The organism is Mucilaginibacter sp. (assembly GCF_025359345.1).
Lineage (GTDB): Bacteria > Bacteroidota > Bacteroidia > Sphingobacteriales > Sphingobacteriaceae > Mucilaginibacter.
The window spans coordinates 403,700-461,370 of sequence record NZ_JANYGQ010000036.1; the positions used below are offsets into that span (position 1 = coordinate 403,700).

Consider the following 57,671-nt stretch of genomic DNA (forward strand, 5'->3'; position numbering starts at 1 on the left):
AACAGTAACCCGGCTATCAAATAACGCTGCGTTAACCACCTTGAAAATAAGCCCGTTAACATCACTTACGTTAGTGAGCGGCGCTGATTACAAAGATTACACAACTACAGTGCCTAACAGCGAAACCAGCGTTAAAATAACGCCCACAGCACAGGATGCTACTGCATCCATAAAAGTAAACGGTGTAGCCACGGTCAGCGGGTCAGCTTCTGCAGCTATACCATTACATGCTGGCGACAATGTAATTAATACGGTAGTAACCGCGCAGGATGGGACAACCATAAAAACCTATTCTATAAAATTTACCCGCTTACCATCAACCAACGCCAACCTTGCTGGTTTGGCATTAAGCAGCGGTAAGCTGTCGCCGGTGTTTGCCGCAGGCACAACCAGTTACACGGCAACAGCAGGCACCGCTACTATTACGGTAACGCCTACAGCCGGCGATGCGGATGCAACGATAAAGGTAAATGGTACGGCAGTAGCTTCCGGAGCGGCATCAGCAGCGTTGCCGTTGGTTGTTGGGCCAAATGTAATTACAGTTGTGGTGACAGCAAGTGATGGAACGACCACAAAAACCTATACGTTAACAGTAACCCGGCTTTCAAATAACGCCCTTTTAACTACGTTAAAAGTAAGCCCAGTAACAACGCTGACGGTGGTAAGCGGGGCCGACTACAAAGATTATACGACCACAGTACCTAACAGCCAAACCAGCGTTAAGGTAATACCAACAAGCCAGGATGCCACGGCATCGATAAAAGTTAACGGCGTCACGGTGGCCAGCGGAGCAGCCTCTGCTGCAATTTCGTTAAGTGTAGGTACCAATGTTGTTAATACTGTGGTAACAGCACAGGATGGTATAACCGTAAAAACCTATAGCATAACGTTTACCCGCCAGGCACCCGGAGGGGTGGTGATGAAATATGAACCGCAGGAACAACCAATTAGTACCGACAACGTTACCGTACACCAAAACGTATCGCCCAATGGCGATGGTAACAGCGATGTGCTGGTGATTGACGGCATAGGGGCTTACCCGGAAAATAAAGTGCAGATAATGAACCGCAGCGGCGTATTAGTATATGAAGCCAAAGGCTATGATAATACCACGAAAGTATTTGACGGACATTCCAGTACCAGTGGTAAGTTGCAGCAGGCAGGTACTTTTATGTATTCGCTGGAGTATAAAGACGGCGATGAAGTGAAGCACAAAACCGGGTTTATTGTGCTGAAATATTAGGGGTGGTTAATTAGAGGTTAGAGACCAGAGATTAGTTAAAAACGGACAAGGATTCACACTCCAGCCTTATGGAGTTGAGATTAGAGACCAGTTCATAGAACGCCTTGGTTTGGAAGTCTATGGTTGTTGGGTGAAGTGCGGTGTTAAATGCCTGTTATTGAATGTGATAAATTCAATAGCAATTAAAGCTATTGTTGCTGAAAAGTATACTAAATGTGCAGCTTTGATGTTTAACAATGAGATTCGTATCTTTATTAATTATGGCGAAGTACCTGTTATTCATACTCGTGGTTTCTTCCTCGTGTTTAGCGCTTAAATACCAGGGTCAAAAAATTTGGTTGTTTTCTAAAACGCAATACATGGGCAATGCGCCTGTAGATAAGGACGGCAAAGCGGTTAGGGGTTATACCGAAACCCTTTCATGTTTCATGGAGATCAGCAAAAATAAACCATCGCCCGCCTGGCAAACAGCCTGGTACAAAGGCGTAAAGTACTCGGTGAATATTTTACAGGTAAACCAGGATTCAGTTATAATCGGCCGGACAAAAAATGCAAAAACCACCTTTGTAATCAAACCCGGGTCCGAAACAAAACTCATCCAATTGGAACTTACTGAGCAGGGCAATTTTAAAGCCCCGAAAGCAAACGGTTTTGTATTGGAAGGTATCCTAAACAATAAACAAGTTTACCAAACATCCGACGAGCCAGCAGTTGAGTTGGCCCCGGTGTTAATGCAATAAAAATTCACGGTTATTCCTATAAACTAATTTTCTCTGCTCCTGCCCGGGCCAATTGCTCATTTAATACTTTTAAACCGGTCCCGGTAAGCTCGTTATATTTTAAATTTAAGTTGTTGAAATAACTATCAGCCTGGTTGACCGCAGCCGCGGCTTGTGCGGTAATTGGCATTTCGCTTTCCTGCAATAAGTTCATCAGCCCGCCAAGGCTGCCGCGTAAACCATTAAAACTTTCAGCCTTATTTGCCGGTGCACCATTTTCAATTTTCAGCGCATCCGCGTCTGTTCTTTTAAGTGCAGCTGCCAAATCGCCGCTTGCATTCGGCAATAATTTACCGATCTGCTCATGCAGACTATTTAGCTTTGCCAGGGCAGTCATCACAGTTTTCAAATGGCGGTAGCATTTGTCCGACAGGTCATATTGTCGTTGCAACTCCACTAATGGTGTTTTCACCCGGGGATCAATTTTAACAGTTAGCAGCTGGGTGTATGATTTTCCGTCGACAGTTAATTTTATAGTATAATTTCCGGGCATTACCCATGGCGATGTTGGCACCGGTGCTGTTTGTCCAAAAATTGCTGCAATTGGATAGCCTGGTGGTAAATCAAGTGGCTGGGTGTGCAGGTCCCATATAAACCTATGCGAGCCTTTTTCGGTAGAGAGTACCTGCTGCGGCCTGATCCAGTATAATGGGATATTTACAGGAGGCACATCATAAGGTTTGTCATCACTTTTATAAACCCGCATCAGCTTCCCGGTGGCATCCAATATCTCGAGGCTGATTACGGCCTTTGCATTGTCTTTTAAATAATAATCAATAATTGCCCCGTCAGGCGGGTTTTGCCCGGCAGGCTCTTCCTGTGGCAGTGGGGTATCGGTATTCATGTTCCATCGCACCCTGTAAAATTGCCCGGTTTGGTATAAAGTTGTCTGGCTTGCATCCTTAATTTTAGCAAGGTTGCGCAGCGCAGCTATATCATCCATTATCCAAAACGACCGCCCATGGGTAGCCACAACCAGGTCATTACCTTTTATAACCAGGTCGCGGATTGAACTGGCGGGCATGTTCAGCCTTAAGGGCTGCCAGTTTTCGCCATCGTTGAACGAAACGTAAACCATTCTTTCTGTCCCGGCAAATAACAGGCCTTTGCAAAGCGGATCTTCCCGTACCGCGTTAACAGGGTCGGCAGGCAAACCATTAACAATCTTTTTCCAGGTTTTACCGCCGTCGTGCGTTTTATAGATGTAAGGGTTCATGTCATCCAGCCTGATTTTATTGATAGCTGCATAGGCGGTCTGATCATCAAAATGCCCGGCATCAATTAACGAAACCTTGTTCCACGATGTAACCTCGGGCGGAGTAATGTTTTTCCAGGTTTTACCACCGTCGTTGGTAAGCTGGATAAGCCCATCGTCGGTACCGGCCCAAATGGTGTTTATATTTTTATTCGATGGCGCTACGGTGTAGATTACGCCGCGCTGCGGCATTTGCTTTAATTTATCACTGGTATAGATGCCCACACTTGCAGGAACATCCCAGGTTTTGCGGGTAAGATCAGGGCTGATGACCTGCCACGAGTTACCGCCGGTTAAGGTTTTGAATAATACGTTCCCGGCAAAAAACAACGTCTTCTGATCTACCGGCGAAAAGATAACAGGTGCGGTCCGAACAAAGCGGTAGTTTCCTCTTCTGCCGACTTCGGGTGCGATGTTTTGTACCTGTCCCGTACGTTTGTCAAACTTTGTAATCTTCCCCCCGTAAATAATATTGGGATCGAGCGGGTCAGCGGCAACGTAACCATACTCCTCGGCTCCAACAGTATGCCATTCCCTGAAAGTAATCTGGCCATCGTTCCCCCGGCTGGCAATCCCTACGGATCCGCTTTCCTGCTGTCCGCCATAAACATTATATGGAAAAGCATTGTCGGTACTTACATGATAAAACTGCGCGGTTGGCTGGTTGTACCACGAACTCCATGTTTGGCCGCCGTTTACCGTAATTTCGGCACCCTGGTCACTTGCCAGCAAAATTATTTCGGGATGCTGCGGATTGATCCATAAACGATGGTAATCATCGCCCCCGGGCGCACCCCTTATAGCTTTCCAGTTTTTGCCGCCATCGAGCGATTTCCAGGTAACTACGTTAGCTATATAAACAATATCCTCATTTTTCGGGTCAACTTTACACTCCGCGAAATCATCGCCGCGTTCCCATAAACGGATATCAGTGCTTTGCTCTGTCCACGATTCGCCGCGATCATCCGACCGGTATAAACCACCACCTTTCGCTGCATCAACGCAAGCATACAAACGTTTTGAATTACTCGCCGAAATACAAAAACCGATCCGGCCCAAACCATCGGCAATGGTTGGCAAACCTGCGGTTAATTTTTTCCAGGTAGTGCCACCGTCTGTAGATTTAAACAAACCGCTTTCGGTTCCTTCCCATTCCCCGTTTTCCCATGGCCCCTGCCTGCCTGCCCACATATCGGCATAAATAATATCTGAATTATTGGGGTCGATAGTTACTTGTATAGCGCCGGTGTTTTCGTCTTTATATAATACTCTTTCCCAGGTTTTGCCGCCGTCAGTTGTACGGTACACGCCCCTTTCGGAGTTTGGGCCATAGGGATGCCCCAGTGCCGCTACAAAAACCTTGTTCTCATTCCTTGGGTCAATTGCCAGTCCGCCAATTTGTTGTGCATCCTTTAACCCGGTATTTATCCAGGTCTTGCCGGCGTCAGTCGATTTATAGACGCCATCGCCTACTGAAAGGTCGGGCCTTTGAATACCTTCGCCGCTGCCGGCGTATATCACATCTGGATTTGAGGGGGCAACGGCCACATCGCCGATGGAACCGGTAGGCTGTTCGTCAAATACAGGCTGCCAGGTGCGGCCAAAATCATTCGTTTTCCAAACACCGCCATTGTTTACACCAATGTAAAAAACGTTCGGTTGCTGAACAACTCCTGTTGCTCCTACGGTCCGGCCACCACGATGCGGCCCAATCATCCGCCATTGCAGCATGTTGAACGCAGATGGATCGATGGTTTGCGCTTCAACTGTACCCATGTTGTACAGGAAAAATAAAAGCGTGGCAGCCAGCAAAAGGCGTTTAGGGGAGTTTGGTAACCTCATATGCTTGTACATTAGTTGACATGTAAGCGTGATATTTTAATATATCTGTTTGTTTATCAACCAAATTTACTAAAAACAACCATATACATCCCCAATATAGCAGAGTTAAAAAAAGTTTAGGCGAGACAAAAAATTCTGGAAAAAACAAAGGGCATCCCAACCTGGTGGAATGCCCTTTTGAGTGGCTTGTTTGATTAATAAATACAAGCCATTAAGTAATTTTAAATATGACTACCTGAAAAATTTAAAGGGATCAACAGCTTTATGCTTAAATTTCTGCCCATGTTATATACGCCAACCCTGCCGGTGGTATAATTTACCGGTAGATATTTAAAGCGGCTCATATAGTCAATATAGGCGGTGTTAAAGATATTATTGCAAATGATGTACAGACTGCAAATAGTTTTGCCTTTCGAAACTATATCACCGCCCGCTCCGGCATTAAACAATACGTAACCTTTAGTTGCCGATGTGCTGGCAGCATATTCATAAGGTGTTAATTCGGTATTTAACCCGCTATAAATAGCATACTGGCGATATACGTCGTTTTGCTGGAAGCAGGTTAACATGCCGGCTTTAAAATACGCGTTTTTTATAATGCTGCCTATTTTGCTGACCGGGAACTTCAGGTCGGCGGTAATTCTTGTTGGCGGTACAAATGGGAGGTATTTGGTTGAATCGGGCGCATTAAGCAAATGGCCGTATACATAGCTGAACGTGGTGTTTAGCTCAACCCACGGTACGGAAGACGGGTGTATGTTAAAAGCTACCTCGCCGCCATACAACTGCGCCCCTCCGTTAGTATATTTATAAACCGGCGCGGCGCCTAACCCAACTGCATTTAAGGAATTGTTGATGGAATCGGCACCCATGGCATCTTTAAGCCCCCTTGCGTAAATGAAATTGCTAATCCGGTTATTGAACAGATCAATTTCGAAGTCGACATCTTTTGAATTTACCCCGAAGGCAATATCTTCCTCAAGGCTGGTTTCAGGTTTGATGTCATGATCGCCAATTTCGTAAACTACGGTACCATCATGCACTCCGTTTGCTGCAGCTTCGGCAACGTTTGGCGCACGCCATCCCCTTGATAAATTAGCTTTTATAAATACATTTTTTGAAAAGTTGTAGGCACCTCCAACGCTAAATGATATCCCGTTAAAATGCGACTTAAAGCCCTGGAATTCGTGAAAGCCGTTTTCGGCATTTGGCGCTACAGGAGCCTGCGTGGTGGAATCAACCCAATGGTCGAGCCCGTTAAATGTTCTTGTGTCGTAACGTATACCGCCGCTCAGGTTAAGGTTGCCTATTTTTTTATTGGCAATAGCAAAGGCGCCGATCTCGAAAAAGTTATAATTCGGTATCAGCAACAGCGTGCCCAGGCTTTGCGACGATTGGTAAACCCCGTTTACGCCGCTGGTATAATTAAATGTGCCTTCCTGCGACGATACATAACGCATATCATACGTAGCCGCGTTTGAACTATAGTAGATATCGGAAACATCGGGGATGGTTGGGTCGTTATTTTCCTGCCGCTGGTTTTTTTGCCATGAAAATATCCCCTTAATGCGGCCGCTGCCGGCGGCAATGTTGTTATCCCACACTACTTTTGTGTGCCGTATTTTTTGGTTGATAACAAATGGAGTATAGGTTACTTTTTCCTGGTGGGTTGGCAATACGTAGGTGGGCTCGCCATCATTCAGGTCTGGATAGGATACCGGCCTGACCATTTGACCGCTAACCGAATCCCTGGTTCCGTCGACTATGCCAGTACGCAAATCAAAATAGCTTGCATGCAATTGTGAATAACCCCATTTACGGTGGATGCCAATAGTTGCATCAGCGTTAAAATTGCTGAATTGCGAATTTAAAACATATCCATCGTACTTATTGCGGTAAGCATGCGCCATGGTATTGTCTACACGGGCGCTCCAGGCAATCCCGTTTTTTGTACCCGCAAGGTGAAACGCATTATTTATGAGTCCGTTATTGGTCTGATAGTTGAATAGGATATCGCCTTTTGTTTGGCCTTCGGGCAGGATAGCCTCCGGGATAAGGTTTATTACGCCGGCAATAGCGTCAGAACCGTAAGCCAGTGAGCCGGGGCCCTTTAAAATTTCGTAACGGTTTACGGCGTTTCCATCGGCCTCGATGCCGAATTCATCAAACCACGCCTGGTCAACCTGTTGCACACCATCATTTATGGTGAGTACGCGGTTGTAGCCTAAACCCCGGATAACAGGTTTTGAAATACTCGGTCCGTTTGTCATGCCCGAAACACCGGGTGTTTTGGCTATAGCATCAATTACGTTGGTTGATGAATTTTGAAGCAGTTCGGCATTACTTACTGTGGCGAGTGGTATGGGGGTTTTTTGTTTGTCGGTGGCAGAACTAACGCCGGTTACCACAACTTCATTCAGCACCGTTGCAGAAACCGCGAGTTCGTAATTTTTTGTTACATCGCCTTTTATATCAATCGTTTCGATGTGGGTGGCGTATCCTATGCTGCTAACTTCGAGCAGGTAAGCACCTTTGCTTATGTTTTTTATACGATAGTTTCCGAGCGAATCGGAAATGGCCGAAATATTAAGATCGGGAATTCGCACAGTTGCACCGGCCACGCTTGAGTGACTTTTGCCATTGGTTATCTTCCCGCCGATGGAGCTTTGAGCCTCTGCAAGCGCATGAACCATTAAAAACAGGAAAGCAGATAAAATATATTTAAATGTAAGAGGTATTTTCATTCGTAAAAATTTAGTAGAAGTTGCATTGATAGAATTAAATTACGATCAGGCCCATTTACAGCAATGAGTACCTGTGCTTACAAAAAGCACGGCGAAATTAAATGCATTAAAAAGAGTCAGGAGAGTAGATGATCTGGCGGGGGAGCGTAGATATCTTTAAAAAGAGAGTTATATAACAAAGTGTTTTCTAGGGTGAATGCCCCCGTCGGAAGATCTAATGAAAAACAGGCAGGACGAAGGTTTTTCTTTGCAGCAAAATATTTTGCCTCATATAGTTTAATTGTTTTGCCTGGCGACGATTTTTCTGTGGAATTGCCTTTTTCAACATCGATAAGCTTGTGTACATATTCGTCCTCGTCGGCGTCAGCACGTGTGTAATATGATGTTATTCCGTTACGTGTACTGGTTTTTACGATATCGTACATTTTGCCGTTGGCAATTATCTCATCATCATCAACCAGCTTGAACCCTTTACTATCCGACGAAAATAAAACGAGCTTTTTGCCTGCTGCCCCGCTGTCGCGTTCAGCATGTTCTTCAGCCTTTATTTTACAGATTTGAATTTCAACCAGGTAAAATAGCGATGCCCCGAAGGAGTAATACCCAATTAACGAGATTAAAAATATGGAGAAATTCTTTTTGATAAAACGGTGATTGATATATGTGCTGTATTGTAAATATAGCGTTATGATTTTAAAATCTGACTTGGCGAAACGTAATTTTTGATTTATTATTATAGTTAAGTCAATGCTAACCTAAGAGATTAACGCTTATTAGATCATCTTTAAAGTTAAACTGTTGGTTCACATCCATATAGCCGGCTTGTATTTTTCACTATTTTGGTGGTAAATAATATTAAATAAGTTGTTTTTAAAATTATTATCTATATTTAAAGACAAAATCAGCGTAGGCCTAATACTAGCGATTAAAGACACTCTTTTATTTTTTTGCCGAAAGTAAATTCATTACCTGGCTGTGCCTGTAAATAAATAATCACAATTCAATACCCCCGTCACATGAAAACACTTTACTTAAGATCATTTGGTAAAATCATAATGATTTTATTGTTTGGCGCATTTTTTCAAAATGCCACCGCGTTAAACCGGGAAGCTTTGTTGGAAAAAACGTTGCCCGTAAAAAGCAATTTTGGTATTGCTGATACGCCGCGGCAGGTTTCAAAAGCGAAAAAAGTAGTTGTAGACCGCGACCGGGACAAAGCCAAGATAAAAGACAAGGACCTTGATAAGGATAAAAAACACCCGGAAGATGGCATTGACGACGATGTAAGCGCCCGCCAGGAGCAAGAGACTGCCCGGACTAAGGACCCTGTAACTCATGCGGTGCCGACCGAAAGGCTAATACAGGCGAGGCGTATTAAAGACAAGTTAGTATCCGAGCGTGCAAACTTCATTAAGTCGGCAAACAAACCGGGTGTTGTTGCTCCGGTTGCTTCAATAGGTGACATAGCCTGGAATGAAAGAGGCCCGAGCAATGTAGGTGGACGTACCAGGGCTTTAATGTTTGATTTAGCCGACGCCGGAAATGGCTATAAAAAAGTATTTGCCGGCGGTGTAGGCGGCGGTTTATGGGTTACCAACGATATTACAGCATCGCCTGTGTCATGGACTAAGATAAATGATTTCTTTGAAAATATAGCCATCAGTTGTATCGCTCAAAACCCAGTTAACCTCAAGGAGATTTATGCTGGTACTGGTGAAGGATTCTACAACGGCGATGCTATTCAGGGCCTCGGCGTTTGGAAAAGTACTGACGGCGGCGTTAACTGGACCCGGCTAATAAGTACTTCATTTTATACAAACATAAATGCTATAGCAGTTGATAAAAATGGCAGTGTATATTTAGCTGCACGCGACTTTGGTATAATGAAATCGGGCAATGGTGGCTCGTCCTGGAGCACTGCAGTATCCACTACAGGAGCTGCCGATGTTCAGATGGCTGCCAATGGCGATGTGTATGCAAGCGATGGTGTTTTTAGTGACGGGCATATTTACGTTTCTGATTTTGCAGTTAATGGAGCATCTACCGGAAATGCGGGTACATGGACCAATATAACGCCAAACACGGCGGGCACCATTACGCCTTCAACTACCAGTTGGTGGCGTATTAAGCTCGCCCTCGCGCCGGGAGATGCTAATACAGTTTATGCCTTATTTGAAGGGACTAATAGTTACGGTCTCGGTTCTTTTCAGCGATATAACAGAGCCACTAACACCTGGACTGTTAAGACTGTGCCGACAGGAAGCACCTTTAACAATGACCAGGCATGGTACTCCATAGCGGCGGCTGTCGACCCAACCAACGCCAATGTTATACGTGCCGGCAGTTTGGATGGCGGACAGTCGATTGATGGCGGCACTACATGGACGGTTCAGACGCAGTGGTACGTTGGCGAAGTGGCCGGGTTAAACGCTGACCAGTATGTACATGCCGACCATCATGCTTATGTATACGCTCCAGGCTCGGCGACCAGGTTTTTGATGGGTTGCGATGGTGGTATTTTTTACACTTCAACCGCTACCGCGGCGCATCCTTCATTTGCCGATAAGAACAATGGGTACGACGTTACCCAATTTTATTCTGTTGCGTTGCACCCAACCAGTACCAATTATGCACTGGCCGGGGCACAGGACAATGGCACGCAGCAATTTACCACTGCGGGTATAAATCCTACAAATGAGGTAACCGGAGGTGATGGTGCAAATGCGTTTATTGACCAGACAAACGGAAATATCCAGCTAACGTCATATGTTTATAACAACTTTTGGGTGGCTACCGACGGTGTGAATTTCATCCAGCATTTTTTTGGAAATACAGGGTCGTTTATTAATCCGTCTGATTATGATTCCAGTTCAAAAAATCTGTATTCGGGCTACTCAGGCGGACAATACTTCCGGTGGAACAACATCACTGCGGGAACAAGCACTTCGGTGGTAAATGTTACAGCATTTAGTGGAGCAAATATAACATCAGTTACAGTTGCCCCAATAACCGCCAACCGGGTATATTTTGGGCTTGATAATGGTAAAGTAGCCGTTGTTAATACTGCAAATACCGGTACAAGTATTGCCGGTACTGTTTTATCGCCAAGCGGATCGGGCACCGGTTCGGTATCATGTGTTGCTGTTGACCCTGCCTCGGAAGATCACATCCTGGTGTCTTATTTTAATTATGGCTATCCAAGTGTTTTTGAGACAAAAAATGCTACTGCAGCTACACCAGTTTGGACATTAGTTGAAGGTAATTTGCCAGATATGCCAGTTCGCTGGGCTATGTTTTACCCGGGCGCAAACACCAAAGCAATAATTGCCACCGAATTAGGAGTTTGGTCGACAGACCTGCTCAATGGCACTTCAACAGTTTGGTCGCCTACTAACTCCGGGCTTGCAAACGTTGAGGTTGACATGTTAAAATACCGCGCCTCTGATCGCACGTTGGCGGCAGCCACCCATGGCCGTGGATTATTTACCACTATTTTACCTGTGCTGAGCAACAGTTCAAGCGATGCAGGCCTGTCACATTTAACACTTAGCGCAGGCACCCTTACACCCGTATTTGCTACAGGTACAATCAACTATACTGCATCGGTAAGCAATGCCACTGCATCTGTAACTATAACACCTACCACCAGTAATGCTGGTGCTACGGTAAAAGTTAATGGAACAACGGTAGCTTCGGGAAGTGCATCAGCAGCGTTGCCGCTGGTTGTTGGGCAGAATGTTATCAGCACAGTAGTAACTGCGCAGGATGGCACAACTACCAAAACCTATACTGTAACGGTAACCCGGGTTTCAAATAACGCACTATTAACTACCTTAAAGATAAACCCTGCAACAACGCTTACGACGGTAAGCGGGCCAGATTACCGGGATTATACTACCACAGTACCTAACAGTGAAACCAGCGTTAAAATAACGCCCACAGCGCAGGATGCTACAGCATCGATAAAGGTAAATGGCGTTACGGTAGCCAGCGGGGCAGCGTCAGCTGCCATTCCACTAAACGTGGGCGACAATATAATTAATACAGTGGTAACCGCACAGGACGGAGTAACCGTAAAAACCTATTCCATAAAATTCACGCGTTTACCGTCAACCAATGCGGCCCTGGCTGGTTTAACCCTAAGCAGCGGTACGCTTTCACCTGTATTTGCCCCTGGCACAATGAGCTATACCGCATCGGTAGGTAGTGCTACGGCATCGATAACAGTAACCCCGACAGCTCAGGATTCAACAGCAACGATAAAGGTAAACGGGACAACAGTTGCCTCCGGAACAGCGTCGGCAGCATTGCCGCTGGTTATTGGGCAAAATGTTATAAGCACAGTAGTAACAGCGCAGGACGGTGCAACCACCCAAACCTATACAGTAACAGTAACCCGGCTTTCAAATAACGCACTATTAACTACCTTAAAGATAAACCCTTCAACAACGCTGACAACGGTAAGCGGGCCAGATTACCGGGATTATACAACCACAGTCCCCAATACTGAAACCAGCGTTAAAATAACGCCGACGGCACAGGATGCTACAGCATCGATAAAGGTAAATGGCGTTACGGTAGCCAGCGGGGCAGCATCAGCTGCCATACCACTAAACGTGGGCGACAATGTAATTAATACAGTGGTAACCGCGCAGGATGGGACAACAATAAAAACGTATTCCATAAAATTCACCCGTTTACCGTCAACCAATGCTTCCCTGGCTGGTTTAACCCTAAGCAGCGGTACGCTTTCACCTGTATTTGCCCCTGGCACAATGAGCTATGCCGCATCGGTAGGTAGTGCTACGGCATCGATAACAGTAACCCCGACAGCACAGGATGCAACAGCAACGATAAAAGTAAACGGGACAACAGTTGCCTCCGGAACAGCGTCGGCAGCATTGCCGCTGGTTATTGGGCAAAATGTTATAAGCACAGTAGTAACAGCGCAGGATGGCGCAACCACCAAAACCTATACACTGACAGTTACCCGGCTTTCAAATAACGCATTATTGACTACTTTAAAGATTAGCCCTTCAACAGTACTGACCTTAATGAGCGGGCCTGATTATAAAGATTATACAACCACAGTTCCCAATACCGAAACCAGCGTTAAAATAACGCCCACGGCACAGGATGCCACAGCAACGATAAAAGTAAATGGCGTAACCGTAGCCAGCGGGGTAGCATCAGCCGCCATACCATTACACGCTGGCGACAATGTAATTAATACGGTAGTAACCGCCCAGGATGGGACAACGATAAAAACGTATTCGATAAAATTCACCCGTTTACCTTCAACTAACGCCAACCTGGCCCATTTCACAATAAGCAGCGGCACGCTTACGCCGGTATTTGCGGCAGGCACAACCAGTTACACGGCAACCGTGGGCGCCGCTACTATTACGGTAACGCCTACAGCCAGCGATGCAGATGCAACGATTAAGGTGAATGGCACTACGGTTGCTTCCGGAAATGCATCAGCAGCATTGCCGTTGGTCGTTGGGTCAAATGTAATTACAACTGTGGTGACAGCAAGTGATGGCGCAACTACCAAAACCTACACGTTAACAGTAACCCGGCTTTCAAATAACGCCCTTTTAACCAGTTTAAAGCTAAACCCTTCAACAGCGCTGACATTAGTGAGCGGACCTGATTATAAAGATTATACAACCACGGTACCCAATACCGAAACCAGCGTTAAAATAACGCCTACAGCACAGGATGCCACAGCAACGATAAAGGTAAATGGTGTAACAGTAGCCAGCGGGACAGCTTCGGGATCGATAGCTTTAAATGTGGGTACTACCGTAGTTAATACAGTGGTTACAGCACAGGATGGTATAACTACTAAAACATACAGAATAACATTTACCAGGCCGGGACCGATAGCAGCTATAATGAAGTTTGACCAACAGGAGCAGCCAATTAGCGCCAATAGCATCGCCGTACATCGAAACGTATCGCCCAATGGTGATGGAATCAGTGATGTGCTGATTATAGATGGCATAACAACTTATCCTGAAAATAAACTTCAGATTATGAGCCGGAGCGGCGTATTGATATATGAAGCAAAGGGCTATGATAATGACACGAAGGTATTTGATGGACATAGCACCAATGGCAAGCTGCAAAAAGCCGGCACTTATTTTTACTCACTTGAATATAAAGACGGTAATGAAACTAAGCACAAAGCGGGATTTATTGTGCTGAAATATTAGCAGGGTGGAAAAGTAGGTGTTGAATAATGGAATATAATTGTTCGACACCTACAATAACCCATTCTCGTGGGCGTACTTAATAAGCATCGCGGTATTTTTTGTATTTAATTTCGTCATGATGCTTTTGCGGTGACTGTCAACCGTCCAATGGCTTACAAAAAGTTTTTCCGACATTTGGGTATTGGTTAACCCGTCGGCAATTAAGATAAGAATTTCTTTTTCGCGCCGGGTAAGTATTGGTTTGCCGCCTGGGTTGTTGCTGCTGTTTTTTACTACCTCCAATGCTTCCATGCACAGATGGGTTTTTCCGCCCGCAACATCTTTAATGGCACTCAATAGCTCTTCTTTGTCGGCATTTTTCAGGATATATCCGCTTGCGCCATTTTCAATCATCTTGTGGATATAGGATGGCTGATTGAGGGTGCTCAACGCCAGTACCTGCGTTTTAGGTTTTTTATTTTTTATTTCGGCGCACAAATCAATACCGCTTTTGTCGGGTAAATTAATATCCATTAAAATTACGTCGGCACTATTGCTGTTAAACCATGCACTGCAGGCAGCAGCCGTTAAGGCATGGCCGGCCCAATAAATGCCTTCTTCGTTAATTAACAACGAACGTATGCCCTCAACTACCACCGGGTGGTCATCTACAATAAAAACGCTGATCATGTTTGAGTGATTTTTATTTCAATATTTACAGAGGTGCCTGTCCCCGCCTGCGATTTTAAGTCGATATTGCCGTTTAGGTAATCTACCCGGCTTTTAATATTGCTCCAGCCACAGCCGGTTGACTGCTTTAGCCCATTTACGTCAAAGCCCTTACCGTTATCTTCAACACTTAAGGTTATCCAGTCGTCTCCTTTTACAAGCTGTACCATCACCTGGCTCGCTGCCGAATGTTTTTGTGCATTGTTTACCAATTCCTGGATAATACGGTAAATGATTATCCCGGCTGCAGCATCTATCTGTTTATCGCTGCCAAATGATTGAAAAATTACCTGGCATGATGCGGTGCATGAAGAGGCGCAATAATCTTTCAATGCTTCGGTGAGGCCGAATTTTGCCAATGCCTCGGGCATCATGTTTTGCGCCACCCGCCGCAATTCTTTTATCGCGGTATCTATCATGTTAAGCGGCTTTTCAAATACAGGGACGTTACCAATGCCTGCAATTAAATTTTCTTTCGTATTTATGATCGAATGCTTTACCCCGGCCAGCAAGCCGCCAAGCCCATCGTGTAAGTCTTTCGCGAGCCGGCTGCGCTCTTCTTCCTGCCCCTTTAACACCGCCTGCGATGCCAGCAATTGTTTTTCGTTTTCGAGCTCCTTTATTTTCTGCGACTGCATGGTAAAGTTTTGCTGGGCCACAATATTTTGTTTTTGCAACAATTTACTACGGCTATACCATATTACCGCAAGTAAGGCAGCAACTAACAGTAACGAAAGCGAAATGTTAAACCGGTTCCGCGATGCTGCAGCCTTTTTTTCACTTTCATTTATATGCGACTGAAAGACCAGGCTATCCTTTAATTTTTTCTGCTTGTATTCATATTCAAAAGCAATTTTTTCATTCTGAATATTTATTTTCTGCTTAAATATCGAATCATCAACTGCTTTTAGTTTTTGGAGGTAATCAAATGCTTTTGGTGTATTTGCTGTTGCTTTAAAATACCGGTACATCAGGTTGTAATGCTCCTGCAAAAAATCGTTATCAGTTATTTGCGGAACATATGAAGCAGCCATCGAAGCATATTTCCAGGTATTTTTAAAGTCGTGCCGCTGCATGTAACTTTCGGCCAGGTAATCTTCAATATTGGCAGTATTTTCAACATAGCTTAATTTTTGGGCGATATTGACAGCCCTGAGCAGGTAACTTATGGCCGAATCAGTCATGTGTTTTTTTCGGTACATGTTGCCAATATCACCTAAGGCTATTGATATGCCCACCTTATCATGTGCTAAAAAATACAATTTGTAGGAGCGTTGCTCATATATAATGGCGCTATCGGGCATTTCCTTGTTTGCAAACGCATCGCCTATGTTACCATAGGTACGCGCTAATGACAGTGAATCATGCGCTGCAAGTTTATATGCCAGCGATTTCTTTTCATAAAATATAGCATTGTCAGGGTCATTAATGCTTTCGTAAACCAATCCTATATTATTTAATACTTTGCCTGTTAGTCTCTTGTCATTTACATATTTATTCATGCCCATGCATTCGAAAAAAGCTAACAGGGCCTTATGGTATTCCGAGTTAAACATTAATGCGGTTGCCTTGTCATTTACTGCTTTGAAATAATTAAGGCGGTTATACTTTCTCCACAAATAGGCCGAACTGTCAAACGTTAACGCAGATCTTTTATAGTTGCCTGCATAAAAATTACAAAAGCCCTCTTCGTTATAAACCTTGGCTGTTAAGGTGTCAACTTTAGCAATTACGCATAGTTTTTTTGCTTCGGTAATCAATACAAAAGCTGTTTTTGTATCGGTATCCTCTACCGTTTTTATTCTTAAAAGCAGCCGGTCTATTTGCCTGATATTATTGGCGGGCGTTATTTGCGAAGGTTGCGCATGCAAGCTATTAATGCCACTTATAACCAGTGCGGCCATTAATAAACAACTCAACACCAGGCGGCCTTTGTAATATCTCATGCTTATGATATGCAAATCAATTATTTAAAGTTGACCTTTTATTTTACAGTATAAAAATTTATTTAAAAAACCCCCTTTTTAGGGGATTGCCCAGTTTCCATTCATCCTTTAATTTTACGTCGTGACAAAGTCGGTTGTTTTGATTATCAATAGTTTAACTTGTTTAATAATTGCATTGTTTATTTTTCTTAACAGTTAATTATTGATATTTGAGTACTTATTATTTAATAAAAATATTGTATTGTAGAATGATTTATTTTATTTTTAATAAATACTTTTTTAGTTTAAATCTGACTATAGCAAAAGCCAAAACCTCAATCATGGTTTTTAAGATTGAGATCTGCCCTTGTTTGTCTCTATCGTCTATACTTTACTAAGCCAAGGTTTAATTAGCGCGCTGAAGGCACCCCTTTTTAGCGGGATTTAACCCAGTTTATGTCATTATAAGAATCACATGATCTATCTATAACTATTGACTATTCAAATTCAGTAAAATGAAAAACCTAATACCCCTGTCAAAGTTTAACTTGCCCGCCAAGCTATTAAAACAAGGTGCCTTAGCGCTGGGCGCCATATTTTTTATGGCAGTAATGCCCGCTAAATTATCGGCCCAGGCGCCATATGTGACTTACTCAGGCCCTAAAACCTATGTTGCTGGTACGGCAATTACGCCGCTCTCTCCAGGTGGAGGGTTGGTCGCAGCGCCTGCTTATAGCAGTAGTACAACTACACTGGGTTCGGGCTTCAATATTCCGGCGGGTATCGCGGTTGATGCAGCCGGAAATATTTACATAGGTGACCAAAACAACAATGTTGTGAAAAAAATCCCGGTGGGCACCAATACGCCTATAGTAATAGCATCGGGTTTTAATACCCCGGATGGCGTTGCAGTAGATGCCGCAGGCAATGTGTTTGTGGCCGATGACGGTAATAACCTGGTAAAGGAAATTCCTGTTGGCGGCGGGCCCGTCATTACCCTTGGAACGGGTTTCCTGCAGCCATTTAATGTGGCGGTGGACGCGGCCGGCAACGTTTACGTGGCTGATAGGGGCAACAACGCTATTAAAAAAATTCCTGTTGGCGGCGGGGCGGTAGTTACCCTGGGTTCGGGATTTACCACTCCTACGGGGGTGGCTGTAGACGCCTATGGCAATGTTTATGTGGCCGATTTTGGCAATAGCGCTATTAAAAAAATACCAGTAGCCGGCGGCGCCCCGGTTACCATCGGGTCCGGGTTCAGTACCCCGTTCGGGGTGGCCGTTGATGGCTCGGGCAATGTGTTTGTTACCGATTACGGCAATAAGCTGGTTAAGGAAATACCTGCCAGCGGCGGCGCCATTACCACTATTGGTTCCGGTTACAGTTTCCTGTTCGGGGTAACCACCGATGCAGCTAACAATGTATTTGTGACCGACTACGGCAACAATGCCGTTAAAAAGATAAAACCTATAGGCGGTTATTATATCAACCCGGCTTTACCTGCGGGTTTAAATTTTGACAATACAACGGGGACCATTAGCGGTACACCGCTCGCTGCCAAACCTGCAACTAATTACACTGTTACGGCTTATAACAGCTCTGGCAGTACTTCAACCGTGGTGAACATCACGGTTAACGCGGTAACTATGAGTTACGTCAGCCCGAAAATCTATACAGCCGGTGCTGCAATTACACCGCTTACGCCAACTGGCAGCGGCGCAGCACTGCCTGCATATAGCAGCAGTACAACAACATTGGGGTCAGGTTTCAATATCCCGGCCGGTGTTGCAGTTGACGCCGCGGGCAATATTTATATAGGCGATCAGAACAACAATGTGGTTAAAAAGATCCCGGGGGGGACAGGTACGCCAATAGTTATTGGCACAGGGTTTAATACACCTGATGGTGTTGCCGTAGATGCTTACGGAAATGTGTTTGTAGCTGATGACGGCAATAACCTGGTAAAAGAGATACCTGTTGGCGGCGGCCCTATTATCACCCTGGGCTCCGGTTTTCTGCAGCCTTTTAACGTAGCAGTGGATGCAGCAGGTAACGTATATGTGGCCGACAGGGGCAACAATGCCGTGAAAAAAATTCCGGTGGGCGGAGGTGCAGTGGTTACCATAGGGTCGGGATTTACCACTCCTACGGGGGTAGCTGTAGATGCCTATGGCAATGTTTATGTAGCCGATTTCGGCAATAGCGCCATTAAAAAAATTCCGGTTGGTGGTGGTGCCCCCGTTACCATCGGCTCCGGGTTCAGCACGCCGTTCGGCGTGGCCGTTGATGGCACGGGCAATGTGTTTGTGACTGATTACGGCAATAAACAGGTAAAAGAGATAGTGGCCGGCAACCCGCTTGGCGCGCCGGTTGTCATCGGCTCAGGTTTTAGCTTCCTGTTCGGAATAACCGTGGATGCGGCCAACAATGTGTTTGTGACCGATTACGGCAACAACGCGGTGAAAAAGATACAACCGATAGGTGGTTACTACATTAGCCCTGCATTACCTGCCGGCTTAAGTTTTAATAATACAACTGGCACTATTAGCGGAACGCCAACCATGAGCAGTCCGGCAACCAACTACACAGTTACTGCTTATAACGGTTTTGGCAATACTTCGGCTATGGTCAACATCACGGTAAATGCAGCCACCTTTAGTTACGCAAGCCCCAAAGTTTACTCCGCAGGCACAGCTATTGCGGCCTTAACGCCAACAAATACAGGTAACCCGGTTGCGGCACCTGCATATAGCAGCACTACAACAACGCTTGGGTCGGGTTTCAATATCCCGGCAGGTATTGCAGTTGATGCCGCGGGCAACATATACATAGGCGACCAAAACAACAATGTGGTTAAAAAGATTCCGGGAGGTACGGGCACACCGATAGTAATAGGAACAGGTTTTAACACACCGGATGGTGTTGCCGTAGATGCTTACGGAAATGTGTTTGTAGCCGATGATGGCAATAACCTGGTAAAAGAGATACCTGTTGGCGGCGGCCCTATTATTACACTTGGTTCGGGCTTTTTACAACCGTTTAACGTTGCAGTAGATGCGGCGGGGAACGTATATGTGGCCGACAGGGGCAATAATGCCATAAAAGAAATACCTGTGGGGGGTGGGGCCGTAATTACTCTTGGCTCCGGGTTTACCACTCCTACTGGGGTAGCCGTAGATGCATATGGTAATGTTTATGTAGCCGATTTTGGCAACAGCGCCATAAAAAAGATTCCAGTTGGAGGTGGCGCGCCGGTTACTATAGGCTCTGGTTTTAGCACTCCTTTTGGAGTAGCTGTTGATGGCTCGGGCAACGTTTTTGTAACCGACTATGGCAACAAGCAGGTTAAAGAGATACCTGTTAACGGTGGTGCGCCGGTAGTAATTGGCTCCGGTTTCAGCTTCCTGTTCGGGATAACTGTGGATGCGGTCAACAATGTATTTGTGACCGATTATGGCAATAATGCAGTTAAAGAGATCAAACCCATCGGTGGTTATTACATTAACCCTGCGTTACCAGCCGGATTAACTTTTAATAATACAACTGGCACTATTAGCGGAACGCCAACCATGAGCAGTCCGGCAACCAACTACACGGTCACTGCTTACAACAGTTTTGGCAGTACTTCGGCTATGGTCAACATCACGGTAAACGCAGCCACCTTTAGTTATGCAAGCCCCAAAGTTTACACTGCAGGAACCGCTATTGCGGCCTTAACGCCAACAAGCACCGGAAACCCGGTTGCGGCACCCGCTTATAGCAGCAGCACCACAACGCTGGGCTCGGGTTTCAATATTCCCGCAGGTATTGCGGTTGATGCCGCGGGCAATATTTATATAGGCGATCAGAACAACAATGTGGTTAAAAAGATTCCGGGCGGAACAGGTACACCAATAGTTATTGGCACAGGGTTTAATACACCTGATGGTGTTGCCGTAGATGCTTACGGAAATGTGTTTGTAGCCGATGACGGCAATAACCTGGTAAAAGAAATACCTGTAGGCGGCGGCCCTATTATTACACTTGGTTCCGGTTTTTTACAACCGTTTAATGTAGCTGTGGATGCTGCAGGTAACGTATATGTGGCCGATAGAGGGAATAATGCTGTGAAAGAAATACCTGTGGGGGGTGGGGCTGTGATTACTCTTGGCTCCGGGTTTACTACTCCTACAGGGGTAGCTGTAGATGCATATGGCAATGTTTACGTGGCCGATTTTGGCAATAGTGCCATTAAAAAGATACCCGTGGGGGGCGGCGCGCCTGTTACCATTGGCTCCGGCTTTAGCACCCCGTTCGGAGTGGCTGTTGATGGCTCGGGCAACGTTTTTGTGACCGATTATGGCAACAAGCAGGTTAAAGAAATACCTGTTAACGGCGGAGCGCCGGTGGTCATCGGCTCCGGATTTAGCTTCCTTTTTGGGATAACGGTTGATGCTGCTAATAATGTATTTGTAACTGACTATGGCAACAATGCTGTTAAAGAGATTAAACCTATAGGGGGTTATTACATCAATCCTGCTTTGCCTGCAGGTTTAAGCTTTAATAATACAACAGGAACCATAAGTGGTACACCTACAGCCTCCAAACCGGCAACTGATTATACAGTTACTGCTTATAATGGTTTTGGCAGTACTTCGGCAATCGTGAATATCAAGGTTAACGCAGTAACAATGAGTTATGCTGGTCCGCAGACCTATATGGCCGGTGTTGCAATTGCACCGCTCACACCAACCGGCAGCGGAGCAGCGGCAGCTGCATACAGCAGCACCACGACAACACTGGGCTCCGGTTTCAATATCCCGGCAGGTATTGCAGTTGATGCAACAGGAAATATTTATATAGGCGACCAGAATAACAATGTGGTGAAGAAGATTCCCGGCGGTACAGGTACGCCAATAGTTATCGGTACAGGCTTTAATACACCGGATGGTGTTGCCGTAGATGCTTACGGAAATGTGTTTGTGGCCGATGATGGCAACAACCTGGTAAAAGAGATACCTGTTGGCGGCGGCCCTATTATTACGCTGGGTTCCGGCTTTTTACAACCGTTTAATGTGGCAGTAGATGCTGCAGGGAACGTATACGTTGCTGATCGTGGTAACAACGCGGTGAAAATGATACCTTATGGCAACTTACCTGTTGTAACCTTAGGCTCAGGGTTTGTAACGCCTACCGGGGTAGCTGTTGATGCTTATGGCAATGTTTATGTGGCCGATTTTGGCAACAGCGCCATTAAAAAGATACCGGTTGGGGGTGGTGCGCCGGTTACCATAGGTTCCGGTTTCAGCACGCCTTTTGGGGTTGCTGTGGATGGTACCGGTAATGTATTTGTAACCGACTACGGCAATAAACAGGTGAAAGAGATTCCCGCAAATGGCGGCGCACCGGTGGTCATCGGTTCAGGGTTTAGCTTCCTGTTTGGGATAACTGTGGACGCAGCTAACAATGTGTTTGTGACCGATTATGGGAACAATGCGGTTAAGGAAATAAAACCCATCGGTGGCTATTATATCAACCCTGCATTGCCTGCCGGTTTAAACTTTAATAATACCACCGGTACTATCAGCGGAACTCCTGTCACTTCCGCGCCGGCAGTAAATTATACGATTACCGCTTATAATGGGTCGGGTAGTAATTCTACCACAGTTAATATTAAGGTAATAAATAGCGCCCTTTTAACCAGTATAAAAGTAAACCCAGTGACAACGTTAACGGTAGTAAGCGGGCCGGACTACAGGGATTATACAACTACAGTCCCCAATTCCGAAACCAGCGTTAAAATTACGCCTACGGCACAAAGTGCACTGGCATCAATAACTGTGAACGGAGTGACCGTAGCCAGCGGTACGGCATCGGCCTCGATACCGCTAAACGTTGGCGACAACGTAATTAATACCATAGTAACAGCAATAGATGGCCTTACCGTAAATTCCTATTCAATAAAATTCACCCGCTTGCCCTCAACCAATGCCGGCCTGGCCAATTTAACGCTAAGCAGCGGTACGCTTACGCCTGTGTTTGCTACGGGCACAACCAGTTACACCGCTTCGGTGAGTAATGCTACAGCTTCGATAACTGTAACGCCTACAACAAGCGATGCCGGTGCAACGGTAAAGGTAAATGGTACAACTGTTGCTTCAGGAGCAGCATCAGGAGCCCTGCCACTGGTTGTCGGGCCAAATGTTATAAGCACGATGATAACTGCGCAGGATGGGGTAACCACCAAAACCTATACGGTAACGGTAACCCGGCTTTCAAACAATGCGGCTTTAACAACCTTAAAGGTAAACCCCGTAACAACGTTGACCCTGGTAAGTGGCCCGGACTACAAAGACTATACAACCACAGTGCCCAGCTCTGAAACCACCGTTAAAATAATACCTACAGCGCAGGATGCCACGGCAACAATAACAGTAAACGGCGTTACTGTAGCCAGCGGGGCATCCTCGGGTGCAATTGCTTTAAACATTGGCGACAATGTAATTAATACTGTAGTAACGGCACAGGACGGTATAACTGTAAAAACCTATTCGATAAAATTCACCCGGTTAACATCGTCTGACGCCACACTGTCCGCCTTTATAATGTCCAGCGGTGTATTATCCCCGGCGTTTGCCGCAGGCACAACCAGTTACACGGCATCGGTAAGTAATGCTACAGCTTCGATAACTGTAACGCCAACAAGCACCGATGCAGGCGCAACGATAAAGGTGAACGGTGCCATGGTTGCTTCCGGAACGGCATCAGCAGCATTGCCGTTGGTTGTTGGGCCAAATGTAATTACTACCATGGTAACAGCAAGTGATGGCGTGACTACCAAAACCTATACGGTAACGGTAACCCGGGTTTCAAACAACGCTACTTTAACCACCTTAAAAGTAAGCCCTGTATCAACACTGACGCTGGTAAGCGGACCAGACTACAAAGATTATACAACCACAGTGCCCAATTCTGAAGCAACCGTTAAAATAATACCAACAGCGCAGGATGCCACGGCAACAATAAAAGTGAACGGCGTTACCGTAGCCAGCGGTGCAGCCTCGGGTGCTATAACCTTAAATGTAGGGACAAACGTAGTTAATACTGTAGTAACAGCCCAGGATGGCGTAACCGTAAAAACATATAGTATAACCTTTACCCGCCAGCCGCCGGGGATGGTAATGAAATATGAACCACAGGAATCGCCCATTACAACCGATGCGTTAACTGTCCACCAAAATGTATCACCAAATGGGGACGGAAGAGGTGATGTGCTTGTTATTGACGGAATAGCAGCGTACCCGGAAAACAAAATACAGATATTGAGCCGCAGCGGTGCTTTAGTGTACGAGGCAAAAGGTTACGATAATGAAACCAAAGTATTTGACGGACATTCAAGCACCAATGGTAAATTACAACAGGCCGGGACTTACTTCTATTCGCTGGAATATAAAGTCGGTAATGAAATAAAACGCAAAACCGGGTTTATTGTGTTGAAGTACTAAGATAAATTTGAATAATATCGGCAATGCTCGCGTTGCCGATATTAATAAATAGGTGAGGGGTTTCATAGTTTATAACATAACACGCCGTCCAGATGCAGATTTAAAGCTGCCTGGTTTTGCCGGCATTGGGTATATGTAATTCTTTGGCGGTGTCAGCAGGTCTGGTAAAACTTTGCTACCCTAAGCGCTAATCAACCTGGGTTTTATACCGGGCGACAATCAGATGCGAAAAACGTAACAGCCCCCGCGGCTACTGAGCGCCTAATCCCAGGAACTCCATTTCGAAGCTTCCCAGCATCGCCTAAGAAGTACATAACAATATAGTTTTCGCCTTGGGCATTGCGGCGAACCCACCCCTGCCCTTACACCATTCCGTCGCAACCCACCCAGGGAGGGGGGGAATGACGCACAAAAAAGGCCCGGAGCAAACACGCCGGACCTTCGCTATATTTTTGCTCCTCCGCTAATCAGCGGAGGCTTGTGGGCTCAACGCCATGCTTTATACTGGTTTATCAACCCGTTGGTTGATGAATCGTGCGAGCTAACTTCGGCATTGTCCTTTAGCTCAGGCAAGATTTTGCCGGCCAGTTGTTTACCCAGCTCAACGCCCCATTGGTCAAAGCTGTAGATGTTCCAGATAATGCCCTGCACAAATATCTTATGCTCGTACATAGCTATCAGCGAACCCAGGCTACGCGGGGTTATTTTCTTTAGTAATATCGAGTTGGTGGGACGATTGCCTTCAAACTCCTTAAACGGTGCGATCTTTTCTATTTCGGCGTCGGTTTTGCCGGCTTTCTTCAGCTCCTCAACCACTACTTCACGACTCTTACCATTCATCAGTGCCTCTGTTTGGGCGAAGAAGTTAGAAAGCAGCATGTTGTGATGCTCACCCAGCGGGTTGTGCGATTGTGCCGGGGCAATGAAGTCGCAGGGGATAAGCTTGGTGCCCTGGTGTATCAGCTGGTAAAATGCATGCTGACCGTTGGTGCCAGGTTCGCCCCAGATGATAGGGCCGGTTTGGTAGTCAACCGGTTTGCCATTGCGGTCCACGTGTTTGCCGTTGCTCTCCATATCACCCTGTTGAAAATAGGCGGCAAAGCGGTGCATGTATTGGTCGTACGGTAAAATGGCATTGGTTTCGGCCTCGAAGAAGTTGTTGTACCAGATGCCAACCAAAGCCAGTACCGCGGGCAGGTTTTGCTCCAGCTCGGTGCTTTTAAAGTGATTGTCCATAGCATGTGCGCCGGCCAGCAGTTCGGTAAAGTTATCGTAACCGATGCTCAGGGCGATTGATAAGCCAATTGCGCTCCAAAGCGAATAACGACCACCAACCCAATCCCAAAACTCGAACATGTTTTTGGTGTCGATACCAAATTTGGATACGCCCTCGCTGTTGGTTGATAGCGCTGCAAAATGTTTGGCCACGTCAGCATCCTTGGCACCGCCGGCTATAAACCAGTCGCGGGCGCTGTGAGCATTGCCCATGGTTTCCTGCGTGGTAAATGTTTTTGAGGCGATAAGGAATAAAGTAGTCTCGGGGTTTAAGCCCTTTAAAGTTTCAACTATGTGCGTGCCATCCACGTTTGATACAAAGTGCATGTTCAAATGGTTCTTGTAAGCTTTCAGTGCTTCAGTAACCATTACGGGTCCAAGATCGGAGCCGCCAATGCCGATGTTTACTACATCAGTAATAGCCTTGCCGGTATAGCCTTTCCAGCTGCCGGAGATGATTGCCTCGCTAAAGGTTTTCATTTGTTCCAGCACGCGGTTTACATCGGGCATTACATCTTTCCCATCAACCAAAATAGGCGTGTTGCTGCGGTTACGCAAGGCAACATGCAACACCGGCCTGCCTTCGGTAACGTTAATTACCTCGCCGCTAAACATGGCGTCGATTGCCTTATTTACTGAACACTCGCGCGCCAGCTGCATCAACAAAGCTACAGTCTGCTCGTCGATCCGGTTTTTGGAATAATCGAGCAGCATATCCTCAAACTGCAGCGAAAACTTGTTAAAGCGGTCGCTATCAGTATCAAACAAACCTTTAAGGCTTTGGGGAGTAATATCAATGTAATGGTCGGCCAGGTATTTATAGGCCTGCGTGGTGGTAAAATCGGTATTTGGCAACATAATTGAGATGATTTTGAAACAAAAGTAACAAGTAAATACTTAGCACGTATTTAAAACCGAAAACTTTGACACGATACTGTGATTTTTAGCCGAAACCACGCTATGTATAGTGTTAGTTTAACACATCGTACATAGTGTTTATTTTACAATAAGTAAATTGTCATAATTTTAACAAATTTCACATACTGTTTGGAATTTGAAAATTATTATTTAATATATTTGCATCAATCATCCAATAAGGTGGGTTTTATTATAAATTTCTTAATACACTAACGCCATGTTTGAAAAACTGTTTATGCTTGTCAAAAATAACGCCGGGACGGCCGTTATAGACAACCCCGCTATTCCCGTAAAATACCATGAAGCAGTGATAAACGAGGCTTCAAGCTCGATCATCGAGGTGTTAAAACACCAGCTGGAGACGGGTAAGATAAAGGAGCTGGTTAAATTTTTCCAGTTTTCAGGTATTTACAATAATTCATTAGTATCAAGCATCATTAACAAGTTTGCCAACAAGCTGAACAATTTCTACGGCATCGAGCCGGAGTCGGCAATGTCGGCAGCAAATTCACTGATCACCCCGGTTATGGCCGAGCTGGTTAAAGAATCAAAAGATGCAAAAAATCTAGATTTCGGCCTTAGCAACTTCCTGTCAAAACTAAACGGCAACCGCGGCAACATGGATGCGCTGGTTGGCGAGATGATGGTTGCTTAAGGTTAATTACAAAGAGTTTAACATAGTTTTAGGGGGTTGTAAAGGTTGAAAGCTTTGCAGCCCTTTATTTTTGTTTTAAGTTGTAAAGACTGAAGATATTTTAGAGGTTGAAAGTTTGAGGCAACACACCACTCACTAATTCACCAATTCGCCAATTCACTAACTCGCTAATTCACCAATCTTCCCGCCAAATCAACCGTCCGCGCAAAGGGGTTTAAAAACCTGTTGGCCAGCACCGCAAACTCATACCGCGAAATCGGCCTGTTAACATCGAAATCCGATTTAAATTTATACTGCCCCTTCCAGGCCTTTGCCATACTTTTGTTTAGCACTGCCGGGTCGGTAAGCGTTATCTCGCTGATGAAGGAGAGCGTGTTGCCCACGGTAAATTTTTCGCCCGGCTTTTGGATGTTGAACCAGATAAAAGCGCGGGTGTATATTTCGGTTAAAACGGGCTGCACCTCAGCCGTGCTAACTGCCGAATCGGGCATAAAAATAAATTGGGGATTGCCGTTTGTAACCTGCTGCCTACCTCTTAACAATCCTGTGGCGCAAACCTGTTGTATGGCACGCCAGGCATGATCGGTTTGATTAATGTCGCCAAAAGGGAGCAGGTAGCCCTTAAAGTCGAGCAACTCACCCTGGGTAATGCGCACATTTAGGTGTTTGGTAGTAGTTTTAAAAAAGGCGCAAAAAGCAGCTGCACAGCCCACGCCCTGGCCAAGTTGCAATTGCAGAGGCAGATATTGGATGTTCTTTTCCGCCGGCAGCACTTTTTCGGTAACCAGTATATTCTCCACGTCGCCGGCTAAAATGGCATTTAACGGAATGGTAAACGCCGGGTATTGGGGGTAATTATTTTTTGGCGAATTAGCGTCGGTATGTATTTGTCCCGGCATGCTTTCTCCTGCGACGATGGAGGTGCGGTACATTTTAAGTGTGCTGTTATCCGTTTGGTTGCTGAAAGGCTCGCGCAGTTTGGCACCGGCTTTTATGGCCACGGCGCCGGTTTCCGTTGCATCAACCACTACCCTGGCTTTTACGGTGATAGTTTTACCATCCCGGATAAGGCTTACTTCCCAGCGATCACCGTCCTTTTTGATATTGCTGAATATGGCATTTTGGTAGACGGTAAGGTTTTTAACTGTATCGCTTATTTTTTTTAAGATGGACGTACCCCTGCCCGGCTCAAATTTCAAAGGGGCATTTTGCGCGGTATCATAACCTGCTGTCTTGCCGTAATTTTCGCGGATATGGTTCCTGAATTCCCCCCAGATGCCTGATGCAATGTTATTGTTAACCTCAAGGCTCACCATTTGATCAGCCACGGTAATGCCGCTTATTTTAAAGCCATCGTCGGCCAGTATAGTTTTTACTTTGCTGCGTCCGCATTGTATGGCCGCAGCCACCCCGCTGGCGCTGCTGCCAACCACCAGTACATCGGTTTTAATAGTTTGGGCGTAAATGACCGTTGAGTTTAAAAAAAGCAGGAGTGCAAGCAGTCGTTTTATCATTGGGGTGTAAATAACACGTAGAAAACGCTAAAATAGCCCAAAACCTTGTTGAACATTAAAATTATACCTAATTTAATTTTTTTTACTAACCATGACAGACGACCTATTAAAATACCCTGTCGGGACATTCACGGCCCCGGCATCGTATACTCCTGAAGATTTGCGCAAGTGGACGAAAACCATTAAAGAGTTCCCAGGCAAACTGCGCCACGCGATTGTTAACCTTAACGAGAAGCAGCTCGATACGCCCTACCGCACCGGTGGTTGGACCATAAGGCAAGTGGTACACCATTGCGCCGACAGCCACATGAACTGCCTGCTGCGCTTTAAATGGGCGCTTACAGAAGAAAACCCAACCATTAAACCCTACGAAGAAGCCGACTGGGCCTTGCTGCCCGACTACCGCATGCCGGTTGAATCATCGTTAAAAATACTGGAAGGCTTACACCTGCACTGGGGCGCCCTGCTTGATAGTTTTGGGGAAGACGAATGGCGCCGCACTTTTACGCACCCTGCAACCGGCAAAACCATGCAGCTGAAAACCGCACTGGCACTTTATGCATGGCATAGCAAGCACCATTTGGGGCATGTGACGCAGGCGCTGAAGCTGATAAACCATTAAACAGCCAAACCGCTGATGGGAGAATGGTTACGTTGATTGTCCAGGAATATAGCGCAGGCGAAATCAACGTGGTCAAAAAACCAACGGTTGTTACATTACATAGCCAGATGATACGTCCTGCCGCCGGTGCTTGATTTACCTGCGTCGGCCAGCGTACCCAAGTATTTTTTGGAAACCGATTTTGGCGCGAAACCCTTGTCGACTATAGTAACCGCAACCTGCCCCTCGGGCGATTTTGCAGCATTCATCAGTTCGAAGCTGTCGCCGCCATAGGTGAAGCGATTATCGGCAACTTTTACGTTGGTGAAGTCGAAAGTGGCTTTGAGCGTGCTTACAAAAAAGCCTGCATCCTTCACGCTCTTGCTTATCTGGTCAAAATTTACCTGTTCGCCGGTTTTAAAGGTAATCAGGTAGGTGTTGCGTATCAGGTCGGTTTTAATTTCGCTGATAAAGGGCAGTTTTTGTAACGATCTTTCGGTTGTTTTGGCGCACAGGGCGCAGGTAAGGCCGCTCACCTGTAGTTCGGCTTTGGTAAACTGGGCCCTGGCAACGCCGGTGGTTAATATCAGCAGGACCAAAAATATTTTGAGGGTCTTCATTTGTCGATTAAAAATTAAAGATAAAGAAAATTGAATTAATAGTTCGCAATTGCGAAATGCCATTAATCAATAGCAATCAAACACGCAGCATACAGTTCTTCAAAAAAACATGGATAGCGCCGGGCGGAGGGCCAGGCAAATCTTTATATAAAATGGCCGCCAGGTTACCATGCTTTGCCCTGTAGTAATTATCAGCGAAAACCACGGCAGGCAGGCTAGCACCAGGCTCTTTAGCAAAAGCCATAGTTATGCCGCCCTTTTTGGCATCCTTAATCTTGCCTGAGCAAATCTCCCGGTTCTTTCCTACTGACCCCAACACAAGCTCCTAAGTTTTTATTAAAAACTTCTGTAAGCAAGCATTAGGTTGTGCTGCTTTGGGGCAGATTTTGAATTCAAAAAAAGGGGTTGTGACACGACCAATTGACAACTTATATATTTTTTTTACAAAATTGATAATATCATAGGCTTGTCTGCCGTTTTGCAATTGTAACATTTTTGTTACCAAGATAGGCAAAACTATTTAAAATGGCTTTAACGGGCCATGTAATTAGTCGCCAGTTGGTAAAAAAATGGAACGTAAACGATACTGCTGCTGTAAAATTTAAATCAACCATTAAACGCTTCTCCCATGAAAAGACCCCTATTGATCATCGGAACTTTAATTTTTATGCTATTTGCGTGCACTCATGATGGCATAGCCCCTAAAAGCACTGGCACCCCTGGCGGGGGCACGGGCGGAAACACCGGCGGCACAGGTGGCAGCACAGGCGGTGGCACAGGTACACCGCCAAGCGACATTGTCTGCTTTCAAACCGACGTATTGCCGCTATTTCAAACCTACTGTGCAAGCGCCGGCTGCCATGATGCTGCCACCCAGCGCGAGGAACTTGTATTAACCAGTTATGCAAATATTATGCGGGGCATAAGGTCCAAAAACCCGAACGGGAGCAAATATTATACGGTTATACAGGAAGGCTCAATGCCGCCACGGAATAAGCCGCAACTAAGTACAGCGCAAGTAGCAACTATTGGTAAATGGATAAACCAGGGCGCTTTGAATAATACCTGCGCTGTTACCACGTGCGATACCACTAAAACAACATATAACAATGGTATTTCACTGCTGTTTGCGACCTATTGTAACGGATGCCACGGAATAGCTCCCGGATCGGGCAATGTTGTCTTGAGCGACTATGCCAGTGCCAAATCAGCCGGCACTACAATGAAGGCTAACTTTTTAAACGCCATTAATTTCACCTCGGCGAATGCAGCAATGAATATGCCGCAATCGGGCAAATTAAGTGATTGCCAGGTAACTCAAATAACCAAGTGGATAAACAGTGGGTGCCCACAATAAATCTTAAAAAAACATGAAATCATATATCATCCTGTTTACCATGCTAGTCATGCTAAGCAGTTGCTTTTACGACCATTCTAATTTGGTTTACCCCCAGGCGCCGTGCACAATTACTACGGCAACCTATAGTCAAAATGTGTCAGCAATTATAACTACAAATTGTTCGGCTTGCCATAGCGCCAGCGCTTCTGCAGGTGCCGGGATAAAATTAGACAGCTATAGTGCTTTAAAAATTTATGTAAGCAACGGGCAGTTAATGAACTCTATAAAACATACAGGAGGCATACCTGCTATGCCGCAAAATGGGCAGCAGCTTTCCAGCTGCGACATCAAAACTATCCAAACCTGGATTGATAACGGGGCCCTTAACAATTAAACTAACTACAATGAAAAAAGCAACCCTTCTTTTATTTTTTGCAGGCTTAAGTTTCGGCCTGCATGCGCAAAAAATATTTTCAACTAAAACCGGGCAAATAAAGTTCAATGCAAGCAGCCCCCTTGAACAGGTAGTTGGTATTAATAACCAGGTCGACAGCAAAATGATTGATAAAACCGGCCAGGTGGTATTCAGTGCCCTTATCAAAAGTTTCAAGTTTGAGAACCAGCTAATGGAAGACCACTTCAATGAAAACTACCTGGAAAGCTCAAAATTCCCCAAAGCCGAGTTTAAGGGCTTCATCACCAATATCGGCACCGTGAACTTTGCGAAGGATGGTAAATACCCGGCAAATTTTTCGGGAACATTAACCATACATAATGTTTCGCAAAAAGTATCAGCTGCGGGGGAGATTACAATTGCCAACGGCGCCCCGACAGTAAACGGCGCCTTTAAAGTAAAGCTTGCCGGCTATGGCATAACAGGTTCATATATCGGTGGAAAAATAGCAAACGAAGCCGAGGTAACAGTTAATTGTAAGTATCAATAATGGAAACCTATCAGCACAAAACAAGCGCAAAGCTATTTTGGTGTATCGCCTTAATTAGCATAGTTTATTTATTTCCGCACAACGCTTTTGCCCAAACCCCCGACCTGTTTAAAATGCAGGATGAGCAGGATAAAAAAGATGCAAAAGAAAAAACGGACATCACAACATCGATATTTAAATCGACCCGGCTGATAAACGGACAAACGATTGAAAATACCGGCAGGGGAATTTTGGATCTTAGAATATCGCACCGTTTTGGTTTCGTAAACACCGGGTCGTATAACTTTTTTGGATTGGATCAGGCTACCATGCGCCTTGGGCTTGATTATGGTATTACCGACAGGCTGGAGGTTGGCATAGGCCGAAGCACATTCAATAAGGAATTTGACGGATTTTTTAAATACCGGATTTTGCGCCAGTCGACCGGTAAAGTTAATATGCCAATATCAATAAGCCTGGCTGCAACGGGCGTGTGGCGCTCATTGAAAGATACGGTTACGACTTTTCCGATAAACTACTCGGACCATTTTAGCTTTTCCGGCCAACTAATTCTGGCGCGAAAATTCAATGATTATTTTTCATTGCAACTGGTTCCAACTATGGTGCATTATAATATAGTTCCGACTAAAGCTGTTAAAAACGATCTGTATTCGATGGGGATCGGTTTTCGTCAGCGCTTGTCTAAAAGGGTGAACCTTACGGGCGAATACTATTACCAGGTTACCCAGTTGGGGGGCTATACCAACTCCGCGTCTGTAGGGTTCGACATTGAAACCGGCGGGCATGTGTTCCAGTTGTTTTTCACCAACTCAACCGGGATAAACGAAAGCAGTTTTATTACCCAAACCCAGGGCTTATGGGGTAACGGCGGCATACGTTTTGGATTTAATATTTCGAGAGTATTTTCGGTAGTAAAACCGAAAAACCTCGCAAAAACCACCTACTAACATATCTGACAATGAAAATTAAAATCGTATTGATATTACTCGCGCTTTGCTTTACTTCGGTTGCGACGGTTTGGTATTACGTGTTTCAGTATTCAAAAACCCACCACAGGGATGTGGAGTCGGAAAATGCTATCTCTGTAACGGCCGGGCAACTTGTTAAGGATTATCAGGCTAACGAATCGAGCGCAAATACACGTTATTTGAACAAAGTAATTCAAATAAAAGGAGATGTGATAAAAGAGGGCAAAGACCAGGCTGGAAACTATACGGTTACCCTTAAGAGTAATGACCCATTTTCGGGTGTTTTGTGTACGTTAAAAAATGGCAGCAAAATAAACAGCACGCATTCCACTATCGTGGTGAAAGGTATTTGCGCCGGTTTTTTAACTGACGTAGTATTAAATGAAGGGGTAATAGTAAAATAGCAACCCACCTCTTAAATCTTACCCGGCTCCCACCCGCTTCTATACTGCCTTGTCAAATACGCATTGGCACCGGGTGGGAAACTGCGGCCATACGAGATTCGAATTACTCCCTCAATTCAAACAGCCATCAAAAACACCGCTTAACTATTTGATTTTCAAAAACATTTTTATAATTTAGTCACAGTTACCCGAACCGTAATTCAGCATAATTTTAAATTGATTGCTTGTTTATTTAACCTTGTTTCACTGGTTATTTGCCGCATTTTGATGGATAATACCCAATCGCTATAACACCTTAATAAATACACCTTAACCACAATTCCGGGCAAGCCGGCAAACCAATACTTAATTTCTTAAAATATGAAACGATTTTTAATTGTTTTCGCCGCGGTGGCTTTGGCTGCAGCATTATCTGGCTGCGAGCACGGAAAGGTGTCCGAGGGCCACGATATACAAGCCTATTGCGTTATAGGCGTTATCGTTGTGCTATCTTTCTTACTGAGTCGGTACACCAATATGCTTCGCGACGAAATCACCGACTGCGACCAGTTTGATGAAGAAGTTTCAAAAGTGCAGCGCCGTACAAAAACTAAAATACAAAATAAAAAAAGTCCCTTCAGCCTGGCAAAAACGCAGTTTGCCGCGTGGACGGTGATCATTGCTTCGTCCTATATCTATTTATCGTTAACCAAGGGCGACTGCGCGGATGGCGCCATTAATAAAACCGCCCTGGTATTAATGGGCATCGGCACCGGCATCCTAACGGCGGCGGCCATTATTGATAAACGTGAGGAGCTTGATAACAGGCCCCGGCATCAAAATCGCCCCTCGAAAGGCTTCTTCTCCGATATTTTATCGGACCATAACGGCGTAAGCATACACCGGTTCCAGAATTTTGTGTGGACCTCCATCGCCATGATCGTATACATAATGAAAGTGGCCCACGTGCAAAGCGGCTGCGTAATGCCCGAACTCAGCGATACCTTGCTGGCCTTAACCGGCATTAGCGGCGTCACATTTTTAACCATGCGGGCTTCCGAAAACAAGCCGACTGTTGAAAGCGCGCCTGAAGATCCAGCCACCGGTAATGTTGTTGCCCCAGCCCCTGCCCCGGTTAGCGCTCCGGTTGAGGCTGTTAGTATTACTGTTCCCGGGGGTAATGCGGCCGAGGCGATTAGTACCACTGTACCCGTGAGCAATAACCCGTAACCGGGCCGTGATTTTTTGGGGATTTTACTGCCAAATCCGTTCCTGTGCACAGTGAAACACAAGGAACAGGGTGGAACAGCAGCTAGTCGATAAATTTTGGTAAAAAGTGCCTTTCCGGGTCACTATAGCGGTTTTGTACTTAAAAACTACCACCAAAAATGCAAAAAGTACTGACAAAACAGTGTCAGCACTTTCCTCATCTTTAATGCCGAAATTAGCAGTGTCACAAATATCCGCCCGGTATTGGCCATCTTAGATCCTCCCCTGGAGGGCAGCCAATGTCATTAACTCACGCTTTCTCTGCCCTCTTTTTTGCTAGCAAAAGAGAGGGCGGTCCAGCGAAGCGTCGACCGGGTGAGTCCTCTACAAGCGGCGTTAACGCAAATGCATTGGCGCCACAGCACGCACCTTATCACCGCTTAAAACACACACATAATAAATCACACCCCCATGAACAAATCACAACACATCAATTCAATTTCGCCATTGCTCGTAACCCGGCCGCCCGAAATTGAACGCATCCGCCGGGAAGCCCGGCTGGCACTCCCCGAAGAATTTGAAGAATTTGCAGCGCCCGAAGAATTTGACGACCTGCCCGATGACCCAACTGACGACGACCGCGATGACGAAGCCTATACCGACACAAACGCCGGCTTCATCATAAAGCCCGGCGAAACATGGCTGCAAACCGCGGCCGACACACCCCAGGCCGAAATGTTGTTTGGCAGCTTCTGGTTCCAGGACGAACTTTGCATCCTGTTTGCCGATACCAATGCCGGCAAATCCATCCTCGCCGTACAAATCGGCAATGCCATCAGTCGCGGGCAGGCGACAGGGCCGTTCCAAATGAATGGCCCGGCCGAAACCGTGCTTTATTTTGATTTTGAGCTCAGCACCACCCAGTTCCGCAAACGCTATGCGGGCGACGATACCGGCAACGCAGGCGCATTTAACCCAAAGTTTTTGCGCGCCGTACTAAATCTATCGTCAAATAAGGCCCGCAAATTCAACAGTTACGAGGAGTATATCACTAACGAGATCGAAAACGCCCTCATCAGCACTAAGGCAAAGGTGCTTATTATTGATAACCTTACCTGCCTGCGCTTTGGCACCCATTTCGCATCCGGCGCCTTAAACCTGGTACAATACCTGCAAAGTATAAAAGAAACCTACCAGCTATCCATACTGGTGTTGGCGCATACGCCCAAACGCAACCTCGCAAGGCCAATCACCCGCAACGACCTGCTCGGCAGTAAAATGCTCATCAACTTTTGCGACAGCGCCTTCGCCATCGGCGAAAGCCAGTTACCCCCACCGGCCGAAGGCTGCGGACCATTGCGCTACCTGAAGCAAATAAAACAGCGCAGTACCCACGAAGAGTTCGGCGCCGCCAATGTATGCATGTGCAGCATCGTAAAGCACGACGGCTTTTTACAATTTCAGTTTAACGGCACCGCTCACGAGGCCGAACACCTGGCCCGCCAGCACGAGCAATACCGCAAAATTAGCGACACCTGCATCGCCGGGCTGCATCAGCAGGGCCTCTCCGTGCGCCAGGTAGCCGAAAAATTAGGCATCGCCTCCACCACCGTTTTCCGCGCACTGAAACGAATGGAAAAATGATGTGCGGATGATTATTTTATTCCCCTATTGACCGCGTGCCGCCTTAGCTTCAGCGGTGGCGCAGAGGGGGCGCGCCGGATTGTGTGGTGGCAGGGGTGTGTTCGTCGCCATGCAATAGCGTAAAAGCATCGCGTAGAGGACACACACCCCCACCCCTCTCACGAGCTACCGCCCACTCACATTTTTTCAGAACCCCATCGGGGTTCAAGGTCGGTAGAAAAAGCACCCATAGTTAGTTCGTGCCGTAGGTACGAAACCTCTCCGACTTGCATAGTGAGCCAAAATAGTTCATTAAGTGTTGCACCTACGGCGCAAAAATGATTGGGATGGCTGTTTTTCTACCGACCTATTGCACCTACGGTGCATTGACCTTGCGGGGGCGGCCATAGATGTTGGTACACGGTAGCTCCCGGCAGGCCCAGGGCATGGTTCAACCACCATCCATCTACTCATCTTGCTCCCAACCCCCAAAAACCATTTTTCATAACCAATAACCCCTCAATACCATGACCAGCGAATTTACCGACCATTGCACCCAATACTACCACCTCACCAAGCTGCTATCAGCGCAGGACGAACGCTTCAAAAACCTGTTAGACAATGCCCCGCCTTATACCGGCCAACGCAATTTAAGCGCTTTAGACGCCATAATCAGCCACAACCGCAAGGTACAAGCCGCCAAGGCTAAGGTGGACAAAACTTTAAAAGCATGGCAAGAAACCGCGCAAACCATCCTGAAGATGATGCAGTATTTTAACATACCGCCCCGCTCCATCCTCACCGGCCAAATACCCGGCGAACTGGAGTACGAACTATGGGCCAATGAAAAGGATGAGGTTTATATAATCAAAGCCAGGGATCTGCCACAAGAGGAGGTTAACCCCAATATTATAGTTATCAAATGTTGGAATGGCAAAAAGGGTGAGGAGGAGGATTGATAGTGCGGCACAGGGAATTACACTGTCAAATGCCTATTAATAACTGATTATCATGGGGTTGCGCTGCCGATAGAAGCAACGCCGCGCTTTCTGCTCATACGCCTGCAGGCCTTACGCGTAGGCCGGTATCCGCGGCAATCGCTAACCCGGGGGATGTAGCTACATACCGGGCGGGCTACCTAAACGCGGGGCAGAGGAGACTTGCGATAACCCTGAGATGACCAGCAAAAACCTAGTAAGCAAGACAATAATATTTCCAAAGCCTTATTTTACTATATTTATCCAGATTTAATGATATACCGACCCACAATTATGAAAGAAGCCGATTATCCCAAGGAGTTTTTTGACCATTACAAGCGCATTCAAAAGAAAGAGGAAAAAGAGGTGGGCAAACAAAAGACAGCCGGACTAATTACGAAGACCGGGCGCTTTTTTGAGAAGTTATCTATCAGCCGGGTATTACTCATTATACTCGGACTTATCAGTTTGAGTGCCGCTTACTTTTATTTTGCAACGGCTAATGGTGAGGGTATTACTGGGCCCAAAAGTATTTTGCGCGCGATATATTTCAGTGTTGTTACCTTTACGTCATTAGGATATGGTGATATCGCGCCGGTACACTATGGAAAAATTGTTGCCGCGTTTGAAGTGACTTTGGGTTTGGGATTAATGGCACTGCTTATTGGAAAAATCGCTTCCGAACGCCAGATGGCTCTGCTGACTCTGGTTTACACCAGTGAACAACAATACCGGATACGCGAGTTTGAAGAAGGTGTTTTACAATATGTAGACGAAATCCAAACAGCAATCAGGGATTATGACATGGATAACTTAGCCACAGCCGCGAAAAAGGCAGAAAGCCTAACGCGCGCTTACACCCGTTACCTCGTACTACACGCCAATCATGGTGATATTGCTTCTTTTGGGAATGATTCGTCTTTATTAAGATTATATCAGGCGGTCAACCTGTTGCAAGAAGCGGCGTTCGATGGGCTTCTAACTAACGGGATTTCGGGCCCGTGTTGGAACGCACTGGAGGCTATTGTTGAGGTAAGCAGCGGAAATGCGCGAGTAATCATCCCTCATCACCATCGGATGAATGCGTTGGAGGTATTGGCTGATATGCTTGCCCCCAGGACTACTCTTATTAGTTTAATCAACGACCGCGATAATGGCACGATTGCCTACCGGCACAAAAAGCAGATCACTCCTCAATTATTAGACACCATCTGCAGGCGGATTGGTCCGAGGCCCTGGCCACAATTCATCCACAAAACGATTGCTGACGAATTAGATATAACCTATTCCTTAGCGACAGAAGCGATTACTAAATTGATCGAAGACGGCCGCCTTCCTCGAAATAATGTCGAACCGCCGACTTGACAATATAATACGGGACGCTAAAAAACTTTTGATCTATTTAACTTAGCGGGAACAAAGTCAAATTCTTCTAAATACTGCTTATGGTCATAAAACAATACGCGGGCATTTTTTCCACGCAGTTTTTAGCTTGGATATGTGATTCCATCAAGACTTCCCCCCGCTACCGCAAGCGTTCTTGTGGTTCGTAGACAAGTTACAAAGCGGCAGGTGGCAAATTAAATATTCAGCAATAATCGTAAAAGTTTGAATTTTGCATTTACGAAGTAACCCGCTTCAACAATAAAGCGGGCTACCTATCAGCGAACCGCAACCCGGGAGGTTTGCGGAAGCAGAGAGCGCTAATAGCAAAGTTTGATAGACGTTCTTTTAGTGAAACCACAGGTAAAATAAACCTTATATTCGTCGTGTCATGACTACCCCACCTCTTTGTGTTCGAACTGCATACTTGCCAGATAGAATTATACAGAATCAATTTCTTACCATCACGCATTCATCTGTGAATATGAAAATATTATTCGCATAAGTTTCCCAAAATTCCGCAGATAGCTTTTCGACTAATTCCTTACGCGTATACTTTCCCGCCATTATAACGACGTTATCAATATCCTTTCCCGTAACTAGTAAACTCCACCCTTCTTTCACCCCTTTTACATATTGTGGATCTTTTTCTTCATATTTTGCTAATTCCTTTATTTCAGCCTCCGTAAGTATTCGTGGGGCAACAAAAACGAACAAGATATATTCCGGCGACACGCCATTTTTTTTAATAAAACGGTCATTAATATCAAACAATACAATTGGTGCACGTTTTGTGCTAAAATTGTAGATTTGATTTATTTTCTTTTCGCTAAACCCGCCCCTTTCACTAACATACAAACCAAGCGTTTCATGCGTCGACAAAGGACTCTGATCAAAAAAAGCGTTCAACCCATTGGAATAAGCGTGTATTATTTTGATTTTGTTTTTTATAGTCTGTTTCCCGGGAGCCCAAATTTTGTCAAATAATTTTCCGGGAATTACAGGATAAAGATTTGAAATAATGTCAAAATCTGGATTAGCTACGTTCCAGTTGTCAGCTCTTATCAGCATGTCATATTCTTCAAATGATCTTCTACGTTTTATAATATTATTTTTTAATACTGCTTCCGATTTTAAAGTAAGAGCAACTTCATCAAGCTGAATATTATCTGCAGAAATTAACTTAGTCAAAATCGGTTTTTTTGTCAATGTGTCCAATTGAAATAAGTACCAATTTTTTATGGTAACTTCTTTTGACAATAAAAATTCGTTTATAGAAATTTGTTTATCCACTGCCATTGCAAGCCCTTTCCAAAAAATACCCCCATACTTTGTTGCCGCTAGTTCGTTAATAAATAAATTGTCAGCGAAATCTACTCGTTGAAATACATATTCCCATATCAAATTAAATTCGGACGAATCGATCTTAAATTTATAACGTTCAATATGTTCCTGGGTCACCGATAATATCTTTTCGAGCAAAAGCTTAGTAATGTCTTCTGCAATTTGTTCGCATTCTTTTGGATAATTTACTATAGCTGTTCGGTCTACCGATAGTTGCGGCCTGAGTTCACCTGTGTAATTTAAAACGCCAATTTGAATTAAAGCGCTCGAGTAGTAATCTTGTATACTAACCGCATTACCTCTATCTAAGCTAATACCGTCTATACTAATACCATTAGAGCCCACTTTCGGATATGCATATAAATCTTTGACATTATCGAAATGAAAACTTTTTTTTGGCAGTGTCAAAATTAAGATGAATTCTACACCATTTTTAGATACTTCGACCCTGTAATTGTCTAAAAATTCTACTGCTTGTGCGATTTTTTGACGGAGTGGGTATGACCTGTGAAAGTTGTTTTGATAATCTACTAACTCAAGGTCTTCGTCGGTAAGTTTCAAGTCAGTGTTAGCTGGATCTATCAACAGTGGTTTCGATATAATTTCCAGAATGGTAAGATCGTTCATTTGGACACCAACAGTAATATTTTCAGGAACGATTTGCACAAAGTGATTTAGTTTACTGTACAGGTGATTTTCAAACTGTTTCTTTAGCAATAAGTAATGTTGATACTGGTCAGGTAGATTCGATTGAATACCTAATAAAAGTAGTCCGATCTTTTCAATTGGGCAGGTATTTAATAAATCATCAAACGTTGGATTTAATTTGACTTTTATAATGGTGCCTGAAGCGAGTATCTTCTCCTTCTCGATGGGTAGTGAATTCTTATAATAAAAATTTTCATGGGGGCCATCAATACAACAGGAAACATAGTCACTATTTGTCGTTTTCGTAGTAATTTCAATTCTATCGCCGATCATAAAACAAGACAAAATTCCAATTCCAAATTGAGAAGTCGGGGTAAACTTGCCACCCCAATTTGCTTGCTGCTTAAAAAAATCTGAGGACTTATAATAAGAATTGCCAATTTTCAAAAGAAACTTTTCAATTACCTCTTTAGTCATACCAATTCCATTGTCAAGACAAAAAAGATAGCTCTCTTCCTCTTCCTTCACAATACCAAAGACAATTTTTCCGTTAACCGAGGCCCCCGATAATAAGTTTTGCGACAGCATACACCGACAGGCATCTAACGAATTTTGATACAGTTCGCGAAGGCATGCAAGTCTATCTTTGTATAAGCCGATTCCCATTAACAATTCAATAATCTTATTTTGATTTAATGAGAAACTAAGGCCTCTTTTAGGAAAAAAACTATCCTTATCATTATTGATATTAGTCCGATCTACTTTATCTTGCAATTTGGGAATGTAAGACTTGTCCCATTGACGTTGAAACTTAAAATAGTTTTGTATTTCAACTTCAATCCAATCGATATATTGATGTAGTTTGAAATAAGTATCGGGAGCATCACAATACGCTCTAAAAGATATTAACCCATTTTCAATGGAGTAATTAACTCCGCTATTTTTTATCGCCCACTGTTGAAAACTGTATTCCGATTGAAAAATACGGGATGATCTCAGATCAATTGGCGCTCTATCAAAACTAAAATGAATTACATCCCCAAGCCGAAGCATAATTGCAACAAATTGGAGGTTCGCTCCTTGGGAACCGTAATACTGTGCGTTTTTGCTAAAATCATTAATATAAGAAGTGTCTTCACCATGAGAACGACAGATAAGGGCTAAGTCATGCGCTAATTTTTTACCCCAATTGGGCTGCTCAAACGAAATGGCGAAATCTGCTTCTAAATTCTTTATGTACTTTTCAATCCGGGAATGGTGTGTAATTCTAATAAAGTCAATCCTAATAAAGTCATTGAGTTTGTCAAACTGCTCTAAATTGTCTATTTTTTTTAGCTGATCAGCAAAGCCATTGCGATGATTTTGATAGTCGATAAGTAGCACACCTAGATATTCCAACAATTGAGACTCAGTATCAGGACTAAATAGCCATTTTTTTACGTCTCCGTTAAATTTGTCATATAACTCACCTTTTCTCTCATTGACTAAGTTTATTGCTTCGGACAATTTCAAAGTTGGCTTCAGATCGTGTTTAATTGATTTTGCGCTTAAAAAAAATTGTTCATTGCCTTCGGTTAGTTTTAACGTATTTAATTCCCAATCTGACGGCGCCATCGCACAGTCGTGAAAAAATGCGGAAAGCTGAAGTAGAAATAATTCATAACATGATAATTTTTTAATGACCTCATCTCCAAGTAATTGCTCGATATTAAGTATTACTTTCTCACTGTGCTTCTCATCGTGAATGTCAAACTCGGTTAGAATGGTGCCGATCCGTTTTAGATGATTTCTTGCTTTTTTTTCAAGAGAGTCAACCAGATTATACAACTTAAGTTCAATTTTTACATCGTCACAAGCCTTGTCACTCAATTCCTTAAGTTTTTCTTTAACTGTCATTTATATTGTAATTAGTGTTTGATTTAATGCAAAGCATGTTCATTTGCAAATCAGTCAATAGCTGAAAATATGTAATTAAGTGATTTAGATTTTTACTGTTGATACTAATGTACAGGTTAGAAGCCATAACTGAAACATATATATTCTATTTCCCGGAGACTCTCTGTCCACTAAGTCTCCCACAAGCATTTCCCCCGATGCCTGCTAATAACCGCTTGCTAAAACAATCGCATAATTAATACGGGCTTCCACGCTGTTAGAAACGTAGTCGCTCCGCTGGTTAGTAATCATACGGCTGCAGCCACCAGGCTCGAAGGCCCCCGAATGTTCGGGACAACAATCGCTACCCCGGGGATGTTGCTACATGGCGCGCGGGATACCAAAACGCTGGCAGCAAGGCAGGAGCCTTGCTGCCAGCGGAAAAATGCTTGCAGGAGCTTGTGAGCGTTTTATTATTAAATCAATTTAACCAGGATTAAAATTTAATTTATTTGGCCAGCGATTTGATCCATAGCGCAATCTTTCGGGCATCCTCTCTAGGAACCTGTGGCATCGGCGGCATCGGTGTTGAATAATCGGGCCAATGTTCCGGCTTAGGGTTATGGATCAGTTGAATCAATTCGGCCACACTGTATTTTCGTTTAGCTACGTCAACATACGCCGGACCAACCTGCCTTTTTGTAGCATTGTGGCACGAAAGACAGGTATTTTTCAGCAGGATAGCCTGCACTTCAGCATAAGCGGGAACAGCATTTAACCCGGCGGCAGATTTTACTGCCGTGCCCTTTTTACCCGCCACACCTTTTTTCAGGTTGTCCGAAACTGCGGCTTTAGCCGAGTTTACCGTACTTACTCCCGTCATGGACAGTTTTTGTCCTTCGGGGATGTTGTTTAGCGTATAATATGCCGTTGGATGAACTAAATTGAAATAATTCTCCTTATCGCGGATGCCGTTAAGCGTAATAGTATGGATATAATACCGGCGTAAATTGTTAACAATAAGCCTTGCCTTTAAACCATCGTCGGATACTTTAACGCCGGCTATAGGGCATTTTTCAGTATTTACAGGCGGGCTTCCATATACGCCGTGATATTTATAAATGAAGCTTTCTATCGAGTACGATGCAATATCTTCCGCCACTTTTTTATCAACCGGTTTGGTAAATTCTATTTCGAAGCCATCGGGCATGGCACGGATGGCACGCATTTCAAACGGAAGTTTGTTGTTCCATACCAAACGTTGCAGCCCCATCGTGGCCTCTCCCGCCGATCCCCAGCCACGGTTAGTTTCGCCCGTAGCCAATGAACCATCTGCCAGCCAGGCCAGCCTTACAATTCCGGACTGAAAGCCGCTTCTGAAAGCCCAGGCAGCGCCCTGGTATTCGCCGTTAACTTTTTCTAAAAATATCCTGTCGACCATGCTTTGGCCCTGGTCGCATATCAGTAGTTGCCCTGCAAAAGGGCCAAACGCACCCTCCGGAATCTTAACAATTTCGGAGTTTGAGATCCCTAATATGCCATGAGGCAACCAAACAGCGGGTAGCTGTAGTTCCGGAATTTCTTTTTTGGCTTCAAACTCAGTCTTAAATTTTTCATTAACCACGTCCTGTGGTTTTACAGGTTGACCGTTTTTATCAAATTCTATCCTTGGGTTGTTTTTGCTATAAAATTGTTCAGAAGTTAGTTTCAATGGCGAATTGGGCAAACTTGTCCAAACCAGGCTTGCAGGGTGCCCCATAAAAGCGCCTTTTTTTATCGGCATTATACTGCCCGACCCTACCCAGTCGCCCTGGTTATCGGCATACCAAAGTTCGCCATCAATCATACTGATACCGCAGGGAGATCTAAAACCGGCTGCCCATGGGGTAACAGTGCCATCTTCCTTAATATTTAAGGCCCAGCCCCTGTAAGGTACAAAACTTTTAGGGTGCCACCAATCGGGCGGGAAGCCCAGGTTCAGGGTAACAAAGAATGAGCCATCAGGTGCAATTTTGGGGCCGAAGCTATATTCATGGTAGTTACCCGATAACGGCCACGCATAAATAGTTTCAAAAACATCGGCCTTGCCATCCATATTGGTATCAACCAATTTGGTAAGCTCGCCCCGCTGAACAACATATAAAGCGCCATCTTTCCAGGCTGCTCCCAGCACCTCATGCAGGCCCGAAGCGAATTTACGAAAGAAAGGGTGCTGCCCCGCAGGATTCTCAACCATAAAAATGTCACCGCGACGGGTAGTCACAGCCAAAGTACCATTAGGCAGCGTGCACAAACCGCCAACTTCAAGTATGGTGCCTTCGGGTGCGGGCACTTTCATGATCTTAAAAAAATCGTCTTCCTTTGGCGATTCGGCCTGGGCAAAAGTATTTTTTATATCGCCCAACAGCACAATAGTTACCAGCGTAAATAAAAACGTGCCCCTGTTTATCATTTGTTTTAAAGTATTGTTCATGATCAAGGCAGCTTAAAAAATAATTGAATAAGTTAATTTGTTTTGTATCGGAATGATAAGCTCCTGCTTTCCTCCCGCATCACGTACAATAGCTTTGGCTCCCCCCACAGCGTCATCAACGCGGATATAATAGGACTTATCATCAATAGCATACAAACCGTTTCCAAGCGTTTCGATATTGCCCGATGCAAGGTGATAGAACAGGCCCGTTACAGGATTTGTAAGTGTTATTTCCCTGTGAATGCCCTGCCCTTTATCCATTACGCTACTGGCATCACTTACCGGTGAACCGTAAATAATGTATTTAAAAGCCGGCACATCTTCAGCATTTAAAACATAGCCTTTGGGCTTGTATCCCGTGCCCGCAGTATCCAAAGCCCAGGCGGTATTTGCATCGCTAAGTTTTTCAATAGCGGGTACCGGCTTGCCAAGGTATTGAACAGAACCGGCCGGGCGCGAAGAACCGTCGCCCCTGTCATGCCACATCGGGGTAGCATCCAAAAAACCTCCGCGCCACATCCCCACAATCATTCCTTTATCCAGGTCGTAAGTGTAATGCAACAGCTCAGGGCTGCCCACATTTACCCCATGTGTAACCCTTATGCCTCCCGGCAGATCAGAGAAACTACGTAGAATGGTGTTTGAAGTGGCGTTGATCAAAATAGGATCAACAGGATCATTGTTGCTAACATTAGCATCGCTTAACAAATATTCACGAATACCCGGGCCGGATGCAGTAAGCCCTAACGCCGGCTTCGCCCAATCAGCAGTTTTTGAATAGAACAATTCAAATGGATGATCGCCGGGTTGTAATTGTATTGCACCTTCACCCCGGTTCTGGCTTACTGTCACAGCATCGGTGCCATTTATCCTTAAAGTTCCTTTCCCGCCCGGTACACTCAGCTTAAAAGCATATTCGCCGGCTTCTTTAACCTGGATATTTCCTGTGTAACGGATCAAAAAATCATTGTTTAGCTTACTTAAGTTTGATGACAACACAGGCGAAGCCCCCTCAGATTCTGGCTTTAGCTTCTTATATTCATCACCTAAAATAGCACCACCTTTATAAACCCAATATTTCAGGTTTGAAAGTGTCAGGCGGGGTTTGTCAAAACTGGTTATTTTAATATTTCTAAACGCTAACGGGCCATGGTCGCCCTGCAAACGCAGCGGACCCGTTGCTGCTTCTTTATTAGCCATCGCACCGCGGGTTGGCCCGGAAAGCTCTACATTATCCTGGATCAAAACACCATTCAACCAAACAGAAAGCACTTTCGCGTTTGAAACCTTTTGGCCGTTGCTATCAAAGCGCGGCGCCTGGAACGAAATTTTCATATGCTGCCATAAGCCCGGCGCACGACTGGCATTTTGCCTTGGCGCATGGCCGTCATACCCTTGTTGTCCTTCGGGTTTGCTATCGTCCCAACGTTCATAAATGCCCCCGTTATCGCCAGGTTTCGGGTTTACCGTTCCCCAGCTATCCAATAGCTGGATTTCATAACGCCCCTGCAAATAGATGCCTGAATTTGAACCTTTGGCCATCATATAATCAAGTTCTATGTCGGCATCGCCATAAACAGTTTTGGTAAAAAGGTCTTTAGCCCCCATTTTACCAGTAAGGTTTACTAAAATCCCGTTACCATCTTTAACAGTTAAAACTTCATCCTGCACAATATCAGCCTGCGCACCGGCTGCTATCTTCCAGTTTGGCGATGGGTTGTCGAAAAAAGAAAGATCATTAAGGGGTACCACGCTTTGCGCCCGGAGTTGCTGGCAACCCAACAGGCAAACACACGCTATCCAAAACCTTTTTTTGCCAAAGAGTTTAGGAGATTGGTTAAAGTAATGCATTGATTTTCAATTATAATTGGTTAGTTGGCTAAGGCACCTACCTAATGTAGGTATTGCATCTAAAAACAAATATAATAAATTTGTGCAATCGATTGCAAAGATTGTTTTATCATTGCCCGGTGTAATTTCGTTCGGTCCGAAAGCCCCTAAGAAATTCCCTGCTTCCGCAAGCTTTTTCCCTTTGGTTATATTATAATAGGGGGGTTAGGGGAGGAAGTGCTTGCGGGAAGACGTGAGTCTTGCGGCATTTTAGCTAACCGTATAAACAGCTTCCAATCATTTAGCAAAACCCAATTTTGTGTTTTCAAATATTCTGTATTAATGAAAAACACTCAACCCGGCATAAGCATCCATCACCTTCTCCCACGGCACATACCCTACTATAAAATTCAACAGCACATGCTGAACGGCAAACATTGCCAGGGCAATTACGTAGGGTTTACGGATCTTGCCGCTGCGGTGGTCATCCCAAATGAGGGCTAAAAGTGCAAGCTCCGTGAGGAAATAACTTACATTGAGGGTACGGTTGAATGAATTGATGGCCGGTATCAAAAACAGCAGCCGGCCTAAGCCGGGGATGATAAAAATAAATACAGTGGCGGCCATGTAGCGTGCATGTTCCTGGATCTTGCGCCGGCTTACAATAGCCATCACATAAAAATACAGGAACTGGACAACCGATAAAAAATCGACAAAGGCCAGCTGGTAAACAGAGTTGGGCGGATAATGAGCTTTGGAAGCGATCATGGTTTGCTCCATTAAACATACGCTTAACACCACAAAGGGCACCAGCACAAACGATATTTTACCCAAAACTCGGTGCCATTTCAGCGTGCCTTTGGCAGTGAGCAAGGGCTGCACAATCAGCAGCAGCATCCAGCATAAGGCAGCCACACCGTGAAACTGGTGCTTATTATCGGTAGTGCCAAATTGCATCAGGAAGGAATTATAAAAGCCCGCCAAAATAACCAGCAGACCAAACCCGAAATACCAGGGTGCGTTGCCGTATAAGGGTTTCTTTTTGCGCTTCGTTTTTACCGGTTGCTGGTGTGGTAGGGTTGTATCCAAAATTCAGGTTATTTTAATGTTGATATTAATTCTAAAAATAATACAAATTAATAAACAAAAAAATAAAATCCGGGATAACCCCATAGGTGTTCGGAAGATTCTTTTTTGATCCCCCGCTCCTCTATCGAACGTGCGAAGGCATGCCACCCTGAGGTACAAGCCTGCCCTGAGTCTTATCGAAGGGAAAGGTTTGCGTAAAGCTGATATTTTTCAATCGGTTTGTCATCCCCGGCTAATCTTTTCAATTAACGGAACGAACGTTCCATTAATGTTTTACATTTGCGGAACGATTATTCCAAATATAGAAAAATTAATAATTCAAAACCATGAAAAAGTTAGCAAACAAAGTAGCAGTAATAACAGGCGCATCAAAAGGTATTGGCGCAGGCATAGCCAAAAGCCTGGCAGCCGAAGGCGCATCGGTAGTAGTAAACTACTCATCGGCCAAGGAAGGCGCCGACAAGGTAGTAGCCGATATCATCAGCAATGGCGGCAAAGCCATTGCCGTACAAGGCAACGTATCAAAATCGGCCGATGTGGCCCGTTTATTTGCTGAAACCAGTAAAGAATTTGGCGCGGTAGATATATTGGTAAACAACGCCGGCGTTTACAAATTCGCCCCGATAGAACAACTTACCGAAGAAGAATTTCACAGCCAGTTTGATACCAACGTGCTTGGCTTATTGCTCACAACACAAGGTGCGCTGAAAAGCTTTAACGAAAACGGCGGCAGCATTATCAATATCGGTTCGGTTGTAAGCAACATTGCCCCGATCGGCAGCTCGATTTACACCGCAACCAAAGGTGCGGTTGATGCCATTACCCATGTATTATCAAAAGAGCTTGGCCCGAAAAAAATCAGGGTAAACTCCATCAATCCGGGAATGGTTGAAACCGAAGGCACCCACAGCGCAGGCTTTATCGGCAGCGACTTCCAGGCAGAAACCGAGCGTACCGCACCACTTGGCCGTATTGGTCAGCCGGAAGATATTGCGTTGGTGGCCGTATTCCTTGCATCAGAAGAGTCGCGCTGGTTAACAGGCGAAACTTTGCTTGCAGGTGGCGGTGTGAGGTAAGAAGAAGTCCGAAGTCGGAGGTCAGAAGTCGGAAGTAAAAATCCGGGACGAAACACAACCTGATAAGTGCGGCAGTTTAATTTTTCTGACCTCCGGCTTCTGATTTCAGACTATCATTTTAATAACCTCTTTAAATTGAATAGCTTTGCTTAATTGTAAGCGAGGCTATTCCTGTTATGGCAAGAACAAAAGATTTTGATGAAACCGAGGTGCTGAACAAAGCCATTGCTATTTTTTGGCACAAAGGCTACAACGGCACTTCCATGCAGGACCTGGTGGATGGCCTCGGCATCAGCCGCTCGAGCCTTTACGACACCTATGTTGATAAGCACACACTATTTGTTAAAGCATTGGAGGCCTATCAATGCGCCGGCTCGGCTAAACTTTGCGGTATCGTTAACAGCGGAGGATCTGCTAAAGAAACCGTAAAGACACTGCTTGAATATATTATCGGTGAACTGCTTGGCGACCGGATGCAGAAGGGCTGTTTTATGGTGAATGCCGAAGTAGAAATAGCCCCGCACGACCCGGAAGTTAGTAAACTGGTGTGCCAGAACGACCAGCAGGTTGAAGATGTTTTTTACCAGGTAATAAAAAAAGGACAGGAAAGTGGTGAGATTACTAACCGGCAGGATGCGCGCGCCCTTGCCCGCTTTACATTTAACACCATAAAAGGCTTACGCGTAACCGCCAAATCAACCGTAGATAAAAGTGTGTTCGACGACATCATCAGGCTGGCTTTGTCTGCGCTTGATTAAAGCCACCTTCTCCCAAGCTGATTCTTGACTCCTGGCTGCGGCTACTGTTTCTTTTTTATGTTCAGCTGCAACTGCGTCCGCTGTAACTACATTGACTGCTGCTGCGTAAAAGCACCTGAAAAAACGTAACTTGTAATAACATTACCAAACCTGCATGGCAATAAATCCCCCTTCACGTAATTACGGCCTCGATATTTTAAGGGTGATTGCCTGTTATATGGTAATACAGGCCCACGCCGGCGAGTTTTACTATATCGGCAATGGCGACCTGGTGGCAAATAAAGTTGATGCCTACTGGGTTGGCTGGTACACGCCGTTGTGCATTGTGTCGGTGCCGTTGTTTGTAATGATATCGGGGCTTTTTCTTTTCCCTGTGAAGGATGTGCCTGCTTTTTTCAAAAAGAGGTTCAGTCGTATAGCTATTCCTTTTGTTTTATGGTGCATTTTTTATGCGCTCTATTATTATTTAAAAGGCTATGCCGATATGGGGACCACTCTTGCCCATATCGCCAACATACCGCTAAATTATGGGGCGCAAATTGGCCACTTGTGGTTTGTGTATATGCTGCTGGGTATTTACCTGTTTGCCCCTATCCTGTCGCCATGGATACAAACGGCTACCCGTAAAAATATGGAGTTTTACCTGCTACTGTGGGGCGTAACACTTTGTATTCCCTACATCCACCTGGTTATACCCGAAATTTGGGGCGAGACTTTCTGGAACCGCACCCCCATGCTCTATTACTTTTCGGGCTTTTTGGGCTACGTGGTGCTGGCCAATTATATCAAACGCTTTCATATGGAGCCCCGGCAATGGAACTACCCGGCAGGTATTGTACTCATTATTGTGGGCTATGCGTTAACAACCTATGGATTTTTACAAAGGCTGCCAACCGAAACGCATGTAAGCAAACTTGTATTAACCTGGGGGTTCGAAACCATTAACGTTGCCATGATGACCACCGGCGCATTCCTGATGTTTAAAAACATCAGCATAAAAAACCCCGACCGGCCGTTCATAAAGCTGTGGATAGATATTGCCGCAAAAAGCTATGGTATTTACCTGGCGCATATACTTGTGTTAAACGCGGTACACTCGCTGGTTGACAAACGCTTTGCCAGTGCCGCCGTTAAGATCCCTCTTATCGGCGTCTGTACTTTCATCTTAACCTTCCTGGTTGTTAAGTTACTATCCCTGCTCCCAAAGAGTAAATGGTTGGTTGGTTAAAACTATGTAAACCTTCGTTCGCGTAATTTGGGCTAAAAGATACCCGGGGGCACCCCTCGGGCGAAATTTAAATCCCATAATGTTAAATCCTTATTAAGCCCTTAAAATTTCGACAATGTCCGAAATATGTCATACTTTTTAAAATAATTTAAAAAGCCACCTACTTTTCATGGCATTTTTTTTAAGTTTAGCAATTATTTCTCAACCATTACTTAATTACCTAAAGAAGAATCTTATGAAGATTAATTTACCATTAAAATTTTGTTGTTTAACAGCGGCTTTATTAATAGCCTGCTGTATCAATGGCTACTCAAATCCATTGAAAATCAAAGGGATAAATGGCAAGGCTGTACATGCCCAGGGCCCTGTTAAAGGGATTGTAAAAGATAACACCGGCGAGTTGTTGGTTGGCGTATCTGTATCGATAAAAGGCACCACAACCGGTACGCAAACCGATGTTAACGGTGCATTTACTTTAAATGCCAACCCGGGCGACGTGTTGGTGTTTACCTACATTGGCTACGCCAAACAAGAAGTTACCGTTGGCACCGATGCCAATATTACGGTAACCCTGGCGCCCGACTCGAAACAACTACAGGAAGTGGTTGTAACAGCATTAGGTATTTCAAGGGAATCAAAAACCTTGTCGTACGGCGTGCAAACCATTAAAGGCACCCAGGTTACTGACGTTCCTGATGCAAGTTTGGTAAACAGCCTGTCGGGTAAAATTGCTGGTGCGCAAATCACCAAAAGCTCATCAGGCGTAGGTGGCTCAACCAAAGTTGTATTGCGTGGCAACAAGTCGATTAACGGCGATAACAACGCGCTTTATGTAATTGACGGTATCCCGATGCCACGCAACCTAAGCGGCCAGATTGGCGGCGTATTTGGTGGCATGGATCGCGGTGATGGTATCGAAAACCTAAACCCTGACGATGTTGAAAGCATTAGTGTATTACCAGGCTCTTCGGCGTCAGCGCTTTACGGCGGCCAGGGATCAAACGGCGTTATTTTAATAACCACTAAAAAGGGTAAAGTTGGTAAACCGCTTATCAGTTTTTCATCAAACACTACTTTTGAAAAACCGTTCGAAATTCCAAAACTGCAAACTACTTATGGCGAAACAACTGAAGAAAATGGCGTTCCCGTTACTTTCTCTCCCGAAAGTTGGGGGCCAAAAATAAGTGCCAACAATTCTGCCGATCCTAAGTCATTCTTTAACACTGGCAAAACTTTCATCAACGCACTTTCATTACAAACCGGTACTGAAAAAAATCAGAGCTATTTCTCTTTCGAAAGCACCAATTCAACCGGCTTGATCCCGTCTAACAAGTTAGATAAGTACAATTTTACAGCAAGGAATACCAGCAAATTCTTTAATGATAAACTAACGCTTGATGTATCGGCTAACTACGTAAGCCAAACAGTTAATAACAGGCCAAACCAGGGTTACTATTATAACCCCCTGGTATCATTATACCTGTTCCCCCGCGGAGTTGATTTTAACCAATATAAAAACAACTATGAAGTTTACGATCCTACCCGTGTGTTATTCGCTCAGAACTGGCCCTATGCTATCAATGACATTGCTACACAAAACCCATACTGGATCACAAACCGCAACAACAACCAGGACAAGCTAAACCGTATACTAGGTACCGTTAGCTTGAAATATGAAATCACTAACTGGTTAAATATTGCCGGCCGTTTAAAAGTCGACAGGACTGAAGACGTTTTTGAATCCGAAAATTTTGCTACCTCAAGTAACGTACTGGTAGGCCCTAAAGGCTCTTACGGTTACAATCCAAGCAGCATTAACCAAACCTATGCAGATCTGATCGCCAACGTAAATAAAAAGTTTGGCAACTTCAGCCTTACTGCAAACATCGGTGGCAGTTTGCAAAATTCACAAACCCAGGGATCAAATACAAATGGTGCCTTGCTGAACATTGCTAACGTATTCTCCATAGCTAATATCGATTATACAAAAGTACACCCTACCCAATATGCCGACAGGCAACAGATCCAATCTGTATTTGGCACAGCTACGTTAGGCTATAAGGATTATTTATTTTTAGATGTAACCGGCAGGAATGACTGGGATTCGAGTTTAGCCTTTACAGCTAAGCAGGATTTCTTTTACCCTTCGGTTGGCTTGAACCTGGTATTAAGCCAGCTTACAAAGCTGCCTGATTTCATCAGCTTCGCTAAAATCCGTGCTAACCTTACCAACGTTGGTAACGGTGCAGGTGCAATCCCGTATGCTACCAACCCAAGCTACGCAGTATCAAACGGTTCTGTAAATTCAATTGGTGCAAAGCCATTCTTAGATCTCAAGCCCGAAAAAACCCGCTCTTATGAGTTAGGAACCGACCTGCGTTTATTTAACGATAAACTTACTTTTACATTTAACGCTTACAAATCGTTCACTAAAAACGAGATTTATTCTATTAGTGCCAGTCCTACAACCGGTTATAGCACTTATTACTTTAATGGCGGCGACTTAGAGAACAAAGGTTTGGAGTTAACTTTGGGTTACAATGCTAAATTTGGCGATCTTACCTGGAAACCAAGCTTTAACTTCTCATTAAACAGAAACAAAGTGCTTGATGTATTGGAATACACCGATCCGGCAACAGGTAAATTAACCACCCTTGATTATGTGAACCTATCAGGCGATGTGTTCAACTTAAGGGTACAAAAAGGTGGCGCTTACGGCGATATGTATGCCCTGGCTTCCGAAAAAGACGCCCAGGGACATTACATTGTCGATGCAAACGGCGTTCCGATCAAATCAACCTCAGAATACACGAAAATCGGTAACGTAAACCCTAACTTTGTTGCAGGTGTGCAAAATGAGTTTACTTACAAAGGCATCAGGTTAAGCTTTCTTATCGACGGTAAGTTTGGCGGACAGGTTGTATCAGGCACACAGGCAATCCTTGACCAGTACGGCGTTTCAGAAGCTTCTGCCGCAGCACGTGATGCCGGTGGCGTGAATGTTAACGGCAAAATGGTTGATGCAAAAACTTACTATAAAACAATTGGCGGCAGAAACCCTACTGCTGATCTGTATACCTACAGCGCGACAAACATCCGTTTACGCGAACTGGTGTTTGGATATACTTTACCGGGCAGCCTTTTAAACAATAAGGTTAAAAATATTGGCATTTCGGTTGTTGCCAGGAACCTTTGGATGATAAAAAATAATGCGCCGTTTGACCCGGATGCTAACTTATCTGCAGGAAACGGTTTGCAGGCCCTTGACGTATTCAACCTCCCATCCATCAGAAGCTTTGGCTTTAAAGTTAGCGCCCAGTTCTAATTGTCAGATTCATAAATGATATTAATATGAAAACAAAATATTTAAATAAAAAATTAGGTGTCGCTTTAGCTCTTATAGGGCTGGGCTTCACTGTCACCCAATCTTCGTGTACCAAAAATTTTGAAAAGTATAATACCAACAAGTATAATGCTACCGACTCATTGTTGAAAATTGATGGCGAAGGCTACGGATCATTCCTGATCCCGATGCAGTTAGGTGTTATAAACTCAACAAACTACAACTTCCAGGTTCAGCAAAATTTGAATGCCGATATTTACTCAGGCTTTATGATGTCGGGCGATCCGTTTAACGGCGGCGTAAACAATACCAACTATGGTTTGGTTTCGGGCTGGAATACAGCAGCCTTTGATTTGGCTTACCCGTCAATAATGAGTAACTGGCAATCAGTTTACAAAAAGGCTGCTACAGCAGCCCCTGACTTTTTAGCGGTAGCTTACATTTTAAAGGTCGAGGGCATGCACCGCCTTACCGATATCTACGGTCCTATTCCGTATATTCAGTTTGGCAAAGGTGGGCTTTCAACACCTTATGACAGCCAGCAGGCCGTTTACAACCAGTTTTTCGCTGAATTGAATATAGCCATTAAAACTTTAAAAGATTATATCGTGGCTCATCCCGGCGCTAAGCCAATGGCTGCTTATGATTTGATTTATGGTGGCGATTATACCAAATGGCTAAAATTTGCCAACTCATTAAAATTACGTTTGGCAATACGCATTTCAATGGTCGACCCTGCCACAGCAAAAACCCAGGGCGAGGCAGCGATGACCGATGCAGGCGGCCTGATTGCGAGCAATGATGACAATGCTTATGTACAAGCTGCAAACGGGGTAACGTTTACGAACCCGCTTTGGTCTGTTGACTACGAATATACCGACATTAACCTCGGCGCGCCAATGGAGTGCTACCTTAAAGGATTTAACGACCCAAGGCTTGCGGCTTACTTTGTGCCAAACAAAAACGGCGAGTTCCGTGGTATCCGTAATGGTGTTGCAATTAGCTCAACCAGCCAGTATGCCGACGCAAGTAACTTTAAATTGACCAGCACATCACCTATCAGGTTTATGGCCGCGTCAGAAGTTTATTTCCTGAAAGCAGAAGCAGCATTACGTGGCTGGAATGCCGGTGGTACAGCCCAAAGCTTTTATGAGCAGGGTATAAACACCTCGTTTGCGCAAAGCAATGTATCATCAGGCACTTACCTCAGTGATGCAACAAGTACTGAAGCGCCTTATGTCGATTTATCAAGCGCTGTAAACAACGTACCGGCCAACTCACCTTACTTAAGTAAGATAACCGTTAAATGGAATGAGGCAGATACCTATCAGCATAAGTTGGAGCGCATCATCACCCAAAAATGGTTAGGTTTATGGCCTGATGGCCAGGAAGCATGGTCGGAGTTCAGGAGAACTAATTACCCGGTTTTAATGCCTGTTGTAGTTAACAATAGCCAGGGAACAATCAGCACCATGGATTTTATCCGCAGGCTGCCATTCTCTGCAAACGAGTACAGGGATAATAACCAGGAAGTAACCAAAGCCGTAGCCCTGCTTAACGGCCCCGACAACGGCGGTACACGTTTATGGTGGGATTTAGCTACCAAAAACTAATAACGTTAATTATAAATACGAAAAGGCCCTTCAAAAGAGGGCCTTTTTGCATTATCTGCTTTTTTTACAGATTATTTTCTTTAATCTGTAAATTCTGCTTTATGCCTTAAAAACAATTCAATTTTCCTGGCCAAAATTTTCCTTTATTTTTTTAATTTTTGTTTGTTGGCGCAGCAATCAATCCAAATAAATATCTAATAACCCCTCCGGCAAATCAACGCGCACTATCTCCTTCACCACATCTATGCCTTTAATTATTTCCTCGTTAAGCGGGAAAAGCACTTCGCAGTTTTTATAGGTAACGGTGGCCAGTATTTGCTGCGGGTATTCCTGCACGTCGGTAATTTTGCCGAGCTCGCCTTCATAATCGTCAATAGCGGTAAAACCAACCAGGTCGAACAGGGTAAATTCAGCTTCTTTCTTTTTGGGCTTCAGCTTATTTGGCAGATAAATATCTTTTTTAGCAAGCGTGGCTGCCTTTTCAATTGTATTCACATCTTCCAGGAACAGGTAGGCCGCATTTTTTTGCAGGTATTTTATCGATTCTACAAAATAGGGCACCAGCTTACCGGCAGTTTCAACAAAAACGGTATTGAACTTTACACTTTCAATTCCATCAAAATCAACATAAATATGCAGCTCGCCTTTAAGCCCTTTGGGTTTTAAAATACTGCCTATGCGAAAACAATCTTCGGTTGTCATAACATTGAGTTGTTACGGGGAATGTATATTAAACAACAATGGCGAAGTAACTTTAAGTTCTTCGCCATTGTTTATAAATTCTTGTCTGAAATTATTCAGCGCTGTCTGCAGGAGTTTCGTCAGCTGCAGCTTCCGGAGCTTCAACAGCTTCTTCTTCGGCAGGGGCCTCAACTTCTTCAACTTCAGGCGTGTTTTTAGCAACAATAGCCGCAGCTTTTGCTTCTTTCTTTTTAGCTTCGGCAGCCAAAGCAGCTTTACGCGCTTCGTCTTTTGCTGATACTAAACCTGTTTTCTTACCTGTAATTTTTCCTTCTTTGGTATCTAACCATTCCTGGAATTTTGCTTCAACCTGCTCTTCAGTTAACGCACCTTTTTTAAGGCCGCCCTGTAAGTGTTTTTTGTACAATACACCTTTGTAAGATAGTATAGCACGGCAGGTATCTGTAGGCTGTGCACCATTGTTAACCCAATCCAACGTTTTATCGAAATTGATGTCGATAGTTGCAGGGTTAGTGTTTGGGTTGTATGAGCCTAAACGCTCAATAAAACGTCCGTCACGCGGCGCGCGCGCATCGGCTACCACGATGTAATAAAAGGGTTTACCTTTTTTACCGTGTCTTTGCAATCTGATTTTAGTTGCCATTTTTTAATTTTATGTATTCAACATTGTCCCCGGAGTCCTTTCTGCGGGGATGCAAAGGTAGGTATTATATTTATTAATTGGAAATGATTTCGTCATTTAGTGATTGGAGGTTAGTTGATTAGAGATTAAGGGGGAGTGATCAGAGGCTGGTTAATTAGAGATTAGTTGAAAAATGACCTATATTCCGAAATTGGCATTCCTACTTCCGCATTCACCAACCTCTAATCTCCAATTAACTAATCACTAAAATTCACTTTCTTCTTTTAAAAACCGGCAGATATGTTTAGTATCGCAAAATAATAGCTGGTTGCAGCCATTAATGTGTTTTGAAGCAAAATCCCGGTAATTTGGCCGGGCAAATGGTTAAAATTTAAAATAATAGTTAACTTTATAAAAATGCCCAGGCGCTAAAATTAAATTATGCCCGATTTGCCTTTTA

The 57,671-nt window shown here is 44.7% G+C and carries 36 protein-coding genes (2 of these 36 running past the window's edge); 21 read left to right on the forward strand and 15 right to left on the reverse strand.

Translation table 11 applies throughout. From position 1 onward, the window contains the following. Positions 1–1,243 carry the end of a cadherin-like beta sandwich domain-containing protein gene (locus Q0R52_RS27270; protein ID WP_295801353.1) on the forward strand. It extends 2,396 nt beyond the left edge of the window, so 1,243 of the gene's 3,639 nt are visible here — the last part of the coding sequence; its start codon lies beyond the left edge, outside the window; the stop codon is at positions 1,241–1,243. Positions 1,244–1,479: 236 nt separating this feature from the next. Then, complete coding sequence (locus Q0R52_RS27275; RefSeq protein ID WP_295801354.1) at positions 1,480–1,983, forward strand: hypothetical protein; 504 nt, start codon at positions 1,480–1,482, stop codon at positions 1,981–1,983. 16 nt (positions 1,984–1,999) lie between these two features. Here Q0R52_RS27275 and Q0R52_RS27280 read toward each other — a convergent pair whose 3' ends face one another. The 3 genes from Q0R52_RS27280 to Q0R52_RS27290 form a co-directional block, all read right to left on the reverse strand. Beyond that, on the reverse strand, positions 2,000–5,119 hold the full coding sequence (locus Q0R52_RS27280; protein ID WP_295801356.1) for a hypothetical protein: 3,120 nt from the start codon (positions 5,117–5,119) through the stop codon (positions 2,000–2,002). A 221-nt stretch (positions 5,120–5,340) separates the two neighbouring features. Continuing rightward, complete coding sequence (locus Q0R52_RS27285) at positions 5,341–7,863, reverse strand: TonB-dependent receptor (RefSeq protein WP_295801357.1); 2,523 nt, start codon at positions 7,861–7,863, stop codon at positions 5,341–5,343. A 116-nt stretch (positions 7,864–7,979) separates the two neighbouring features. Further along, positions 7,980–8,288, reverse strand: a complete 309-nt coding sequence (locus Q0R52_RS27290) for a hypothetical protein (RefSeq protein WP_295801359.1) — start codon at positions 8,286–8,288, stop codon at positions 7,980–7,982. Between the two features lie 591 nt (positions 8,289–8,879). On the opposite strand from Q0R52_RS27290, the gene Q0R52_RS27295 reads away from it, so the two are divergent. After that, complete coding sequence (locus Q0R52_RS27295; RefSeq protein ID WP_295801361.1) at positions 8,880–14,084, forward strand: cadherin-like beta sandwich domain-containing protein; 5,205 nt, start codon at positions 8,880–8,882, stop codon at positions 14,082–14,084. Positions 14,085–14,132: 48 nt separating this feature from the next. Here the strand turns inward: Q0R52_RS27295 and Q0R52_RS27300 are convergent, their stop codons facing one another. Together Q0R52_RS27300 and Q0R52_RS27305 are read right to left on the reverse strand one after the other, a co-directional pair. After that, the gene (locus Q0R52_RS27300) at positions 14,133–14,753 is read right to left on the reverse strand and encodes a response regulator transcription factor (RefSeq protein WP_295801362.1); all 621 of its coding nucleotides are present in this window, start codon (positions 14,751–14,753) and stop codon (positions 14,133–14,135) included. Beyond that, on the reverse strand, positions 14,750–16,738 hold the full coding sequence (locus Q0R52_RS27305; protein ID WP_295801364.1) for a sensor histidine kinase: 1,989 nt from the start codon (positions 16,736–16,738) through the stop codon (positions 14,750–14,752). The genes Q0R52_RS27300 and Q0R52_RS27305 overlap by 4 nt, the downstream gene beginning before the upstream one ends. Positions 16,739–17,232: 494 nt before the next feature. On the opposite strand from Q0R52_RS27305, the gene Q0R52_RS27310 reads away from it, so the two are divergent. After that, positions 17,233–24,201: a cadherin-like beta sandwich domain-containing protein gene (locus Q0R52_RS27310; protein WP_295801366.1), complete on the forward strand. Its 6,969-nt coding sequence runs from the start codon at positions 17,233–17,235 to the stop codon at positions 24,199–24,201. A gap of 486 nt (positions 24,202–24,687) precedes the next feature. Here Q0R52_RS27310 and pgi read toward each other — a convergent pair whose 3' ends face one another. Continuing rightward, the gene (gene pgi / locus Q0R52_RS27315) at positions 24,688–26,334 is read right to left on the reverse strand and encodes a glucose-6-phosphate isomerase (protein ID WP_295801367.1); all 1,647 of its coding nucleotides are present in this window, start codon (positions 26,332–26,334) and stop codon (positions 24,688–24,690) included. A 277-nt stretch (positions 26,335–26,611) separates the two neighbouring features. Between pgi and Q0R52_RS27320 the strand changes: the two genes are divergently transcribed. Then, positions 26,612–27,049 (forward strand): hypothetical protein, encoded by a 438-nt coding sequence (locus Q0R52_RS27320; protein ID WP_295801369.1) that lies wholly within the window; start codon positions 26,612–26,614, stop codon positions 27,047–27,049. Between the two features lie 167 nt (positions 27,050–27,216). Here the strand turns inward: Q0R52_RS27320 and Q0R52_RS27325 are convergent, their stop codons facing one another. Further along, complete coding sequence (locus Q0R52_RS27325; protein ID WP_295801372.1) at positions 27,217–28,563, reverse strand: FAD-dependent oxidoreductase; 1,347 nt, start codon at positions 28,561–28,563, stop codon at positions 27,217–27,219. Positions 28,564–28,654: 91 nt separating this feature from the next. Between Q0R52_RS27325 and Q0R52_RS27330 the strand changes: the two genes are divergently transcribed. Further along, entirely contained in the window at positions 28,655–29,185 is a 531-nt protein-coding gene (locus Q0R52_RS27330; protein WP_295801375.1) for a YfiT family bacillithiol transferase, read from the forward strand. Between the two features lie 95 nt (positions 29,186–29,280). Here Q0R52_RS27330 and Q0R52_RS27335 read toward each other — a convergent pair whose 3' ends face one another. Beyond that, on the reverse strand, positions 29,281–29,784 hold the full coding sequence (locus Q0R52_RS27335; protein ID WP_295801377.1) for a heavy-metal-associated domain-containing protein: 504 nt from the start codon (positions 29,782–29,784) through the stop codon (positions 29,281–29,283). 76 nt (positions 29,785–29,860) lie between these two features. Beyond that, positions 29,861–30,103 (reverse strand): hypothetical protein, encoded by a 243-nt coding sequence (locus tag Q0R52_RS27340; RefSeq protein ID WP_295801379.1) that lies wholly within the window; start codon positions 30,101–30,103, stop codon positions 29,861–29,863. A 309-nt stretch (positions 30,104–30,412) separates the two neighbouring features. Between Q0R52_RS27340 and Q0R52_RS27345 the strand changes: the two genes are divergently transcribed. From Q0R52_RS27345 to Q0R52_RS27385, 9 genes are all read left to right on the forward strand, one after another. Continuing rightward, positions 30,413–31,141 (forward strand): c-type cytochrome, encoded by a 729-nt coding sequence (locus Q0R52_RS27345; protein WP_295801382.1) that lies wholly within the window; start codon positions 30,413–30,415, stop codon positions 31,139–31,141. A gap of 13 nt (positions 31,142–31,154) precedes the next feature. After that, the gene (locus Q0R52_RS27350; protein WP_252793695.1) at positions 31,155–31,517 is read left to right on the forward strand and encodes a c-type cytochrome; all 363 of its coding nucleotides are present in this window, start codon (positions 31,155–31,157) and stop codon (positions 31,515–31,517) included. Between the two features lie 10 nt (positions 31,518–31,527). Continuing rightward, positions 31,528–32,067: a YceI family protein gene (locus Q0R52_RS27355; protein WP_295801387.1), complete on the forward strand. Its 540-nt coding sequence runs from the start codon at positions 31,528–31,530 to the stop codon at positions 32,065–32,067. Further along, complete coding sequence (locus Q0R52_RS27360) at positions 32,067–33,014, forward strand: DUF5777 family beta-barrel protein (protein ID WP_295801388.1); 948 nt, start codon at positions 32,067–32,069, stop codon at positions 33,012–33,014. Before Q0R52_RS27355 ends, Q0R52_RS27360 begins: the two co-directional genes overlap by 1 nt. An 11-nt stretch (positions 33,015–33,025) precedes the next feature. Next, positions 33,026–33,439, forward strand: coding sequence for a hypothetical protein (locus Q0R52_RS27365; RefSeq protein WP_295801391.1), 414 nt, complete (start codon positions 33,026–33,028; stop codon positions 33,437–33,439). Positions 33,440–33,799: 360 nt separating this feature from the next. Next, positions 33,800–34,648 carry a hypothetical protein gene (locus Q0R52_RS27370; RefSeq protein ID WP_295801393.1) on the forward strand — a complete coding sequence of 283 codons (849 nt, stop codon included), beginning with the start codon at positions 33,800–33,802 and terminating at the stop codon, positions 34,646–34,648. 450 nt (positions 34,649–35,098) lie between these two features. Continuing rightward, complete coding sequence (locus Q0R52_RS27375) at positions 35,099–36,271, forward strand: AAA family ATPase (RefSeq protein WP_295801394.1); 1,173 nt, start codon at positions 35,099–35,101, stop codon at positions 36,269–36,271. A gap of 506 nt (positions 36,272–36,777) precedes the next feature. Further along, entirely contained in the window at positions 36,778–37,209 is a 432-nt protein-coding gene (locus Q0R52_RS27380; RefSeq protein ID WP_295801397.1) for a hypothetical protein, read from the forward strand. 312 nt (positions 37,210–37,521) lie between these two features. Beyond that, positions 37,522–38,592: a potassium channel family protein gene (locus Q0R52_RS27385; protein ID WP_295801399.1), complete on the forward strand. Its 1,071-nt coding sequence runs from the start codon at positions 37,522–37,524 to the stop codon at positions 38,590–38,592. Between the two features lie 468 nt (positions 38,593–39,060). Here Q0R52_RS27385 and Q0R52_RS27390 read toward each other — a convergent pair whose 3' ends face one another. The 4 genes from Q0R52_RS27390 to Q0R52_RS27405 all read right to left on the reverse strand — a co-directional run bounded on the left by Q0R52_RS27390 (position 39,061) and on the right by Q0R52_RS27405 (position 47,869). Continuing rightward, positions 39,061–42,498 (reverse strand): ATP-binding protein, encoded by a 3,438-nt coding sequence (locus tag Q0R52_RS27390; RefSeq protein WP_295801401.1) that lies wholly within the window; start codon positions 42,496–42,498, stop codon positions 39,061–39,063. A gap of 487 nt (positions 42,499–42,985) precedes the next feature. Continuing rightward, positions 42,986–44,950: a c-type cytochrome gene (locus tag Q0R52_RS27395; protein WP_295801403.1), complete on the reverse strand. Its 1,965-nt coding sequence runs from the start codon at positions 44,948–44,950 to the stop codon at positions 42,986–42,988. A gap of 12 nt (positions 44,951–44,962) precedes the next feature. Continuing rightward, the gene (locus Q0R52_RS27400) at positions 44,963–46,801 is read right to left on the reverse strand and encodes a family 16 glycoside hydrolase (RefSeq protein ID WP_295801406.1); all 1,839 of its coding nucleotides are present in this window, start codon (positions 46,799–46,801) and stop codon (positions 44,963–44,965) included. A gap of 318 nt (positions 46,802–47,119) precedes the next feature. After that, positions 47,120–47,869, reverse strand: a complete 750-nt coding sequence (locus tag Q0R52_RS27405; protein WP_295801410.1) for a hypothetical protein — start codon at positions 47,867–47,869, stop codon at positions 47,120–47,122. A gap of 326 nt (positions 47,870–48,195) precedes the next feature. Here Q0R52_RS27405 and Q0R52_RS27410 point away from each other — a divergent pair, with 326 nt between their 5' ends. The 5 genes from Q0R52_RS27410 to Q0R52_RS27430 all read left to right on the forward strand — a co-directional run bounded on the left by Q0R52_RS27410 (position 48,196) and on the right by Q0R52_RS27430 (position 55,887). Continuing rightward, a complete protein-coding gene (locus Q0R52_RS27410; RefSeq protein WP_295801412.1) occupies positions 48,196–48,945 on the forward strand; it encodes a glucose 1-dehydrogenase in 750 nt (249 codons plus the stop codon). A 176-nt stretch (positions 48,946–49,121) separates the two neighbouring features. Next, positions 49,122–49,703 (forward strand): TetR/AcrR family transcriptional regulator, encoded by a 582-nt coding sequence (locus Q0R52_RS27415; protein ID WP_295801414.1) that lies wholly within the window; start codon positions 49,122–49,124, stop codon positions 49,701–49,703. Positions 49,704–49,857: 154 nt separating this feature from the next. Then, positions 49,858–50,931, forward strand: a complete 1,074-nt coding sequence (locus Q0R52_RS27420) for an acyltransferase family protein (protein ID WP_295801416.1) — start codon at positions 49,858–49,860, stop codon at positions 50,929–50,931. A gap of 235 nt (positions 50,932–51,166) precedes the next feature. Continuing rightward, positions 51,167–54,256, forward strand: a complete 3,090-nt coding sequence (locus Q0R52_RS27425) for a SusC/RagA family TonB-linked outer membrane protein (RefSeq protein ID WP_295801417.1) — start codon at positions 51,167–51,169, stop codon at positions 54,254–54,256. Positions 54,257–54,282: 26 nt separating this feature from the next. Continuing rightward, positions 54,283–55,887, forward strand: coding sequence for a RagB/SusD family nutrient uptake outer membrane protein (locus tag Q0R52_RS27430; protein ID WP_295801419.1), 1,605 nt, complete (start codon positions 54,283–54,285; stop codon positions 55,885–55,887). A 177-nt stretch (positions 55,888–56,064) separates the two neighbouring features. Here the strand turns inward: Q0R52_RS27430 and rimM are convergent, their stop codons facing one another. Together rimM and Q0R52_RS27440 are read right to left on the reverse strand one after the other, a co-directional pair. After that, positions 56,065–56,589, reverse strand: coding sequence for a ribosome maturation factor RimM (gene rimM / locus Q0R52_RS27435; RefSeq protein WP_295801420.1), 525 nt, complete (start codon positions 56,587–56,589; stop codon positions 56,065–56,067). Between the two features lie 91 nt (positions 56,590–56,680). Beyond that, positions 56,681–57,232, reverse strand: a complete 552-nt coding sequence (locus tag Q0R52_RS27440; RefSeq protein ID WP_252793676.1) for a 30S ribosomal protein S16 — start codon at positions 57,230–57,232, stop codon at positions 56,681–56,683. A gap of 420 nt (positions 57,233–57,652) precedes the next feature. Between Q0R52_RS27440 and Q0R52_RS27445 the strand changes: the two genes are divergently transcribed. Then, on the forward strand, positions 57,653–57,671 hold the start of the coding sequence (locus tag Q0R52_RS27445) for a PAS domain S-box protein (RefSeq protein WP_295801422.1). The gene runs 1,034 nt beyond the window's last position; 19 of the gene's 1,053 nt are visible here — the first part of the coding sequence; the start codon lies at positions 57,653–57,655; its stop codon lies beyond the right edge, outside the window.

Bases quoted from the DNA above. Each gene is read 5' to 3' on its own strand.
- Q0R52_RS27305 (WP_295801364.1), bottom strand. From the start codon at position 16,738: ATGAGATATTACAAAGGCCGCCTGGTGTTGAGTTGTTTATTAATGGCC.
- Q0R52_RS27300 (WP_295801362.1), bottom strand. From the start codon at position 14,753: ATGATCAGCGTTTTTATTGTAGATGACCACCCGGTGGTAGTTGAGGGC.
- Q0R52_RS27375 (WP_295801394.1), top strand. From the start codon at position 35,099: ATGAACAAATCACAACACATCAATTCAATTTCGCCATTGCTCGTAACC.
- Q0R52_RS27440 (WP_252793676.1), bottom strand. From the start codon at position 57,232: ATGGCAACTAAAATCAGATTGCAAAGACACGGTAAAAAAGGTAAACCC.
- rimM (WP_295801420.1), bottom strand. From the start codon at position 56,589: ATGACAACCGAAGATTGTTTTCGCATAGGCAGTATTTTAAAACCCAAA.
- Q0R52_RS27410 (WP_295801412.1), top strand. From the start codon at position 48,196: ATGAAAAAGTTAGCAAACAAAGTAGCAGTAATAACAGGCGCATCAAAA.
- Q0R52_RS27360 (WP_295801388.1), top strand. From the start codon at position 32,067: ATGGAAACCTATCAGCACAAAACAAGCGCAAAGCTATTTTGGTGTATC.
- Q0R52_RS27415 (WP_295801414.1), top strand. From the start codon at position 49,122: ATGGCAAGAACAAAAGATTTTGATGAAACCGAGGTGCTGAACAAAGCC.
- Q0R52_RS27430 (WP_295801419.1), top strand. From the start codon at position 54,283: ATGAAAACAAAATATTTAAATAAAAAATTAGGTGTCGCTTTAGCTCTT.
- Q0R52_RS27400 (WP_295801406.1), bottom strand. From the start codon at position 46,801: ATGCATTACTTTAACCAATCTCCTAAACTCTTTGGCAAAAAAAGGTTT.
- Q0R52_RS27290 (WP_295801359.1), bottom strand. From the start codon at position 8,288: ATGTACGATATCGTAAAAACCAGTACACGTAACGGAATAACATCATAT.
- Q0R52_RS27295 (WP_295801361.1), top strand. From the start codon at position 8,880: ATGAAAACACTTTACTTAAGATCATTTGGTAAAATCATAATGATTTTA.
- Q0R52_RS27365 (WP_295801391.1), top strand. From the start codon at position 33,026: ATGAAAATTAAAATCGTATTGATATTACTCGCGCTTTGCTTTACTTCG.
- Q0R52_RS27325 (WP_295801372.1), bottom strand. From the start codon at position 28,563: ATGATAAAACGACTGCTTGCACTCCTGCTTTTTTTAAACTCAACGGTC.
- Q0R52_RS27335 (WP_295801377.1), bottom strand. From the start codon at position 29,784: ATGAAGACCCTCAAAATATTTTTGGTCCTGCTGATATTAACCACCGGC.
- Q0R52_RS27275 (WP_295801354.1), top strand. From the start codon at position 1,480: ATGAGATTCGTATCTTTATTAATTATGGCGAAGTACCTGTTATTCATA.
- Q0R52_RS27330 (WP_295801375.1), top strand. From the start codon at position 28,655: ATGACAGACGACCTATTAAAATACCCTGTCGGGACATTCACGGCCCCG.
- Q0R52_RS27385 (WP_295801399.1), top strand. From the start codon at position 37,522: ATGAAAGAAGCCGATTATCCCAAGGAGTTTTTTGACCATTACAAGCGC.
- Q0R52_RS27320 (WP_295801369.1), top strand. From the start codon at position 26,612: ATGTTTGAAAAACTGTTTATGCTTGTCAAAAATAACGCCGGGACGGCC.
- Q0R52_RS27420 (WP_295801416.1), top strand. From the start codon at position 49,858: ATGGCAATAAATCCCCCTTCACGTAATTACGGCCTCGATATTTTAAGG.
- Q0R52_RS27310 (WP_295801366.1), top strand. From the start codon at position 17,233: ATGAAAAACCTAATACCCCTGTCAAAGTTTAACTTGCCCGCCAAGCTA.
- pgi (WP_295801367.1), bottom strand. From the start codon at position 26,334: ATGTTGCCAAATACCGATTTTACCACCACGCAGGCCTATAAATACCTG.
- Q0R52_RS27380 (WP_295801397.1), top strand. From the start codon at position 36,778: ATGACCAGCGAATTTACCGACCATTGCACCCAATACTACCACCTCACC.
- Q0R52_RS27350 (WP_252793695.1), top strand. From the start codon at position 31,155: ATGAAATCATATATCATCCTGTTTACCATGCTAGTCATGCTAAGCAGT.
- Q0R52_RS27390 (WP_295801401.1), bottom strand. From the start codon at position 42,498: ATGACAGTTAAAGAAAAACTTAAGGAATTGAGTGACAAGGCTTGTGAC.
- Q0R52_RS27370 (WP_295801393.1), top strand. From the start codon at position 33,800: ATGAAACGATTTTTAATTGTTTTCGCCGCGGTGGCTTTGGCTGCAGCA.
- Q0R52_RS27345 (WP_295801382.1), top strand. From the start codon at position 30,413: ATGAAAAGACCCCTATTGATCATCGGAACTTTAATTTTTATGCTATTT.
- Q0R52_RS27395 (WP_295801403.1), bottom strand. From the start codon at position 44,950: ATGAACAATACTTTAAAACAAATGATAAACAGGGGCACGTTTTTATTT.
- Q0R52_RS27280 (WP_295801356.1), bottom strand. From the start codon at position 5,119: ATGAGGTTACCAAACTCCCCTAAACGCCTTTTGCTGGCTGCCACGCTT.
- Q0R52_RS27425 (WP_295801417.1), top strand. From the start codon at position 51,167: ATGAAGATTAATTTACCATTAAAATTTTGTTGTTTAACAGCGGCTTTA.
- Q0R52_RS27285 (WP_295801357.1), bottom strand. From the start codon at position 7,863: ATGAAAATACCTCTTACATTTAAATATATTTTATCTGCTTTCCTGTTT.
- Q0R52_RS27355 (WP_295801387.1), top strand. From the start codon at position 31,528: ATGAAAAAAGCAACCCTTCTTTTATTTTTTGCAGGCTTAAGTTTCGGC.